This is a genomic window from Pseudomonas sp. NY15364 (assembly GCF_048068235.1).
GTDB classification, from domain to species: Bacteria; Pseudomonadota; Gammaproteobacteria; order Pseudomonadales; family Pseudomonadaceae; genus Aquipseudomonas; species Aquipseudomonas mendocina_D.
Map to the genome: position 1 here is coordinate 56076 of NZ_JBLUPX010000007.1, position 54054 is coordinate 110129.

Genomic DNA, 54054 nt, shown 5'->3' on the forward strand with positions numbered 1-54054 from the left:
CCATGGAATTTGCCCTGTGGCGCAGCTGTCATATTCCGCCACGTTCAGCATCAGGAGTTCGCTCGATGTCCCTTCGCTTGCCGTTGTACTCGTCTTTGCTGCTTCTGAGTCTGCCGGCCTTCGCCGCCACGCAGAAGGTCGATCTGGATTACCGCGTGCGCTTCTTGCCGGAGAGCAATCAGGCTGAAGTTAGCATCACCCTGGAGAAGGGCGAGCGCGTGCGCAGTCTTGACTTCAACCTCGGCGAAGACGGTCGCTTCAGCGACTTCAAGGCCGACGGCCAGTGGTCACAGGAGCAGGCCGGCCGCGGCAAGTGGCAGCCCGGGGAGGGCAAGAGCGTTTTGAGTTACCGCGTGCTGATCGACAACGAGCGCAAGCCCGGTCGCTACGACGCACGGATGACCCAGGACTGGGCGCTGTTTCGCGGTGACGACCTGGTGCCGGCGGCCAAGCTCGATCAGAAGGACAAGACCGATCTGGTGGCTCGCCTGCAGTTCGACCTGCCCAAGGGCTGGAAAAGTGTGGAGACCGGCTGGCCGCGTATCGGCAAGAACCGTTTCCGTATCGACAACCCGCAGCGCAAGTTCGACCGCCCGACCGGCTGGATGCTCGCTGGCAAGCTGGGTACCCGGCGCACCCGCCTGGGTGATACCGAAATCGCCATCTCCGCGCCGGTCGGCGAGGGCATGCGGCGCATGGATATCATGACCTTCCTCACCTTCGTCTGGCCGCAGATGCAGCAGGTGTTCCCACGTGATCCCGACAAACTGCTGATCGTCGGCGCTGGCGACCCGATGTGGCGCGGCGGTCTGTCGGCGGCCAACTCCTACTTCATGCATGCTGATCGCCCGCTGGTCAGCGAGAACGGCACCAGTTCCCTGGTGCACGAACTGGTGCATGTATTCGGCCGTATCTATGGCCGTGAGCGCAGCGACTGGATCGCCGAAGGCCTGGCCGAGTACTACGCCATCGAGTTGATGCGCCGTGCTGGCGGCATCAGCGAAGACCGCTATCAGAAAATCCGTGAACAACTGATTCGCTGGAGCAAACCGGTCAACAGCCTGCGTACCGACAACGCCAGTGGCCCGGTCACGGCGCGTGCAGTGCTGCTGTTGCAGGAACTGGATCGCGAGATTCGGCAGAAGACCAAGGAAAAGGGCAATCTGTCGCTCGATGACGTCACTCGTGGCCTGATGCGCCTGGACAAGGTCAGCACCAAGGATTTCATCGACATCACCGAGAACGTCATCGGCGGTCCGTCGAAGACCCTGGACACGCGTTTGCTGCGTTGAGCGTTAGCGCTTCGTGGTCAGAACAGGGGGCCGGAGCGGGTGTTGTTACCCTTGGTCAAGCGGTCGTAGAGCACTACGTTGACCGTCGCGGCCAGGTTCATGCAGCCCTGGGTCGGGATGTACACCACTTCGGCGCCACACCAGTCGAGAATCTCCTGCTGCAGTGAGCCATCCTCCGGGCCGAAGATGTATAGCGCCCGGTCGGGATGGGTATAGGCGGGCAGGGCGCGGGCATCATCGACCAGTTCCACCGCCACCGGGGTGCAGCCCAGCGGCAGGATCTTGCGCAGATCGTCGATATTGATCAGCGGGATATCCTGGTGAACCTTCTTGGTATCGGTGATGAAGTCCTTGGCGCGGTCATAGCGGGTTCCGGTGTAGAACACCGAACTGACGCCATAACAGCCTGCCGCACGCATGATGGAACCGACGTTTTCCGGGGATTTCGGATTGAACAGGCCGATGCAGGCGTATCTCTTGTTGGCCACGGTGGCACTCGCAAAAGCGCCGATTATACGGTGCCGAGTGCCACGCCCTAGTCCTTTTTCAGCAGGCTGGCCAGATCGCCGAAGGCCTTGTAGGTCGACTTGGCGGCCTGAGGGCTGGCGGTGGAGCCTTCGGCGAAGTACTGCTGGTCGGTATAGCGCGAGTGTTCGTTGTCGTGACAGAACAGGCACAGCAGCTCCCAGTTGGAACCATCGGCCGGGTTGTTGTGGTGGTTGTGGTCGCGGTGATGCACGGTCAGTTCGCTCAGGCGCTTGCCAGAGAACTCGCGGGCGCAGCGGCCGCAGACGTGGGGGTACATTTTCAGCGCTTTCTGCCGGTAGCCTTCTTCGGCCTGGGCGGACAGATAATAGGGTTTTTTGCTGGTGCTCATGGCGGAACCTGTTATCGAAGGTGAACGCTTGTCTGGATATGTTGCCAGAATAGAACGAAAGCCAGCTGCACAGGAGAAATGTCATGCGCTTGTCTCTGTTCGCCGTGATGATTCTGGCCTCCAGCCTTGGCAGTCTTGCTTGGGCTCAGGAGCCGATGCGCATGCCGTCCGCCCCTGGGGCGGGCGCACCGGGCACCGCCACGCCGCAGCCATACGGCCAGCCTTCCACACCCGGTACGATCAAGCGCCAGGGATCGGCGCCCCTTTTACCGCCGCCCCAAGGACAAACTCCCCCAGGGACTGCACCGAAATCCACCGGTGACCAGCCGATTCCGCAACTGGATGAGCAACTGCGCCGCAACAGCCAGGGGCTGGATGGGCAACGCAAGCAGGACTGATCATCGGGTTTTTGTAGGAGCGGCTTCAGCCGCGATGCTTGCTGTCTCGCTGCTGAAGCGCAATGCCGCACAACCGCTCCTACGGTTGTGCGATCCCGAGCACGCGGAACAGAAACGCGTACTCCAACGCCACATCCTTGATGCCCTGATAACGCCCACTCATGCCTCCATGGCCGGCGCCGAGATCGGTCTTGAGCAGCAACAGGTTGTCGTCGGTCTTGTCGCGACGCAGTTTCGCCACCCATTTCGCAGCTTCCCAGTACTGCACGCGGCTGTCGTTGTAACCGGCGACAGCGAGGATGGGCGGGTAGGTCTGGGCGCGGACGTTCTCGTAAGGTGCGTACGCCTTGATGCGTTCGAAGACCTCGGGCTGATTCGGATCGCCCCATTCGTCGTACTCGGTCACGGTCAGCGGCAGGTCCGGGTTGAGCATGGTGTTGAGCACATCGACGAACGGCACTTCGGCGATGGCGGCGGCGAATAGCTCGGGGCGCTGGTTGAGTACGGCGCCAATCAGCAGACCGCCTGCGCTGCCGCCGCTGATCGCCAGCTGTGAAGTGGTGGTCAGGCCTTCGGCGATCAGGCGCTCGGCGCTGGCGATGAAATCGTCGAAAGTGTTCTGTTTGTGTTCGAGTTTGCCGGCGCGGTACCAGGCTTCGCCCATCTCGCCGCCGCCGCGTATGTGCGCGATTGCGAAGACGAAACCGCGTTCCAGCAGGCTCAGGCGCGCATGGGAGAACCAGGGGTCGAGGCTCGCCCCGTAGGCGCCGTAACCATAGAGATAGAGCGGCGCCGGTTTGCCGGCAGCGAACACCTCGCGGCGTGCTACCAGGCTGATCGGGATCTGCGTACCGTCGGCCGCGCTGGCCCAGAGACGGCGACTTTCATAGGCGTCGGCATCGAACGGGCCTTCTACCGGCGTCTGCTTGAGTACCTGCTGTTCACCCGTGGCCAACTCCAGCTGACGTACCTGCGCGGGACGGTTCAGCGCTTCGTAGCGCAGGCGGATTACCGGGCTGTGGAATTCTAGGCTGTCCTGCAAGTAGAGGCTGTAGGCCGCATCCGGCAACTGCACGCGATAGGGCGCCTGCCCCTGTGGCTGCACTTCGAGGATCGGCAGGCCGCCCTCACGTAGCGCAAGGGTAAGCGCACGTTGGTTCAGTGTGGCGCCCTCGAGCATCACCTGCGGGTCGTGAGCGCGAATCTGTTGCCAATGCGGGCGCTGCGGCTTGGCCTCAGTGGCGCGGTAGAGCGCGAAGTTGATGCCACTCTGGTTGCTGCGGATCAGCCAGCACCACTGGCCGTCCAGCATGCCGTGATCGACGTCGTATTCATGGCCTTCCTCGCGCGGAGCCAGGCAATTGAAATCGCCCTGTGGCTGCTGCGCATCGAGCACCCAGACTTCGCTGGTGGTTTTGCTGCCCAGTTGCAAAATCAGCTGGCGCTCGGAGCTGGAGCGGTAGCAATGCAGAAAGAAGCGGCCATCCTCTTCCTCGAATACGGCCTGCGCAGTGCTGTCACCTAGGCAGTGACGGTAGAGCTTGTAGGGGCGATGGGTCTCGTCCAGTTCGGTAAAGAACAGCGTCTGGCTGTCATTGGCCCAGGTCATGCTGCCGTCGCAGTCGTCGAAGGGCAGTTCGCTGATTTCGCCGCTGGCGAGCTCCTTGACGAACAGGCGGTAGATCTCGTCGCCGCTGCTGTCGAGGCTGTAGGCCAGGCGCTGCTGGTCGGGGCTGATGCTGAAAGCCCCGACGGAAAGAAAACCGCCGTCGGCCAGCGCGTTGGGGTCGAGCAGCAGCGTTTCGCTGGCCGCGTCCACCTGCAGCGAATCATCGGCTGGGCGACGGCAGCGGTAGTGCCGTGGATACTCGTCACCGGCCGTGGTGCGCTGGTAATAGAGGTAGTCGCCCCAGGGCGTTGGCAGCGACAGGTCAGTCTCGCGGATGCGCCCCTTGATCTCCTCGAACAGTTGCTCGCGCAGGGCTCGTTGCGGTTCCAGCACGGCATCCAGGTAGGCGTTTTCTGCCTGCAGGTGCGCCAGGACCTCATCGCTGTCGCGGTTTTCCAGCCAGCGATAGGGATCTTTGCCGCTTTCCTGGTGGGCGATGGGGGCAGAGGACATGACGTAGCTCCAGATAACGAGAGGACGACGGCGGGGGCGCCGCATTGGGCAAAAGCCGTTATCATAAGCGCCCCTTTGCCAGACCTGCCACGCCGGCGCCTGCTTATGATGAATGAAAACGACTACCTCATGGCCTGGGCGGCCTACGGGATTGCTGCCCTGGGTTGCCTGTTGGTGTGGATGCGCCTGACCAGCTGGATGTGGCGCTACCTGCGCGAACCGCTCGCCGTGCTGGTGGCCGTGCTGCTGTTCAGCCCGACCATTGTCGACCCGACGCGTGAACTGTTTGCGCCGGCCCTTGCGGTCACCGCCATGGACGTGTTGCTCAAGGTCGGCAACAACGCCTGGCGTGCTGTCGCCGATCTCGCGCTCTACAGTCTCATTGCGCTGGCCGTATACCTGCTGTTCGTCGCCGTGCGCTGGCCCATCGAGCGCTGGTGGAAGGGCCGCAAGGGCGAGCAGGTGGCCGAAGCCGACGAAGATCCGCGTACCTTGCGCGAACGCATGGAAGAAGACGAAGACCTGCCAGTCCGCGACTACGGACGTGATCGTTCGGGTCGTATGGAACCGCGTATTTGATCTGACCCCTTGCGCCTGCCGGCCCAGGCGTTCAGCATGATGGCCTTGTGCAAGGGAGGCCTGATGGATTGCGTGTTTTGTGCCATTGCCGAGCAACGGCTGCCCGCTCATCGCCTATATGAGGACGATGACTTCATCGTGCTGCTGGATATCTTCCCGATGCGGCCGGCCCATGTGCTGATCGTCAGTCGTCTGCATGCGCCATTTCTACGAGATCTGCCGCCACCGGTGCGTGAACGTCTGCTGACGCTGGCCGAGCGTATCGCCGCCGCGCTGCGCGAGGCGGGCTTTGGCAAGAACGGCATCAACCTGCTGATCAACGATGGCCCAGATTCCAATCAGCACGTGCCCCACCTTCATTTACACCTGATTCCACGCCAGCCAGGCGACCTGCCGGCGCTGCTCTGGCGATTGCTGGTGCGTTTTCTGCCAATGGGCCGCAAGCGAATCGAAGCGCGTCTGCAAGATGAAGCCGATCGTCTGCGTCTGATCCTCGGCAAGGAGAATTGATTCGATGTGCGAATTGCTCGGCATGAGCGCCAATGTACCCACCGATATCGTGTTCAGTTTCACCGGGCTGATGCAGCGTGGTGGCCGCACCGGCCCGCATCGCGATGGCTGGGGCATCGGCTTCTATGAAGGGCGCGGCCTGCGTCTGTTTCAGGACCCGCGGGCGAGCAGTGAGTCCGAGGTGGCGCAGTTGGTGCAGCGCTACCCGATCAAGAGCGAGGTGGTGATCGGCCACATTCGTCAGGCCAACGTCGGCAAGGTTTGCCTGGTCAACACTCATCCTTTCAGCCGCGAGCTGTGGGGGCGTAACTGGTGTTTCGCACACAACGGGCAACTGGCCGGCCTGCAGGGCGCTACCAGTTTCTACCGACCGATAGGCGAGACCGACAGCGAGGCGGCGTTCTGCGACCTGCTCAACCGCGTGCGTCGCGCCTTTCCCGAGCCGGTATCGGTGGAAATGCTCCTGCCGGTGCTGGTAGCGGCGTGTGCCAGCTATCGTCAGCTTGGCGTATTCAACTGCCTGCTCAGCGACGGCGATTGGCTGTTCAGCTTCTGCTCGACCAAGCTGGCGCATATTACCCGGCGCGCGCCGTTCGGCCCCGCGCAACTCAAGGACGCCGACCTGAAGGTGGATTTCCAGTCGGAAACCACACCCAATGATGTGGTCACGGTGATCGCCACCGAGCCGTTGACCGAGAACGAGCAGTGGTCGCTGTACCAGCCGGGCGAATGGCGCCTGTGGCGACGCGGCGAATGCATCACTCACGGCAAGGCCTGATCCCATGCTTAGAAGCTACCTGCGTCTGACGCTGTTCGCCTTCGGCCTGTTGCTTGGCGTACAGGTGCCGGGCTTCATCGATGACTATGCCAAGCGGGTCGAAGCGCACCGCCTGGAATCGCAACAGAGTCTCAAGGGGTTTCAGGAAACCGCCCAGAAGTTCTTCAAGGGCGACATGGATGCGCTGGTGGCGCACTACCGCGTAAGCGATGACCCGGTGATGCGCAGCGACGCCAACAGCGTGGGGCATCTGGTGCAGCGCTCGGCCTTGCTCGAGCGCGAATGGCAGGCCATGCAGGGGCCCTGGTACGCCCAGGCCTGGCACCTGGCCACTGGCGCCGATCATGAGCTGTTCCAGGAAACCCTGAAGGCTTACCGCTACCAGGTGCTGTTCACCCCGGATGCAATTCTCTGGGGTGTGATCAGCGCCTTGCTGTTGGCCTGGTTGGTCGAGGTGCTGGTGGTGCTGTGCGGCTGGCTGTTCGGAGCGGGCCGCACCCGGCGAGCGCAGCAACGGCACTGGCACTGACGACAGGCGAGCGCCGGGCGTGTTTTGCGCTGATCCGGCGGTTGGTTGCCTGGGATCAAATGCCACAAAAAGTGCACTGGTTCGCCTGGGCACGAGGCAGGGCGTGTTAATGTAATACGGCGTTACATTTATCCCTATCTCGTGTTACTGGAGTTTCCATGTCGATCAAGGATTCGATCCTGGCAGCCGCGCTGGCTGCTGTCCTGCCATTTACCTGTGCTGCCTACGCCAACCCCGAGACCGCGCCAGATAGCGCTGCGGTCAGCGAGGACGTCAGCGAGAGCGATGATTCGGCGCAGTACATCAGCCCGGAAGAATTCGTCGCCAGCCTTGAGTTCAAGAGCGGCCGCATTGTCCTGGGCAATGACCTTGCCACCCTCAACCTGCCCGATTCGCTGGTGTTTCTCGACGGTGAGAATGCCCAGCGCCTGCTGGTCGACGCTTGGGGCAACCCGCCGGATGACGTCCCTCCGCTGGGCATGATCCTGCCGGCCGGTGTGTCGCCGTTGGCCGATGAATCCTGGGGTGTGACCGTCGAATATGAAGACAGTGGCTACGTGTCCGACGAGGACGCCGCTGACATCGACTATGGCGACATGCTCAAGGACATGCAGGCCGACATGCGCGAGGCCAACACCTGGCGTGAAGAGAACGGTTACGAGCCGGTACAACTGGTCGGCTGGGCCGCAGCGCCACGCTACGATGCCGAAGGCAAGAAGCTGCATTGGGCCAAGGAACTGAAGTTCGGTGACAGTGAGACCAACACCCTGAACTACAACATCCGTGTGCTCGGCCGTAAGGGTGTGCTGGTGTTGAACTTCGTCGCCAACATGGACCAACTGGCGGAAATCGAAGCCAATGTACCGGCCGTATTGGCTGCGACCGATTTCAACCCCGGCCAGCGCTATGCCGAATTCGACCCGGATCTGGACACCGTGGCGGCCTACGGCCTGGGTGCGCTGGTGGCTGGCAAGGTAGCGGCCAAGACCGGTTTGCTGGCGCTGTTGCTGGTACTGCTGAAGAAGTTCTGGTTCATCCCGGTGGTGCTGGGCGGTTGGCTGTTCAAGCGCATCGGCCTGCGCAAGAAGGACGCGCCCAGCGAAGCGGCGAGTGCGCCGCAAGCGCCCGTAGTCACTGCCGAGAGCAAGCCGGAAGAGCCTTTGCAGACCCCGGCGCAGACGGTGATGGACTTGAACAAGCCGGACGATGCGGACAAGCGGTGAGTTTGAAGCGTGGTAGCGCCATGTGCAGGAATGCGTTACGCGGTGCCTCTGTTGCCGTTGTACTGATGCTGAGCGCCGGTTGTGGCGAAGCGAATCGCTTCGCTGACGGCTGGGACCGTGGCGGTACGCTGCATGACGCGAGCATGCGTGAATGGGCCTTTGCCGTCGATGCCAATCGACTGGCCACCAGCGCTGATTTCGTCCGCGAGCGCATACCCGATATGCCTGAGGAAGGGTTGCCGATTAGTAGCGCTCTGGTCGAGAAATGTCTGAGCGACATGTCGCTCCGTTCCGCCGTGGACTATCTCAAGGCGCACGAGAAACTGGACTACTGCTTCGACTACACCGAGAGGATGCTCGGTCGGTTGGCCCAGGAATATGCAAGCCAGGCGTCTGCCTCCGAATAGCGAAACGCCGCGAACCCTATACAGGGTTCGCGGCGTTTTTCGTTGCGGCTCGATGTCTTACTTGGACAGGTACTTCATGCCGTCTTCCAGCCCCTGCAGGGTCAGCGGGTACATGCGATCTTCGATAAGCTCGCGCACCAGGCCGGTGGAGGCGGTGTAGTTCCAGGTGTCCTTGGGGTAGGGGTTGATCCAGATGATCTTCTTGAACTTCTCGGTGAAGCGCTTCATCCAGACGTAGCCGGCTTCCTCGTTCCAGTGTTCGACGCTGCCGCCGGCCTGGGTGATTTCGTAGGGAGCCATGGCCGCGTCGCCAACGAATACCACCTTGTAGTCGGCGCCGTACTTGTGCAGCAAGTCCAGGGTCGAGGTGCGCTCGCTGGTGCGGCGCATGTTGTTCTTCCACACGCTCTCGTAGATGAAGTTGTGGAAGTAGAAATATTCAAGATGCTTGAACTCGGTCTTGCAGGCTGAGAACAGCTCTTCGCAGACCTTGACGTGGGCGTCCATCGAGCCGCCGATATCCAGTAGCAACAGCAGCTTGACCGTGTTGCGTCGCTCCGGGCGCATCTGGATGTTGAGCAGGCCGCCATCTTTCGCCGTGTGATCGATGGTGCCGTCCAGATCGAGCTCTTCGGCAGCGCCCTGGCGGGCGAACTTGCGCAGACGGCGCAGCGCCACCTTGATATTGCGCGTGCCCAGCTCGACCTGGTCGTCGAGGTTCTTGTATTCACGCTGATCCCACACCTTGGCGGCCTTGCCCTGGCGCTTGCCGGCATCGCCGACGCGAATGCCTTCGGGGTTGTAGCCGCCGGAGCCGAACGGGCTGGTGCCACCGGTGCCGATCCACTTGTTGCCGCCGGCGTGCTTTTCCTTCTGTTCTTCGAGGCGCTTCTTGAATTCCTCGATCAGCTTGTCCAGGCCTCCGAGGCTCTGGATCTGCGCCTTTTCCTCGTCGCTCAGCAGGCGCTCGAATTCCTTACGCAGCCATTCTTCGGGGATCATCGCCTCGATGTGTTCGTTGAGGTTTTCCAGGCCCTTGAAGTAGGCGCCGAAGGCGCGATCGAACTTGTCGAAGTGACGTTCGTCTTTGACCAGGATCGCGCGCGCCAGGTAATAGAACTCGTCCATGTCGGCGAACACGACGTTGTGCTTGAGCGCGTTGATCAGGTCGAGCAACTCGCGCACCGACACCGGCACCTTGGCCGCGCGCATTTCGTTGAACAGGTTGAGCAGCATGGCTGCGGGTCTCCCGGTGATGCACGAACGGTTCCCTCTCCCATTCATGGGAGAGGGTTAGGGAGAGGGGCTTTTCAGACAGATCGGCGTAGCCGGCTACACCCTCTCCCCCGGCCCCTCTCCCGCAAGCGGGAGAGGGGAGATGATCAACGCGAAGCGCGGCGCGCCATGAAGGCCAGGCGTTCGAGCAGTTGTACGTCCTGCTCGTTCTTCACCAAAGCGCCGGCCAGCGGCGGGATGGCCTTGGTCGGGTCGCGTTCGCGCAGCACGGCTTCGCCGATGCTGTCGGCCATCAGCAGTTTGAGCCAGTCCACCAGCTCGCTGGTCGAGGGCTTCTTCTTCAGGCCCGGCACCTTGCGCACGTCGAAGAACACGTCCAGCGCCTCGGCCACCAGCTCGCCGCTGATGCCTGGGTAGTGCACGTCGACGATCTTCTTCAGGGTGTCGCGATCGGGGAAGGCGATGTAGTGGAAGAAGCAGCGGCGCAGGAAGGCGTCCGGCAGCTCCTTCTCGTTGTTCGAGGTGATGATGATGATCGGGCGCTGCTTGGCCTTGATCGTCTCGTTGGTCTCGTAGACGTAGAACTCCATCTTGTCGAGTTCCTGCAACAGGTCGTTGGGGAACTCGATGTCGGCCTTGTCGATCTCGTCGATCAACAGAATCACGCGCTCGTCGGCCTCGAACGCCTCCCACAGCTTGCCTTTCTTGATGTAGTTGCGAACGTCGTGGACCTTGTCGGAGTCGAGCTGCGAATCGCGCAGGCGGCTGACCGCATCGTATTCGTACAGGCCCTGGTGCGCCTTGGTGGTGGATTTGATGTGCCAGGTGATCAGCTTGGCGCCGAAGGCGTCGGCCAGTTGCTCGGCGAGCATGGTCTTGCCGGTGCCCGGCTCACCCTTGACCAGCAGCGGACGCTGCAGGGTGATGGCGGCGTTGACCGCGAGCTTGAGGTCGTCGGTGGCGACGTAGGACTGGGTGCCTTCGAACTTCATCGGAAAATCCTCGGAACGGTAACGCGCGGGGCCGGCCCGCAGCAGAAATTCAGAGCGCGACTATAACGCGCAGCTCAGGTGGCTGTGAACGCAGACGCAGTATTCAGTCACTGAATGGGCGGTCACCGCTGCTTATGACTACAGCTCAGCTGCCGTCCTGCTGGGGTGGTGGGCGTTCGTAGCGGGGTGTGAAGGCTTCGACGAACGCGTTGCGCAGGATGGCGATGAAGGCCTGGAATGCACTGGTCTGCTGGTCGTGCACGCTGCCGCTGAGTTCGACGCGGGTGGCGAACTGGTCACGGCGCTGATTCTTCAACAGCATCTCGCTGCCGCCGACGATGGCTTCCCATATGGAGCGCAGGACGCCTTTATCTTCATCTTTGACGTCCTGCTCCCAGTCGAACACCTCGACATCACGTAGCAGGGGTTTGATGTAACCGTTGAGCTGAGCATTTTTGGCCTGCGCTTCGATCACCAGGTCGCCGTTGCCGCGTTTGAAGTCGAAGCGGCCGTAGGCGCGGGCGAAGTCGTTGAAGCGCGTCAGGTCGATGTCCTTCGCGCGCAGGCGTAGTTCGAAGTCCTCGAATTGCTCGAACGGGTCGAAGGTCGCCTCGGCTTCCAGTGGCGCGTGCTCCAGCAACAGCGCACGACCTCCGAAGTGCGCGACGCGGTCGCCTGGCTCGTCACCGACGTTGGTGAGGTTGTAGAGGCTGGCGTTGACCTGGTCAGCGCTCAGTTCCACCTGGGGATCGGTACTGAAGTTGTGGAAGCTGATGCGGCCGTCGATCACCCGCAGTTCGTTGAGAGTGATGGGCAGCAGCTTGTTCAACTGATCGCGCCAGTCGGTGCCGGCACCGGTCTGGGTGGCCTGGTCGTTTTCGCCTCCATCGACGAAGTTCAGTTGTGGGCGCTCGAAGAACACTTCCGCGACCACGGCATGTTCCGACCACAATGCCCGCCAGCTTACCGCCAGATCGATAAGCGGCGCGTCGAGCAGCGGTACTGGTACGTCGCCGCTGCTCTTGACGATGCGCAGGTCGTTGATGCGATAGGCGCCGCGCCACCAGGCCAGGTCGATATCAGCGATATGCCCGCGGTAGTCGCCCATGTCGGCGAGCTTGCCGTTGAGGTAGTCGCGGATCAACCAGGGCAGCGTAAGCTGCGCCGCGAGCACTAGCAGCAGTGCAACAAACAGAGCCCTAAGGGGCCAGCTGTAGCGTCGTTTCATCGGACAGTCCATCGAGTGATCTATCTTCGATGGACTGCGTGCGCGGCATTCTGTTCGGCTGGACTGACGCTGCACCTGGGCATAGGCTGGTGCCCCTTATTCATCGTCCATCTGCTTAGGAAGGAATCATGAGCCGCATTTTCGCTGACAACTCCCAGGCCATCGGTAACACGCCGCTGGTGATGATCAATCGCCTGGGGCCGAAAGGTGTGACCATCCTCGCCAAGATCGAGGGGCGCAACCCGGCCTATTCGGTCAAGTGCCGCATCGGTGCCAGCATGATCTGGGATGCCGAGGAGCGCGGCGTGCTCAAACCGGGCATGACCATTGTCGAACCGACCTCGGGCAACACCGGCATCGGCCTGGCCTTCGTCGCCGCTGCGCGCGGGTACAAGCTGGTGCTGACCATGCCGGCCTCGATGAGTCTGGAGCGACGCAAGGTGCTCAAGGCCCTGGGCGCCGAGCTGGTGCTGACCGAGCCGGCCAAGGGCATGAAGGGCGCGATCGAGAAGGCCAACGAGCTGGTGGCCGCCAATCCTGACTACTATCTGCCGCAGCAGTTCGAGAACCCGGCCAACCCGGCCATTCACGAGAAGACCACCGGCCCGGAAATCTGGCGTGACACCGAAGGCGCCATCGACGTGCTGGTCTCCGGCGTTGGCACCGGCGGCACCATCACCGGCGTTTCGCGTTACATCAAGCAGACCCAGGGCAAGCCGATTCTGTCGGTGGCGGTGGAGCCGGTGAGTTCGCCGGTAATCAGTCAGACCCTGGCCGGTGACGAGGTCAAGCCGGCACCGCACAAGATTCAGGGCATCGGCGCCGGTTTCGTACCGAAGAACCTCGACCTGGCGATGGTCGATCAGGCCGAGAAGGTCACTGACGATGAGGCCAAGGCCATGGCCCTGCGCCTGATGCGCGAGGAAGGCATTCTCTGCGGGATTTCCTGCGGCGCGGCGATGGCGGTGGCGGTGCGTCTGGCGGAGAAGCCGGAGATGCAGGGCAAGACCATCGTGGTGATCCTGCCGGACTCGGGCGAGCGCTACCTGTCGAGCATGCTGTTCAGCGATATGTTCACCGAGCAGGAGCTGCAGCAGTAAGGCAGTTGCAGGCTACAGGCTAAAAGCTGAGCCAAGGGTGGATGTCGCTTTTCACATCCACCGCTTTGGTGGATCGATAAAGCGTGATCCACCGACGTCCCGACTACGTTCTGCTCACGCTTGGGCGCACCACCAGCCACAGTGCCAACGCGATCAACACGCAGCCAGGCAGGTAGGCCCAGCTCAGTGGCTCACCCAGCAGCAAAGCGCCCCACAGCACGCCGAATGGCGGGATGAGGAAGGTGGTGGTGCTGGCCTTGATTGGTCCGATATCGGCCAGCAAACGGAAATAAAGCACGTAGGCGAACGCGGTGCAGACCAGGCCAAGGCCGGCCAGCGACAGCCACATCTCAATGCCGCCCCAGCTCGGTGGCGGTTGCAGCGCCAGGCTGCCGCCGAACAGCGGTAGCAGGAACAGGCTGGCACCCGCGAGGCTGGCGAAGGCAGTGAGGCGATTGTCCAGGCCGCCCTGTTGGCCGATCCAGCGCCGGGTCAGGAAGCCGGCGAAGCCGTAGCAGGTGGTGGCCACCAGGCAGGCGCCGGCTCCGAGCAGCAGTTGCAGGTCGAAGGCCACCGGCCCGGTGCGGGTCAGCACCGCCACACCGAGCAGGCCGAGAAATACGCCCGCCGCCTTGCTTGGGGTGATGCCCTCATGGAAGAACAGCGCACCGATCAATACGCCCATCAACGGCGTGGTGGCGTTGAAGATCGCCGAGTAACCAGCCGGTAGGATCAATGCCGCCAGGCAATACATGGCTGAAGGCAGGCCGGCATTGATCACGCCTAAACCCAGGCAGATGCGAAATTTGCCGCGAAAGTCCCAGTCCGTGCGCAGCAGCAAAAGCAGTGCGAGCAGCCCCAGCGCGCCGAAGCTGGCGCGAAAGAACGCGGTCGGCATGCTTCCCAACACGGGGGCGGCAACGCGCATGAACAGAAAGCTGGCGCCCCAGATGGCGGCGAGCAGCAGCAGGCGGAGCAGATCGGCGGTACGCAAGGCGGAGTATCCGGCAGGGTGGGGCCGAGAGTGTTGCCGCTGGGCGGGGTTCTGGCAATCCGCATTGCACTTTCGAATGTTTGGGAGGGGCGCTGCTGCAGCGAAAATGTGGGAGGGGCTTTAGCCGCGACATGCAATCGTGGAGGCTTTGGCGATTCCCGGTTGCATCCAGGCCAGCGTTGTCGGCTAAGCTCGGCTGATCACTGCGGATGAGGCATGCGTAATGGGGCAGCAATGGCCGGCTGGCGAGATCGCTCGCCTGATCCTCGATGGGTTCGATGATTACCGCGAGCATTTTCGCCAGATCACCGATGGCGCGCGCGTACGCTTCGAGCAGGCGCAATGGCAGGAGGCGCAGCAGGCTTCGGCGGCGCGCATCAACCTCTACGAAGAGAAGGTCGCAGAAACCCGCGAGCACTTGTTGCAAGGGTTCGATGCTTCGCTGCTGGAAGTCGGGCAGTGGCCGCTGGTCAAGAGTGCCTACATTGCCCTGATCGACCTGCGCTTCGACGATGAACTGGCGGAAACCTGGTTCAATTCGATCTTCTGCACCCTGTTCAGCCATGACCAGATCAGCGATGGCTGCATGTTCATCCACACCACGCGGCCGTCTCTACGCAACCAGCCCAGCGCGGCGCAGACGCGCAGCTACCGGCCTGCTGGCGAGCTGCATCTGGCACTGCAGATGATCTTCGACGATTACCGCTTCGATGCGCCTTACGAGGACCTGCCTCGCGACCTGCAGCGCCTGGAAGAGCAACTGCGCGCCAGCCTGCCGGACTGGGTCTGCAAGGACCCGCAGCTGTGCATCGAGCTGTTCTCCTCGGTGCTGTATCGCAACAAGGGCGCCTACCTGATCGGGCGCATCTACAACCGTGAGGAGCAGTGGCCGCTGGCGATCCCGCTGCTGCACCGCGAAGGGCAGGGTATCCAGGCTGATGCGGCGATCACTGACGAGGCGGAGGTGTCGATCATCTTCTCCTTCACCCGCAGCTACTTCATGGTGGACGTGGCCATCCCGGCCGAGTTCGTCGGCTTTCTCAAACGCATCCTGCCAGGCAAGCACGTTGCTGAGCTGTACACCTCGATCGGCTTCTACAAGCACGGTAAGTCCGAGTTCTACCGCGCGCTGATCGGCCATCTAGCCAGCACTGACGACCGCTTCATCATGGCGCCCGGTGTGCGCGGCATGGTCATGAGTGTGTTCACCCTGCCGGGCTTCAATACCGTGTTCAAGATCATCAAGGACCGATTCGCCCACGCCAAGACGGTGGACCGCAAGACGGTGATCGAGAAGTATCGCCTGGTGAAAAGCGTCGACCGCGTAGGGCGCATGGCCGATACCCAGGAGTTTGCCGACTTCCGCTTCCCCAAGGCCAAGTTCGAGCCCGAGTGCCTGGCTGAGCTGCTGGAAGTGGCACCTTCCACCGTGGTGGTGGAGGGCGACACCGTGTTGGTACGCCACTGCTGGACCGAGCGGCGCATGACGCCGCTCAACCTCTATCTGGAGAGCGCCAACGAGGCGCAGGTGCGCGAGGCGCTGGACGACTATGGCCTGGCCATCAAGCAACTGGCCGCCGCGAACATCTTCCCCGGCGACATGCTGCTGAAGAACTTTGGCGTCACCCGCCATGGCCGCGTGGTGTTCTACGACTACGACGAGATCTGCTTTCTCACCGAGGTGAATTTCCGCCGTATTCCGCCGCCGCGCTTTCCCGAGGACGAGATGAGTTCCGAACCCTGGTATTCGGTGGGGCCGATGGACGTGTTCCCCGAGGAGTTTCCGCCGTTCCTGTTCGCCGATATCAAGCAGCGCCGTCTATTCAGCCAGCTGCATGGCAACCTGTACGAAGCCGATTACTGGAAACAGTTGCAGGAGGCGATTCGCGCAGGCAAGGTGATTGACGTGTTCCCTTATCGGCGCAAGAGCCCGGTAATTTGACGGCGCTTGGTTGAAATCCGGTTTGTCCGGCCTAATCTGATAAATGAGCCGCTGGCTCTTCCCTTGACTTGGCAGGAGGTCGTACCCATGCTCGCCAAGCTGCAAGAACAACTGCAAGCCCTGTTGCAGGCCCTTGGCCTTGTCCCGCAACCTCAGCCGATTCGTATCAGCGAAGCCGAGCAGGAACGTCTGCGCCGCGAACGTCAGCGTCGCTGAAACTCGTCAGTTGAGCCGGTGGGCCTTGAGCCAAGTGCCTATCAGCTCTGACTGAGCGTCTACTTTTTCATGCCGTTCAGGCCACTCTTATTGGGTTCAGCATGACTGGGCGCGTCTGCACGGTAGACGTCGTTCTGTCTGTTTTCGTATCGGGATGAAAACCGTGAGCTTCTATCCGATATGTCTTGATCTGCTGAAGGCTCAACTCGATCCAGAACACTGTTAAAGACTTGGTGCCAGCCGAAAGCCTGATACGCACTGTTCATCAGACTTTGCGCCTAATCGCTGATTAGCGCTCCTCTGGCGCTGTGCTACTACTTCTAGAAGAAAGCAGTATCTCTTACCCGCTGAAACACCCCCCCGAATGCGCCAGAACCTGCCCGTGACCCAACGTGAACGCACGTTTCCTGCGGACGATCGCCTTATTTCCACGACCGATATGGATAGCCGGATTACCTATTGCAATGATGCGTTTGTCGAGATCAGTGGTTTCACCCGCGAGGAACTGATTGGCCAGCCTCACAATCTTGTACGTCACCCGGATATGCCGCCGGCAGTATTCGGGCATATGTGGGACACCATCAAGCAGGGCAAACCCTGGATGGGTATCGTCAAGAACCGGGCGAAGAGTGGTGATTTCTACTGGGTCAGTGCCTATGTGACGCCGGTTTATGAAGGCGGGCGCATGGTTGGTTATGAGTCGGTACGCTCGTTACCGACCCAGGCGCAGAAGCAGCGCGCGGAGAAGCTTTATGCCCGTTTGCGTGAGGGCAAGCCTGCGGTGCAGGCGATTGAACGCTGGACCTATGGCCTGGTGCGCTCCTGGCCGCTGATCCTGGTGGCCGCGCTCATTCTGTTAGCCCAGCATTTCATGACGGGCGGACTACTGGTCGGCGTTACCTTCGCCATGATGATTGCGTTGGGCGCTTATCAGTTGCATCGCAGCCGCACGTTGATCTTGCATACCCTCGACGAACATCCCAAGGCTTTCACCAGTGAGTTGGTGGCCCTGACCTACAGCGACAACCGGGGCGCGCAGGCGCTGCTGGATATGGCCATGATCAGCGAGGAGGCTCGTTTGCAGACCGCGTTGACGCGCCTTGAAGATGCAGGTGAAAACGTCAAGCGGCGAGCTGCGCAGGCTGCCCAGCTGGCCAGTGCGGGTGCCGAGTTGCTCGACCAGCAACGGGCCGAGACGGATCAGTCAGCTACCGCTATCAATGAAATGGCCGCCACCATTCAGGAGGTCTCGCATAACGTACAGAACACCTCGCATGCTGCCGAGGAGGCGGATCGTCTGGCGTGTGAGGGACGTGATCTGGCCGTCGGCAGTCTCGACTCCATGCGGCAGATGGCCAAGGCCGTCAACGATATCGGTCAGGCGGTCAACGAACTGGCCAACTCCACGCAGTCGATCGGCAGCGTCGCCGACGTGATCACCTCGATTGCCGAGCAGACCAACCTGCTGGCGCTCAACGCTGCCATCGAGGCGGCTAGGGCAGGGGAGCAGGGGCGCGGTTTCGCTGTGGTCGCCGATGAAGTGCGCTCTCTGGCATCGCGTACCCGTCAGTCCACCGAGCAGATTCACCAGATCATCGCTGACCTGCGTGCTGGAGCCGAGCGCGCCGTGGTGACGGCGGGCAAGGGCGAGGAAATTTCCCGTGGCAGCGTGCAGAGCGTGGAGTCGGTCCGCGATGCGTTGGAGGGCATCAGCTCGGCGGTGACGCGTATCACCGGTATGAGCCAGCAGATGGCGGCCGCCTCCGAGGAGCAGAGCCACGTGGCCGAGGACATCAGCCGGCAGATCACCCGTATCGCCCAGCTTTCCGATCACAGTGCTGGCCAGGCGCATCAGGGCGCGGCGATCAGCCGCGAGCTGGAGGAAATGGCGGATTACCTGCACAGCCTGGCGGAGCGCTTCAACCGCTGAACCGTAGCCGGATGTAATCCGAGGCATGCTTCGATGTTCCGGGTTGCATCCGGACTACGCGTTGGCAGGGCGTTCTGGCACACTGCGCGGCATGCCTCGTCCGACCTGCTCCCGCTGCCAGCGCCCACTCAGCCATTGCCTCTGTCCGCTGATTCCCTGCCTCGAGAGTCGCACGCGTGTGCTCATCCTGCAGCATCCGAGCGAGGTCGGGCATGCCCTCAATACTGCTCGCCTGGCTGCGCTTGGGTTGCGCAACGCCGAGTTGCGCGTGGGGGAGGTGTTCGATGATCTGCCGCAATTGCTCGCGCAGCCTGACTATCGAGCCTGTCTGCTGTTTCCCGGCGAAGAGTCCGTCGCCTTGAGCGCTTACGCGCCCGACGAGAAACCGTTGTTGTTGGTGGTGCCCGATGGCACCTGGCGCAAGGCACGCAAGCTGCTGCATCTCAACCCGTCGCTGGCGGCACTGCCGCGTGTGAGCCTGGGGGCAGTGGCGCCGTCGCGTTACCGTCTGCGCAAGGCACCGGAAGAGGGGGCGCTGTCGACCATCGAGGCGGTTGTTGCAGCGCTGGATGTGCTTGAGGCACCACGGGGTTTCGAGGCATTGCTGCAGCCATTTGATGCCTTGATCGAGGGGCAGATTGCGGCCATGGGGGAAGAGGTCTTCATCCGCAATCACCTGCGCTAATGAGGTGCGCGCGGCGCACTGCGTTTGTCGAATAGCCCGAATGCATCCGGAATGCGTCGAGCGCTCAGGGATTGGGCAGGGTTTTCTGCTTGAGGATGTACAGGCTGACCAGCACCGCACTGCTGAGCATGAATACGCGCGCCCATGGCATGGGCACCAGATAGCAGGAAAAGCTGATGCTGGCCCACATCAGCACCAGGGCGTAGATCTTGCCCTTGAGCGGGATGCCCTGGCCTTCCAGGTAATCGCGAATCCATGGACCCAGGTGCGGGTGGGTGACCAGCCAGAGGTAGAAGCGCCGTGAGCTGCGTACGAAGCAGGCCGCCGCCAGCAGCAGGAACGGCGTGGTCGGCAGTACGGGCAGGAAGATGCCGATGACCCCTAGGGCCACGCTCAGCCAGCCGATGCTCAGCAGCAGGTAGCGGACACTGCGGTGGCGGCTTGGCTGGATATCACGCGGCATGTGTGGGTCTTGGCGGCAGCCGGGGCCGGGCCCCGGCTGGCACTGTCAGTGGCGGGGTTTGAGCAGCGCAGGTTTTTCTTCCGGAGCCTGGCACAGCAGGAAGAGGGCGGTCAGCAGCTCGGGAATCTGGTCGATCATGCTGTCCACCAGGTCGCGGTCGCGAGCGATCTCGGCAAATTCCTGCTGCTCGTCGAACAGACCCGAGCCGACCATGATCGGCAGCAGCAGCTCGCTGACTTCGTCTTCGGCATCTTCGAACCACACGGCTTCACGCAGGAACACGCCTTCCATGAAACCGATGCACCAGCCGCGCAGGTCGGAGTCGTCCGGCTCTTCGCCGAGGTCCAGGTCGCAGGGCAGTTCAGGCTCTTCTTCGCCAGCCAGCTGACGGGAGATATGCGCCTTCAGGTGGATCAGGGTGCTTTCGATCTCTTCGCGTTCGGCGTCGCTGCGGTAGTGCGGCGGCTCAGCGAACAGCGCATCGATCCACTCGCGGTCTGGCACCTGATCGGGGCAGATCGCCAGGGCTGTCAGGTAGCCATGGGCGGCCACGTAGTCCAACGCCTCTTCGTGCAGCTCATCGGCATCGAGAAAGGCTTGCAGGCGGGACAGTTGCTCAGCGAAGGACATCGTGGGGTTACCTTGAGGCTTAGGGGATAAACGAGGAAGGATTCTAGCAGGCTGTTGAAAAACTACCTACGTTGCCATTGCTGCGTTAAAAACAGCCTCACAGCCGGGGGCTGAACGCGCTTCAGCGCGGCCCCGAAGGGGTGAGCGAAGCGAATCCAATGCTCATTTACAACTCGTATAAGTCGGACGCGCCCCCGGTCGTTTTTCGCCTGTTTTTGCGGGGCCGCCATCGGTATTGCACTGGCTGCCTCGGCTCGGGCTTCCTGCTTCGCTCTACCTCCTGCATCCATGCAGTCGTCGCCTACGTTTTTCAACGACCTGCTAGTTCACCGCTGCCTCTGCGACCAGCGCGGGTGCTCTACTGACGGCGATTCAACGGCTTCGGACGGGTAGGCGCCCTGTTACCTGCGATCCTGCGGCATAATGCGCGGCTAGATTTGGAGGCCTTCATGCTCGATCACGCCATGCGCATTCTCAAAGACGTTTTCGGCTACGACGCCTTTCGCGGCAATCAGGCTGCGATCATCGAGCGTGTGGCCGGCGGCGGCGATGCCTTGGTGTTGATGCCTACCGGTGGCGGCAAGTCGCTATGCTTCCAGGTGCCGGCACTGATGCGCGAGGGCCTGGCGGTGGTGGTTTCACCGCTGATCGCCTTGATGGACGATCAGGTGGCCACCCTCGACGAGTTGGGTGTGGCAGCTGTGGCGCTGAATTCCACCTTGAGCCCTGACGAGCAGCGCGAGATCGCCGACCGTATCCGTCGCGGGCAGATCAAGATGCTCTACCTGGCGCCCGAGCGCCTGGTGCAGCCGCGTATGTTGAGCTTCCTGCAGGGCCTGGATATCGCCCTGTTTGCCATCGACGAAGCGCACTGCGTGTCACAGTGGGGGCACGACTTCCGGCCTGAGTACCTGCAGCTCGGCCAGCTTGCTGAGCTGTTTCCCAATGTACCGCGTATCGCCCTGACCGCCACCGCGGACAAACGTACCCGTGAGGAAATTGTCCAGCGCCTGCATCTGGACAACGCCGAGCGCTTTCTGTCGAGCTTCGATCGGCCGAACATCTTCTATCGCATTCAGCCCAAGGATCAGCCGCGCAAGCAACTGCTCGGTTTTCTCGCAGCGCGCAAGGGCGATGCCGGCATCGTCTATTGCCTGTCGCGCAAGAAGGTCGAGGAGGTTGCCGACTTTCTCAGCAGTCAGGGCTTCCCGGCCTTGCCTTATCACGCCGGCCTGCCCAACGAATTGCGTGCCTTCAATCAGAAGCGCTTCCTCAATGAGGAAGGCCTGATCATGGTGGCCACCATCGCTTTCGGTATGGGCATCGACAAGCCTAACGTGCGCTTCGTCTGTCACCTCGATCTGCCCAAATCGCTGGAAGCCTACTACCAGGAGACCGGTCGCGCCGGCCGCGACGGTCTGCCGGCCGATGCCTGGATGGCTTACGGCCTGCAGGACGTGATCTTCCTCAAGCAGATGCTCAACAATTCCGAAGGCGACGAGCGCCACAAGCGCATCGAGCAGCACAAGCTCGATGCCATGCTCGCACTGTGCGAGGAAACACGCTGCCGCCGTCAGGCGCTGCTGGCCTACTTCGATGAAGAATTGCCCAACCCCTGCGGGCATTGCGATAACTGTATCGATGGCGTCGAGACCTGGGATGCCACCGAGCCGGCGCGTCAGGCGTTGTCGGCGGTGTACCGCAGTGGCCAGCGCTACGGCGTCGGCCATCTGGTGGACATTCTGCTGGGCCGCGACAACGAGAAGATTCGCGCCGCCGGTCATCAGCACCTGGCAGTGTTCGGCGTCGGCAAGGGTTTTTCCGAAGTCGAGTGGCGAACCCTGTTCCGCCAGTTGGTCGCACGCGGCCTGGCCGATGTCGATCTGGACGGTTTCGGCGGTTTGCGCCTGACTGAGTCCTGCCGGCCGCTGCTGCGTGGTGAGGTCAGCCTGCAACTGCGTCGTGAGCCCAAGCCGGCGCAGGCGGCCAAGGCCTCCAGTAGCGCCGCCAGCCAACTGGTGCGCGGCCATGAGCGGGACATGTGGGAGGCGCTACGCAGTCTGCGTCGTAAATTGGCCGAAGAGCACAGCGTACCGCCGTACGTGATCTTCCCTGATGCCACGTTGCTGGAAATGTTGCGCAGCCAGCCCAGCTCGCTGAGTGAAATGGCCGAGGTCAGCGGCGTCGGTGCGCGCAAGCTGGAACGCTACGGCCAGGCCTTCCTGGAAGTACTCAACGGCATCGGCGCGGATGACACGCCACCGCCGGTGACCGATCTGCGTCATGAGCTGGTCAGCCAGGCTCGCGCCGGTATGACCCCGACGCAAATCGCCGGCCAATTGGGTTGCAGCGAGAAGAACGTTTACAGCCTGCTGGCCGAGGCAATTGCCCAGCAGCAACTGACTTTGGAGCAGGCGCTGGATCTTCCTGAGGAGCTGTTGGGCGAGATTCAGGAGACCTTCCTCGATGGCGAGGGCGAGTTACCGGCGGTCAGCGAGATTGCCCCGCTGTTCGCCGGGCGGGTCGACGAAGCGGTGCTCTACTGCGTGCGTGCGGCGCTGCAGGCCGAGTTCGAGATCTAAGCGTCCTCGGTGAAACTTGGCAGCCTGATTCTGGCGGCATTTCGATCGCAGGGCTAAGGTGTGGGCAGGCCGCCAGATAACGAGGTGAGGGTGCCTGACTATCACGCCTGGTACGACGAGGTTCGTCCGAGCCCTTATGCCGAGCAGTTGAGCCTGGGGTTTCGGCGGTTGCGTTTTTCCCGCGCTCTCGAGCGTGAATATCGTGCGTATATGCTTGAGGACGGCTTCGAACTCAAACGTATCGCGCTGTGCGTCGCCACGGTCATCTGGCTGGCCCTGACGGTGCTGGACATGTTGGTGGTGCCTGCATCGCACCTGGGCTGGGTGATCGCAGTGCGCCTGGTGGCGCTGGTCATCCTGCTGGTTTGCGCGACCCTGATCCTGCGGCGGCGCCACAGCCATCTTCTGTTGCCGCTGAGTATGATCTGCATCCTCGTGCTCGGTGTGGGGGCAACGGTGATTGTCGGTATCGCTCATCGCGCCGACCCTGGCTACCCCTATGAAGGTCTGCTGCTGGTGAGCATGGCGGCGTACTTTCTGGTCGGCCTGCGTTTGAGCGAGGCCCTTGCCTGTTCTCTGGTGGTGTTGCTCGCCTATGTGCTGGCGGAATTGGCCGCAGGGCTGCCGGCTCCACGATTGATCAACAACCTGTTGTTCCTGGGGTTCGGCAATCTTATCGGCGCCGTCGGTTGCTACCTCCTGGAATACAAATCACGCGAGCATTTTCTGATCAGCCGCCTGATGCATCTGCTTGCCCACCACGACAGTCTTACTGGGCTGCACAACCGTCGCAGTTTCAACCGACAGTTCGAGCGCCTTTGGCGCCAGGCGCAGCGTGAGGGCATATCGCTGGCACTGCTACTCTGCGACATCGACCATTTCAAGACATACAACGATTGCTACGGCCATCAGGCTGGCGACGCGGCTTTGCAGCGTGTCGGAGCACTGATCGAGCAGGCTGCGCGGCGGCCACTGGATATGGGCGTACGGCTTGGCGGTGAGGAGTTCGCGCTGTTGTTGTTCGACATCAGCGCCGATGAAGCCAGGCTACGTGCCGAGGCTTTGCGCCATTCGCTGGAGGAAGCGGGCATTGCTCACCGCGGCTCCGGGAGCGCCGATGTACTGACCATGTCCATCGGCATCGCTTGCCTGAGCCCCGATAGCCAACCTGAATTGAGCCAGCTGTACGAACAGGCTGACCGAGCGCTATACGAGGCAAAGGCTTTCGGGCGTAACAGGGTTGCGCTCTGAATTGGAGTGGTGGGCAAGGTGTCGGTCGCATTCTGCAATGCACGTGGCGCAATCTGCGCTTGCCCTGTGCATCGGGTTATGGCTAGCTGGCTAATAATTAGTTTTTGACCTTTGTATGAGTCCGCTTGCCCATGTCTTATCCCGATCAACATCGCTTTGCCATGCAGGTTGCCCAGCTTTCCCGTGCCTGGCGTTCCGAACTCGACAGGCGCCTGGTGGGCCTTGGCTTGTCCCAGGCTCGCTGGCTGGTGCTGCTGCACCTGGCGCGTTTCAGCGAAATGCCGACCCAGCGTGAATTGGCGCAGAGCGTCGGCGTAGAAGGGCCGACTCTGGCGCGTCTACTCGACAGCCTCGAAAGCCAGGGGCTGGTGATTCGTGTGGCGGTACCCGAAGACCGCCGTGCCAAGAAGATTGCGTTGCAACCGAATGCGCAGCCTCTGATCGAGAAGATCGAGGCGATTTCTACCCAACTGCGCCATGAAGTCTTCGCCGGTATCGACGAGGATGATCTTCGCCGCTGTCAGCAGGTGCATGCTCGAGTGCTCGGCAACCTGATGAAGTGACTACCTGGACCGTCAAAAAACCGATCATTTTTTGATCGGATATTTTTTGTGCCTAGTTTTTGACTGATTCAGCTTGATGGCACTGTGCTTTCGTCGGCAAACTGGCGTCCAAGCCGCTACTTTGTGAATTAGTAGCCATAATGCAATTCGAGGCGGTCTCGACAAGGACCTTGTCGCTCGTTCTCGGAATTATCAAGGGCGCCAGCCTCCCGGCCAAGGGAAGCTCAGACAGGAAGTCGAGGAGGTGGCGTTCGAGCCGGATAAACCTGGAGGTCACATGGCTCGGGTGCGTCAGTTAATGTTGGGTTTGGCGTCGGGGTCCGCTCTCTATTCGGGAATGGCGCCAGCGCTCGGTTTGGGTGAAATCACGCTGCATTCGGCGCTGAATCAGCCTTTCGAGGCGGAAATCGAGCTGCTCGAATTGGGCGACCTGGGCGCGCAGGATCTGCGTGTCGGTCTGGCCTCAGCCGAGGTGTTCAGCCGTTCAGGTGTCGAGCGCTTCTACTTTCTCAATGACCTGCGTTTTACGCCGCTTCTGCAGGGTTCACGTAGCGTAATCCGCGTAGTATCCAACCGCCCGGTGCGCGAGCCATACCTGAACTTTATCGTCGAAGTGGCGCGTCCCAACGGCCAGCTACTGCGTGAATACACGGTTCTGCTCGATCCACCTGGCTCTTCGGCTTATTCCGCTGTAGCCGCGCCAAGCGCTGCTGCCGTATCGCAGCCCTCTAGCCGCACCGCAGCACCAGCCCCGTCAGTCAGAGCGGTTACGCCGCCGCGTGCATCTGCTGGACACCGTCATCAGGTCAGCCGTGGCGACAGCCTTTGGTCTATCGCCGCGCGTCTGCGTGAGCAGGGCAGCACGTTGTCTCAACAGGCGTTGATGGAAGGCATTCTTGCTCTCAACCCGAATGCCTTTGCTGGCGGCGATCCAAGTCGTCTACAGGCTGGCGCCGACCTGCTGCTGCCGGATGCCGCCCGTGCGGAGGCTGTCCAGCCGACCGCTGCTCCGGTCGCTGCCGAGGCCGCACCTGCGCTCGCTGAAAACACTGCCGAAGGGCCTGTAAGCGCACCTCTGGCTGCCCTCGAATCCGCACCGCAACAAACCGAAAGCCTGGAGCTGTTGGCCGAGAAACAGCGTCAGGTCGATCTGGAGCTGGCCAACCAGGCTGCGGAAAACCTGCAACTGCAACAAGGGCTGGCGCAACTGCAAGTGCAGCTGCAGCAGTTGCAGGAGCAATTGGCGCAGAAGGATGCTCAGTTGGCTGAGCTGGCAGCGCGTACGCCGGCCGAGCCGGTCACCCAGCCCATAGCCGCCGCGCCGATCAGTATCGAGCAGGTGCCCGCAGAACGTGGCTGGTGGTCGACATTGTTGGCTGGTGGCATTGGGCTTCTGCTGTTGCTCGGCGCGCTGTTCTGGGCTGTGCGGCGCCGTGGCGAGAAAACCAAACCTGTGGTGCAGGTCCAGCCAAAGGCGCAGCCTCGTCCGCAACTCGCGGCGGTTGCCGTTCCCGTTGATGCTGCTCCGGTGGCCAAGGCTGTACCGACGCCAGCCCCGGCACGTGCTCAAGGGCCGGTCGACCCGCTCGAGGCGGCCAATGTCTACATTGCCTACGGTCGTGTCAGCGAGGCGCGTGGTGAGCTGAGCAAGGCACTGGCTCAGGACCCGCAGCGCAACGATCTGCGTTTCCGTCTACTGGAGGTGCTGGCGCTGTTGGGCGATGGGGCGGGTTTTGCGCGTGAGGAGGCCGTGCTGCGTGCCGAAGAGTTCGACACCGCACGCATCGATGCGCTGAAGGCGCGTCATCCTGATCTGCTGGCGACTCAGCAGGCACCGACCGAGCCTGTGGCTGCGCTGCAGCCAGCGGCAGTGCCTGCGACTGAACCTGATTTCCAGCTCAACCTCGACGACCTGTCGCTGGATGCCGACTGGGATCTGGTCAGCCCTTTCCCTGCTGCCGCCAAGGCCAAACCCAAGGCTGCTGCAGAACCGGAGTTCGATCCGTCGTTCGCCAGCAATCTGCAGGAGCTCCCGGAGGTGTTCGAGCTGCATCATGAAGACGAGCAGTTGAGCGCCTTGGGTGAGATGGAAATGGTGCTGAGTGATGACGCGCCGGGGCTGGATGACAACTTCCTCGACGTTTTTGCCGGCGATGCTGATGCCACTGCCGCGCTGCAGGGCGACATCGACCACCTGGCAGGCAACCCGGAGCATATGGCCCAGCTTAACCAGGCGCTGGCCTATATCAAACAGGGCGATATCGCCACCGCCTGCGACATCCTCAACGAGGTGATCGACCACGGCGATGACGAGCAGAGGAAGGCCGCGCGCCAGTTGCTGGCGGAAATCGCCTGAGCGCCTCTGCTGCTGCACCTGACGAGGCCGCGCATATGCGCGGCCTCGTCGTTTCAGAAACTCTTGCCCAGATTGAGATACAGCGCCTTCTCCCGCTCGTCGTTGAAGCCATAGCTGAAGTTCAGCGGGCCCAGCGGGGTGTCCAGGCCGAGGAAGATGCTGGCTGCGTTGATATAGCCGCTGTCGAAGGCGTTGTCGTTGTTCCAGGCGCGGCCGCGCTCCAGCGACAGGCCCAGGTACAGCGGGAAGTTCAGCGGCAGCATCGAGGTTTGCGTCATGCGCCGGTAGTAGATCATCCGTGCCAAGGCCATGTTCTGGCCGCTCAGCGAGTCCTGGCGAAAGCCTGACAATTCCTGGGCACCGCCGAGAATGAAGCCCGAGGTAACCACCTCCGCCTGATCCAGCGTGCGCCCGTAGCGACCGCCGAACAGCCAGGTATTGGGGCCGTGGCTATAGGCCTTGTCCAGTTTCAGCTGCCATTGGCGATATTCTTCGTCCGAGCCCAGGCCGCGATCATATTTGCGCAGCATCAGACCGATGTCCTCGCCTGTGCGCGGGAAGTCGAGATTGTCCAGGGTGTCGAAGGAGTACAGCAGCTCGTAATACCCTTCACTGAAGCTGAAGCTGGGCAGATCGCGTTCGCCGACGCGCACATCCGCCTCGCCCCAGGCCTGGGCGATACCGAAGCGAATCTCGCCGTTGTTGGCGATCTGCCGACCGAGGTTGAGACCGTAGCCGTAGCGCTCCAGGCGATATTCGGCGATCGGGTCGTTGTCCAGAATCGCTTCGACGTTCTGCGCCTCGCCGAACAGGTAGGGCGCGACGAAGTAACGTGAGCCGGCGTCCAGCGGCTGATAGAACTCGCTGTAGAGCTCCTGGCGGTCACCTAACTGCAAGCGAGTCAGCCATTCGGCACCGAGCTCGTTGATGCCATTGATGCGGTAACTGGCGCCGATATTGAAGGCGCTGTCGCCGCGCATGTCGTCGGACAGGTTCAGCCCCAGGCGCAGATAGTCGGTGCCGGTGCGCTTGCCGCGGGCATCGATCACCAGGGCGCTACCGCGCTCGTCCAGTGGCTCTACGCGGTATTGCACGCGCTCAAAGTAGTCCAGACCGTAAAGGGTGCCCATGTCTTTTTGCAGGCGATCCATGTCCAGTGGCTCGCCGAGCGGTTGGCGAATGTGCCGGCGAATCACCGCGTCGCCGACTTTCGAGTCGTTCTCCACATGGATCTCGCGAATCACCGGTGTGCGCTGTTCGCGCGAGCGCGCCATGGCCAGTGCCGGGTTGCCGGCACTGCCGGTGCGCAAGCGAGCCAAACGCTCTGCCTGAATCTGTGTGGCGCGATAGCCGGCCTCAATCATCTGCTCGCCACGATTGAAGTCGGCGACGCCAAAGCCAGCCAGAGGTGGCAGGATCAGTACGTCGTCCGCTTCCAGCGTTTCGAGTTGCGCCTCGGAGTTCTTGCGCATCATCAGGTTGATCGACTGGTTCATCACGTCGACGACGGTGAGCAGCTCCTTGGCCGGTTTCAGTGGCATACCCAGGTCGACGACGATGACGTGATCGACGCCCATCTGTCGCGCCACGTCGATGGGCACGTTGTTGACCATGCCGCCGTCGACCAGCAGGCGACCGTCTACTTCCACCGGGGCGAACACCGCCGGGATCGACATGCTGGCGCGCATCACCTGCGGCAGGTGGCCGTTGCCCATAATCACCTGTTCGCCCGTGACCACATCGGTGGCCACGGCGCGATAAGGGATCGGCAGATGATCGAAGTCGCGAGTGGCACTGCGGTGTACCAGCAGACTTTCCAGTAGCAGCGCCAGGTTCTGGCCCTGGATCACGCCCAGCGGCAGGCCAAGGCTGCCGTCGTCGCGAAAGCTGAGCTTCTGCTTGATCAGGAAATCGCGGTCGTCCTGCTTGCGCCGGAAAGGTACGTCCTCACGTGGCGGTGAGTCGGACAGTGCCTGTTGCCAGTCCAGTTCCAGCGCCAGGCGTTCAAGTTCCGCCACCGAATAGCCGGCCGCGTACAGCCCGCCAACGATGGCTCCCATGCTGGTGCCAGCGATGGCGTCGATGCGAATACCTTGTTCCTCCAGCGCCTTGAGCACGCCAATGTGCGCCAGGCCACGGGCGGCGCCGCCGGACAACACCAGGCCGACGCGGTCGGCGGCGATGACGGGCAGGCTGGAGAGAGCGAACAGGCAGAGCAACGAAAAGAGCAGGCGGCGCATGGCGGATTCCGGCAGGAGCAAAGACAAAGGCCGTTATTATAGGCATCAAGCCCCACAGTAGAGCCGCTGCCATGCCGGATCAGAAGCCCGAAATCGTCATCACCTATTGCACTCAGTGTCAGTGGCTGCTGCGCGCCGCCTGGCTGGCTCAGGAGCTGCTGAGCACCTTTGCCGACGAGTTGGGCCGGGTCAGTCTGGAGCCAGGCACCGGTGGCGTTTTTCGCATCCTCTGTGATGGCCAGCAGATATGGGAGCGCAAGGCCGATGGTGGCTTCCCAGAGGCCAAGGTGCTCAAGCAGCGGGTGCGCGATCTGATCGATCCAGGTCGCGATCTGGGCCACAACGACCGCGCCTCATAAAGTAAGTATCAGAAGCTTTACCCCTTCTTTACAAAGGGTTTACCCCGATCCAGCCACTGCGAGCGAATAATTTGCCTCGGGCCGATATGGCCATTCTGTGAGAGGTGAAGTATGTCGCTGCAACGCTCCGTGATCCTGATATTGATGAGCCTGGTGCTTTCTGCCCAAGCGCTGGCAGGCCCGCCTGGTCCTGGCGGGCCAGCGCCAGGTGGCCCTGGTTGGGGTAAGTGGGGACCGGGCCCTGGCGGCCATCGCCATGGTTTGCCGGATGGCGCTCGTGAGCTGTGGATTGGCAGCGTGCTGTACTTCGTCGCAGCAGGCACCTACTACCTGTGGAACACCAACGCCCAGCGTTATGAGGTCGTCACACCGCCGCCAGTCATACAAGGCAACAGCGTCGCCAGCTATGAAGTGATCGCCTATCCAGCCAACGGGCAGAGTGTCGAGCAACAGGGGCGTGATCGTTATGAGTGCCATAGCTGGGCGGTGGGGCAGAGCGGTTTCGACCCTGCCACCACAACTCGTCCGGTGGGTGCCGACGCCACTGAGCGTTATCGCCGGGCATTAGGCGCCTGCCTGACGGGGCGTGGTTACAGCGTCAACTGATAAGCAGGGCGCATGTCTATTGGATGTTGCAGGAGCCGGTTCGCTGGCGATGATCACCGCATCGCCGGCAAGCCGGCTCCTACATTTGCCTGCGTTGCAGCAAGGCGTTCAGGCGTCAACGCGCCATCCGCGCTGATACCAATATTGCGCTGACGATCAGCAGGCCGCCGGCCAGCATGCGCAGAGTCGGCTGCTCGCTGAACAGCCACCAGGCGAACAGAATCCCGTAGACCGGCTCCAGAGCGAAGATGACCGCCGTGGTGCGCGCCTTGAGCACGCGTAGGCTGGCGACGAACAGGCTGTGCGCCAGGCCCGTGCAAAAGATGCCGAGCATCGCCAGCCACAGCCAGTCCACCGGGCGCACGCTGGGCAGCAGTGGCCAGGCTAGCGGCAGGAAGCAGATCAGCACCGTGATGTTCTGGTACAGAGCAGCCTTTACCGGATCTAGGCCACGGGTGCTGGCGCGGTTGAGCAGTGACAGTAGGGCGAACAAGAAGCCCGATAGCACGGCCCACAGCAGGCCGACGGTGGCGTCGCTGTCGAGACTGAATTCGGGCGTGACCAGAATTAGGCCCAGGCATACCACGCCGACCATGGCGAACTCGCCGGGGCGGGTGCGCTCGCGAAACAGCAGGCCCTCCAGCAGGACGGTGAAGGCCGGGAAGCTGGCGAAGCCCAGGGTGGCGATGGCCACGCCGGAGACTTTCACCGCTTCGAAGAAGGTGACCCAATGCGTGCCCAGCAGCAAGCCGCCGAGTGCCAGCAGGGCCATCTGCCTCAGGCTAGGACGCACCGCATTGCGGCTGCGCCAGAGCGTGGCAGCCAGGCCCAGAGCGAGCACGGCAAAGAGTGCGCGGCCGCCTGCAATCATGTTCGGCGTGGTCGCCGCGAGTTTGCCGAAAATGCCCGACAGGCCGAACAGCAGGGCACCTAGGTGAATCGCCAGCAGGGCGTTACGCTGCGTCATGCCAGGCGCGCACCGTTGGGCAGTGGCTGGTCGAAACCTGCCAAGACGACGCGGTTCTCGCTGTCATAGACACCGGTGACCAGCACTTCCGAGCGCACCCCGGCGATTCGTTTAGGGGCGAAGTTGCAGACGCACAGCACCTGACGACCTATCAGCGCGTCGCAATCGTAATGCGCGGTGATTTGGGCGCTGGAGGTCTTGATGCCCAGTTCGCCGAGATCGACTTCCAGCACGTAGGCTGGCTTCAGCGCTTTTTCATTGGGACGAGCGTTGCGAATGGTGCCGACGCGCAGCTCCACCTTCTCGAAATCCTGCCATTCGATGGTTTGCATAAGGTACTCCTTCGATGATGCGGCGCAGTCTAGGGCTGCGTGCGATAGCTGTCTGTCGCGGGAGTGGTGAGTTTTGTCGCCAGGCTATCGAGGAAAGTTGCGGGCATCGTTAACGGCCGGATGCCCGGCGCACCCTACGGTTCGTGTGCTTGTTAACGCGTGCGGCGCAATTGCCGTGGCGTTATGCCCAGGTGGCGGGAGAGGGCGGCGGTGAAGGCGCTCTGCGAGTTGTAGCCGACCCGTGCGGCGATTTCGCCAACCGCCAGGTCGCTGCCACGCAACAGCTGTTCGGCGAGTTGCAGGCGCCGTTGGCGAATATGTTCCATCGGCGTGCGCCCGGTCTCGGCGAGGAAACGCGCATGGAAGCGCGCTACCGACAGACCGGCCAGGCGTGCCAGATCTGCCACCTGCAGCGGATGCGCTGCGTGCTGTTCGATATAGCGATCCAGGGCTGTCAGCGGCAAGCCGGTCGTCTCGGCATGCTGGCGGCTGCAGGCCAGGCTGCCGAGCAGCAAGGCCGCACCCTGTCCAGCGATGATTGGATCATTGATCGGGCTGCTGGCCAACCAGTTGAGTAGCTGCCCCTGCGAGGGATCAAGTTGCAGTGCGTTGGGTTTGTCCAACAGACGCTGGATGTCGCTCGCATGGTGGCCAAGCTGGCGCTCCAGCCAGTCATTGGCCGGCAGGTCCAGCACCAGGCATTGGCTGCCACGCGGGCTGCCGCAGGTGTGGCGCGCTTCGGCTGGTACCACGGCCAGGTGATGGCGCAGTACCTGACTGCCCTGGCCGTCCACTTCGAATTGCAGCTCGCCCGCCAAGCCGAACACCAGTTGCGCGTGATCGTGGCTATGGCTGAGCACTTCGTGGCTGTAGTGACGCAGGGACATGGTCGGGAGCATGGTGGTTTCCTCGGCAACCGCCGCAGTGTAACGCCTGGGGCGCGGCAATGCCGTGTCATGGAACTGTCTTTTTCCCGTCACAAGCCTTACACCGCGACACCTCAAGCTCGACTAAACCCAGCCGGAGGTCGCCCATGACCAGCGCCCAGCTCGCCAAGCCCAGCCGCAAGCAACGTGTCCGTACCCTGTGGATTTCCGACGTGCATCTCGGTACGCGTGATTGCCAGGCCGAGCATCTGGCAGCGTTTCTCAAGCGTTACCACGCCGACCGTATCTACCTGGTAGGCGACATCATCGATGGTTGGAAGCTGCGTGGCGGCATCTATTGGCCGCAGGCGCACACCAATGTGATCCGCCGCCTGCTGACCATGAGCAAGCGCGGCACCGAGGTGATCTACGTCACCGGCAACCACGACGAATTCCTGCGTCGCTACTCCAGCCTGCTGCTGGGCAATATCCAACTGGTCGACGAGGCCGTGCACGTCACGGCCGATGGTCGGCAACTGCTGGTCATCCATGGCGACCAGTTCGACGTGATCACCCGCTATCACCGCTGGCTGGCCTTTCTCGGCGACTCGGCCTACGAGTTCACCCTGACCCTCAATCGCTGGCTCAATCACTGGCGCAGCCGCTGGGGCTACGGTTACTGGTCGCTGTCGGCCTACCTCAAGCACAAGGTCAAGACGGCGGTGAACTTCATTAGCGACTTCGAGGAAGCCATCGCCCACGAATGCGTCAAGCGCGGGCTGCAGGGCGTGGTTTGTGGTCACATCCACCATGCCGAGATTCGCCAGGTGAGTGGCGTGGAATACATGAACTGCGGTGACTGGGTGGAGTCCTGTACGGCGCTGATCGAGCACTGGGATGGGCAGATCGAGCTTTATCGTCTGGCCGAGGCGCAGCTGGCCAGCGAGGAGCCGGCTGTCGCCCTCGAGACCGGCGCATGAGGATACTGATCGTCTCCGACGCCTGGGCGCCTCAGGTCAATGGCGTGGTCACCAGTCTGGCTGCGCTGGTCGGCGAACTGCGTGGGCTGGGGCATCAGGTCAAGCTGCTGTCGCCCGCCGATTTCCGCGCCGTGCCGTGCCCCACTTATCCGGAAATTCCGCTGGTGTGGGATCTGTGGCGCGTGGGGGCGGCGATTCGCGACTTTCGCCCGGACTGCGTGCATCTCGCGACCGAGGGACCGCTGGGGTGGGCAGCACGGCGTTGGCTGGGCAAGCGCGGGCTGGCGTTTTCCACGGCGATCCACACGCGCTTCCCGGAGTACGTCAGCACACGCTGGCCGTGGATTGCGCCGCGTTGGGGGTATGCCTTCCTGCGCGTTTTTCATCGCCCCAGCCAAGCCGTGCTGGTGACCACCGAGCGCTTGCGTGAAGAGTTCGCCGGCTGGGCTCTGCAGCGGCTGCAACTGTGGCGCAAAGGTGTGGACACCCGGCTGTTTCGGCCGGACGAGACGCGCCCCCGACCTGTGCGACCGGTGTTTCTCTACGTCGGACGCATCGCACCGGAAAAGAACCTACAGGCTTTTCTCGATCTGGACCTGCCCGGCGAGAAACGCGTGGTCGGTGACGGACCGCAGCGTGAGGTGTTGCAGCAGCAGTATCCGTCGGTGCGTTTTCTCGGCTATCGCCATGGCCAGGCGCTGGCCGAGATCTATCAGCAGGCCTCGGTGCTCGTGTTCCCCTCGCGTACCGATACCTATGGCCTGGTGATGCTGGAAGCGCTGGCTTGCGGTACGCCGGTGGCTGCGTTTCCCGTGGCCGGGCCACTGGATGTGCTGCAGCAGGGGCTCAGTGGGGTGATGGACGAGGATCTGCGCGTCGCCTGCCTGGCTGCGCTGGAGCTGGATCGGGTGCGTTGCGCAGAACTGGCGGCAGCGCAGTCCTGGCGCGCATCGGCGCTAGAGTTTCTGGCGTTGCAGCCGTTGATCGATGGGAAGCCGGCGCTGGCTGAGGCACTGGAGGCGTAGGACGTATTGCCGGTAAGGCGTACCGGGACGCCGGCCGCTCGGAAGCAGTACGCCGTCGTATGTGTGGAGCACCGGAAAACGGCGGACTGTTCGCTTCGCTCCTGAGTCCGCCCTACGAGCGGCCGGCGTTCCGGTCCGACAACTCGGTGTCCTTACAGAATGACCTTGTCGCGCAGCTTTTCGGCGGCCTGGTTGAGTGCCTGGATCACCCGTTCCTTGTCGAAGTTCTGAATACCGTTGGTGTCCAGGTACATGGAGAAGCCCGGCAGTTCGTGCTCGACGTAGCTGGAGGTGGCGCCCAGGTCGCGGCGGAAGTCCACCACCTGGTAGATCTGTACCGGGCGGGTGAAGCCCTTGACCGTGATCTGGCCCTTGTCGCGGCACATGATCACGTCTTTGACCAGCGAATAGGTCTCGTGGGAGATCAGGATCTCGCCGGATTCTGCGGCGCTCTCCAGTCGGCTGGCGAGGTTCACGTCGCGGCCGATGATGGTGTAATCCATGCGCGTATCGGCGCCGAAGTTGCCCACCGTGCAGTAGCCGGTATTGAGGCCCATGCGAATTTCCAGAGGTTTGGTGATGCCCTGGGCGCGCCACTGTTGGCGCAGCACCTTCATGTGCTTGCGCATGGCGATGGCCATGGAAACCGCTGCGACCGCATCCTTCTTGGCGCCATTGCTGCTGGGGTCGCCGAAGAACACCATGACGCAGTCACCGATGAACTTGTCGATGGTGCCGCCGTATTTCAGGGTGATCTTCGACATTTCATTGAGGTAAGTGTTGAGCAGGTCGGTCAGCGCCTCGGCTTCCAGCTCTTCCGACAGTTCGGTGAAGCCCTTGATGTCGGAGAAAAACACCGTGAGCTTCTTGCGCTGGGTTTCCAGGCGCACGCTTTTCTTGCCGGTGAAGATCGACTCCCACACCTGCGGTGACAGGTATTTCGCCAGGTTGCGCGCTAGGCGTGCGGCCTTTTCCTGCTCACGCTTGATCTCGCTGCGCACCTGGGCCAGGCGCAGGCCTTGCTGGTTGACGAAATAAGCGGTGATGCAGATGTACAGGGTGGCGAAGAGGATGCTGACCAGCGCCACCAGCGTTGGAGTGTCGGTATTGGGATGAACGCCCACCAGCGCGGCGCACAGTGCCATGCCGCTGCTGGCCACCAGCAGCGACAGGCTAAGATAACGCAGCCCACCGATGACCAGTGCGCTGAAACACAGGATCAGTAGGAACATCAGGCTGGGTACGACGGAGAAGCTCAGCAGCACGCAGGACGCGCCTGCGTGCAGGGCGTCGACGAATAGCAGGGCCAGGTCGGTCTGCTGCGGATAGTCGCGCTTGAAACGGCGGCTGAGATTGTGCGCCAGATGGGGATAGAGCAGGGCGTAGGGCACCATCCACAGGATGTCGTAACCGAAGTGCCCCACGTAGGTGCCGGCGGCAATACTGGCAGCCGTGGCGATATAGGCCAGCACGCGCGAATAGTATTCACGCAACGGCGGCGTCGGCAGCCCGTTGGCACGGCTAGGGGTTGCTGGCTTCATCTGCTGGAACTGTCCCTGCTGGATTTCTGGCGCCTCTACTGGACGCCTGGCTGGTCGGCAAGACCTGAGCCAGAGGCTCGCTGGGCGGCGATCATAACCAAGGGGGCGGCGGCCAGCCAAGCACGACCGTCGAACGGTGGCGCAGCAGAGGCCAGCGGTCAGGTGCTGGTGCTGTCCATGGCGGCCAGGTAGATGGAATTCTTCGGTCGGGCGAACACGCGCTGCAGCATGGGTTCGAAGAAACTTAGCGGCAAGCTTTCGTAGTCCGGGTCGAAGGCAGCCGCGTCGTACTTGGCACAGAAATCGATGGTCGCCTGGTATTGCGGGTGGTCCTTGAATTGCTCGCGCAGGTGGCGATCCATGCCCAGGTGGTGGAAGAAGTAATAGCCCTGGAAGATGCCGTGTTTCTCCACCATCCAGTGGTTCTCGGCACTGACGAAAGGTTTGAGGATAGCCGCGGCAATGTCTGGGTGGTTGTAGCTGCCGAGCGTATCGCCAATATCGTGCAGCAGCGCGCAGATCACGTACTCCTCGTCACGGCCGTCGCGGTGGGCGCGGCTGGCGGTCTGCAGCGAGTGGGTCAGGCGGTCGACCGGAAAACCACCGAAATCGCCGTCGAGCAGGCGCAGGTGGGCGAGGATGCGGGCGGGCAGTTCGGTGGCGTAGGCGGCGAAGTCCTGGGCGATGATGGCCCAATCCTCTGCCTGGCCGTCTTGCATATGGGTGAAGCGGGCTCGGCTATTCATGGCATTTCTCGTTCTTGTTGTTCTGGGGCATGACGGTCAACCTTGCTGCGGCACGTGGGGCTGCGGGCTAGAAGCGGATACGGCCGGTAAAGGCATCCTTGAGCATCACCCAGTCGCCCATCAGGCTATACAGCGGGTAATCGAAGGTCGCCGGGCGGTTCTTCTCGAAGATGAAGTGACCGATCCAGGCGAAGCCGTAACCGGCCAGAGGCATGGCCAGCAGCCACAGCCATTGTTGGGTAAGCAGGGCATAGGCGAGGATCGTCAGCACCAGCAGGCTGCCGACGTAATGCAGGCGGCGGCACACGGGGTTGCTGTGCTCCTGCAGGTAGTAGGGATAGAACTCGGCGAAGCTCTGGTAGCGCTCGGTAGTCTGGGCGGTCATGGCGCACCTCCTGTTATTGTCTCTGTCGAGTGTAGGGTGGCTGTCTCCATCGGCCACTGACTTAAAGTGCCAGTCTAGTATCCTTGCGCCGCCAACCATGGCCTTGCTGATTGATCATAAGAACAAGACGATGAGTGAAAGAACCACCTCCTCCAACTGGGCATTGGCCATCGTGCAGGCGCTGGAGCTGGGCGGCGTCGACTGCGTCAGCCTGTTCGCCGAGCTGGGCATGGAGTACGCCGCGCTGAACGATCCGGATGCACGTTTTCCGCAGGACGGCATGACCCGCCTGTGGCAGCGCGCCGTGGCGCTGTCGGGCAACCCGGCGATCGGCCTGAACATGGCGCAGGTGGTACGTCCGGCGTCCTTCCATGTGGTGGGGTATGCGCTGATGTCCAGCCGCAATCTGCGCGATGGCTTCACCCGTCTGGTGCGCTATCAGCGCATCATCGGTGAAGGGGCGGACCTGAACTTCCTGCCGCAACCCGACGGCTACGCGCTGACCCTGGCCATTCATGGCGACCGTTTGCCGCCGGCGCGGCAGAGCGCGGAGGCTTCGATGGCCTACTGCCTGGCGTTCTGCCGCTGGATGACCGGCAAGTTGATCCGGCCGCGTGAAATTCGTCTGCAAGGCCCGGCACCCGCTGATCTGGCGCCTTATCAGCAGGTGTTCCAGGCGCCGCTCAAGTTCAACGCCGAGCACTATGGGCTGATCTTCGAACGTGCTGATCTGGAGGCGCCGTTGCCCAGTGCCAATGAGGCGCTGGCGCAACTGCATGATCGTTTTGCTGGCGAGTACCTGGCGCGTTTCTGCAGTAGCCGTGTCACCCATCAGGCGCGCCAGGTGCTGTGCCGCCTGTTGCCGCAGGGCGAGCCACGCCGTGAGGTGGTGGCGCAGGCGCTGCATCTGTCGCAGCGCACCTTGCAGCGACGCCTGCAGGAGGAGGGCACCAGCTATCAGCAACTGCTCGACGACACGCGCCGAGAGCTGGCCGAGCAGTATCTTGGCCAGGTCGACCTGACGCTGCTGGAGGTCGCCTATCTGCTGGGCTTTGCCGACCCGAGCAACTTCTTCAGGGCGTTTCGCCGCTGGTTCGGAGAAACGCCCGGTGAGTATCGCAGTCGCCGTGGACTGGCCGATTAAGGTCCATCAACCACTCAATGGCGCCAGAAGGCGGGGAACAACAGCACCAGCACCGTGAGGATTTCCAGGCGCCCGAGCAGCATGCCCAGGCTCAGTAGCCACTTGGCCGTATCGGGAATGGTGGCGTAGTTGCCGGCTGGGCCGACCATCTCACCCATGCCCGGGCCTACACCGGAAACCATAGCCGCCGCGCCGGTCAGGGCGGTGATCCAGTCCACGCCGCACATCGCTACTGCCAGGGCCAGCGTGGCGATGGTGATGGTGTAGAAGAAGGCGAAGGCCAGGATCGAGCGAACGATGTCTTCGTCCAGGCGGTGGCGGTTGTAATGCTGCTTGATCACCGCCCGGGGGTGAATGAGCTGCTTGAGGTTGGCCTTGAGCAGGATGTAGGCGACCTGGAAGCGGAATATCTTCAGGCCGCCGGCGGTGGAGCCGGAGCAGCCTCCGACGAAACCCAGGTAGAAAAACATCATGCTGGCGAACGGGCCCCACAGGTGGTAATCGCCCACGGCAAAGCCGGTGGTGGTCATGATCGAGGTGATGTTCACCGCCACCAGGCGTAGCGCATCGAGCCAGTACAGGTCGGTGGTGAGCCATTTCCAGCCAGCCAGCACGAACCAACTGCCCACCAGCAACAGCAGGAATCCACGTACCTGCGCGTCGCGAAACAGTGCGCGGTAGTTGCCACGCAGGGTGCTGACGTAGAGTACGAACGGCAGGCTGCCGAGCACCATCACCACGATGGCGACCCAGTGAACCGCAGGCTGCTGCCATTTACCCAGCGACGCGTCCGAGGTGGAGAAACCACCGGTGGCGATCGCCGACATGGCGTGGTTGATCGCATCGAACACGCCCATGCCTGCCAACCAGAAGGCCAGTACGGCGAAGGTGCTGAGGCCGACGTAGGCCAGCACCATGTACTTGGCGACCATGTGCGAGCGCGGCATGACCTTTTCCGAACGGTCCGAGGACTCGGTCTGGAACAGGCGCATGCCACCGATACGCAGGATCGGCAAGATCGCCACGGCCATGCCGATGAAGCCTATGCCGCCCAGCCAGTGCAGCAGCGAACGCCAGATCAGGGTACCTGGAGACATGTCGTCGAGGCCGCTGAATACGGTGGCGCCGGTGGCGGTAATGCCGGACATGCTCTCGAAGTACGCGTCGGTAATGCTTGCGCGTTCGGCGAACATGAATGGCAGCGCAGCGAAGATCGATACCATCACCCAGCTCGACACCGTCAGCATGTACATGTCGCGTGGGCGCAGTTGCGTCTGTTTGGGTCTGCCCTGGGCGATCATGGCGATGCCGACGAGTGCGGTGATCAGGCTCGACCAGAGGAAGGCATTGATCTTCTGGGGCTGCTCGAAAATCAACAGGGTGACCACCGGCACCAGCATGCTAAGTGCCAGGGTGATGAGGAAAATGCCGTTGATGAAGGCGAGGATGCGCAGGCTGGCGATGGGCATCGGTCAGTGTTTCCAGAAACTGCGGGTGACCAGCACCAGCACGGTCAGAATTTCCAGGCGGCCGAGCAGCATGCCGGCGCTGAGCAACCACTTGGCCGAGTCCGGCAGGCTGGCGAAGTTGCCTGCCGGGCCGATGATCGGACCCAGGCCCGGGCCGACGTTGCACACGGCGGTGGCGGCGCCGGTTAGTGCGGTGACCCAGTCCAGCCCGGTTAGTGTCAGGGCCAGGGCCAGCACGCCGATGGTGATGGTGAAGAAGAAGGAGAAGGTGATCATCGAGCGCACGATCTCTTCATCGAGATTGTGGTTGTTGTACTGCTGTTTGATCACCGCGCGGGGGTGCACCAGCTGCATCAGGTTGGCCTTGAGCAGCACGTAGGCGACCTGGAAGCGGAAGATCTTCAGGCCGCCTGCGGTGGAGCCCGAGCAGCCGCCGACGAAGGTCAGGTAGAAGAACAGCAGCACGGCGAAGCTGCCCCAGGTGGTGTAGTCGCCCAGGGCGAAGCCGGTGGTGGTGACCACCGAGGTGACGTTCACCGCCACGATGCGAAAGGCGTCGAGCCAGGCGTAGTCTGAGTTGATCCACAACCAGGTGCCGAAGACCAGCCAGGTCAGCAGCAGAAAACCGATGAAGCCGCGAACCTGATGGTCTTTGAACAGGGCGTTGCGATTGCCACGAATAAAGGCGACGTAAAGCATGAACGGCATGCCGCCGAGCAGCATCAGGACCACCGCTGTCCAATGCACGGCCGGTTCTGGCCAGTGCGCCAGGGACACGTCCGAGGTGGAGAATCCGCCGGTGGAGATCGCTGCCATGGAGTGGTTGATGGCGTCGAAAGGGCTCATGCCTGCCGCCCAGAAGGCCAGGAAACCCAGCAGGGTGAGGGCCAGATAGATCACCAACAGGTACTTCGCCGCCATGTGCGAGCGTGGCATTACCTTCTCGCCCCAGTCCGAGGATTCGGTCTGGAACAGGCGCATGCCACCGACGCGCAGCAGCGGCAGAATCGCCACGGCCATGCCGATGAAGCCGATCCCGCCGAGCCAATGCAGCATCGAGCGCCAGATCAGGATGCCGGGTGACATGCTGTCCAGGCCAACCAGTACGGTGGAGCCGGTGGTGGTGATGCCGGACATGGTTTCGAAGATGGCGTCGGTATAACTGATATGTGCAATCAGCATCAACGGCAGCGCGGCGAAGGCGCACACCACGGTCCAGCTACCGGTGGTTAGCAGGTACATGTCTCGCGGGCGCAGCTGAGCGTTTTGCGGTCGACCGGGAGCCACCAGAGCGAGGCCCGCGATCAGGGTGATCAGGCTGGACCAGAGGAAAGCGTTGAGATCTTCCGGGTGCTCGAAGATCAGCAGCGTCAGCATCGGAATGGCCATGCTGATCGCCAGGGTAATCAGGAATATGCCGATGATGAAACCGATGGTACGTAGCGTCGGCAAGGCCATTTAGGGGGCTCTGGCGGGTTGTAAAAGTGCGCCATTCTACCCGTGGACGGGCGGCTGTAAACCGCTGCACCAAGGGGCTTTACAAGCGCATCGCCAAGCATAGAATAGCCGCCAGTTGCCGACGTCCGTCGGTTTCCGAGTCCTCCCGAAATGTCCGAAGCTAATCCTTGCCTCACGTGCGGCGCCTGCTGCGCGTTTTTTCGTGTGTCCTTCTTCTGGGGCGAGTGCCAATCCGCGGGCGGTAGCGTGCCGGATGAGCAGGTTATCCAGATCAGCCCTCACTACGTCGCCATGCGTGGCACGGAGAGCAAACCGGCACGTTGCACGCAACTGTTGGGCGATGTCGGTTGTGGGGTGCGTTGCACCATGTATGAACAGCGTTCGAGTAGCTGCCGCGAGTTCGAAGCGTCATGGGCGAACGGTGAGCACAACCCTCGTTGCGACGATGCGCGCAAGGCTTACGGTCTGCCACCGCTCACCCCGCCGGTGCAGCCGGTGATATCGCCTGACCGCGTCGCCTGACGGCAGCTCAAAACGCAGGTAAAGCAGGGCATCGTCTGGACAGCCGAAGCGCGTATGTGGAGGGTGTCTCGGGGCGAAGCTTTGCCATTGCAGCGTTCTCTCGATTCGCGGCGGGGCGCCGCTCCTACAAGGCGATGCGGTGGCTGCGGCGTTTGCTTAGGAGCCCCGCCCCGGGGCGAAGCCTTTTGCTTTACGGTGTGTTTGCGATTCGCCGCGAGGCGCGGCTCCTACAAGACTCTTGCATACCGCTGAGCTTGCAGCTTGCAGCTTGCAGCTTGCAGCATTGAGAATGCGCCATCTTTGTTTTTGGAGGTGGCCGATGGAAGCTCTAGACGCTCTGCTCAACCGTGTTTCTGTTCCTCGTTTGGTCGAACCAGCCCCGGATGCCGCGCAGCGTGACCTGATGTTTCGTGCCGCCCTGCGCGCCCCGGATCATGGCCAACTGCGTCCCTGGCGTTTTCTGACGATCGAAGGGGCGGCGCGTGAACGCATGGGCGAACTGTTCGCCGAAGCCCTGCAGGTCGCCGATGCGCAGGCCGCGCCGGAGGCGCTGAACAAAGCGCGTGGCATGCCGCTGCGCGCGCCATTGCTGGTGGTGGTGATCGCTCGCGTGCAGGCTCATCCCAAGGTGCCGGCCTCCGAGCAGGTGATCGCGGCTGGCTGTGCTGCTCACGGCATGCTGCTGGCGGCTCATGCTCAGGGTATCGGCGCGGTGTGGCGCACCGGCGACATGGCCTACAACGCCCACGTGGGCAAAGGTCTGGGCCTGGCGGCGGACGAACAGATCATCGCCTATCTCTACCTCGGCACACCGGAGCGTGAGCTGCGCCGCGCCCCGGAAGTGGTCGTCGAGGATTTCGTCAGCGCCTGGCAGGGCTGATCGACACGCCCTTCAGTCTGCCTGCTGCCTGGCTGGCAGGCTGAGCGCGGCAACGAAGCCGCCTTCTGGATGGTTGGCCAGCAGCAGCTCGCCGCCATGGCGCTGCGCGGCCCGGCGTGCGATGGCCAGCCCGAGGCCGTGGCCGGTGCTGCTCTGACCGGGTGCACGAAAGAAAGGTTTGCCCAACTGCTGCAGGTGCTCGCTGGCCACGCCAGGGCCATGGTCGCGTACGCTCAGCGTGACGCTTGCACCCTGGCGCTGCATGCTGATGACGACAGGCTGATCCGGCGGGCTGAAGCGCAAGGCATTGCGTAGCAGGTTGTCCAGCGCGCGTTCCAGCATATCTGGCCAGCCTTCCAGGCGTGCCGCGGGGTCGAGATCGATCTGCAACTGTTGCTGTGGGGCGGTCAGGCGAGCGTCTTCCTGCAGTTTGCCGAGCAGGGCGGCCAGCTCGACGGGGTGGGCATCGCCCGGGTCTGCATCCAGGCGCGCCAAGGCAAGAATTTCGCTGATCAGCGCTTCCAGCCGGTCACACTCCTGACTCAGGCGTGGCCACAGCCTTTCTCGTTCTGCAGCATCGGCGCGCTCTGCCAGGGCCAGGGCGATGCGCAGTCGCGCTAGGGGCGAGCGCAATTCGTGGGAAACATCGCGCAGTAACTGGCGCTGGCTGCCGATCAAGCCCTGCAGTCGCTCGCCCATGCGGTTGAAGTCCTTGGCCAGCAGGCCCAACTCGTCCCGGCGGGTGGCCAGACGAGCCAGGCTGTTCTGCTGATAGGCGGTCTGACCGAGGTCATGCACGGCGCCGCGCAAGCGGTCCAGTGGGCGGGTGATCGACAGCGTCAGCATCAGGCTGAACAGCGTCAGCACCACCAGGGCAATAGCGATGGCGCTAAGCGGCCAGAACAGGCTGCCACGGTGCCAGGCTGCCAGTTCCGGGTGTGGAATTCGGTAGATGAACAGGTAGCTTTCGCCGCTTTCCGGGCTGGTGTATTCGGCGGTCAGACGCCGCCAGGGCAAGCGACGGTCGTCGCCATGACGCGCCTCGAAGGCTGCGGCACGGGACGGAAAAGTGCCTTTGACCAGTTGCTGGCCGTTCTCGCCAAGCACTTGCGTGTCTATGCGGTATTCGCGTTTGCGCTGTTCGAGAAAGTCCTGTGCGGCTGCTGGCCCCTGCTGTTCGTAGCGCTTGACCCATTTGCTGTCGAGGTCATCCAGGCCTGGGTGCAGGCTTAGAATCCAGGCGTCCTGATTGAGGGCGCGACCCAGCAGCAGCGACAGGCCGGCGACCAGTGCGATGCCCAACCAGAAGGTCGCCAGAATGCGCCAGAACAGTGAACGCACGGTAATTCCTCATGCAAAAGCCGCCGGGCTCTGGGAGCGCGGCGGCGGGTTTAGGGGCGTCGATCAGTTGCTCTTGCTGTCCTTCTCAGCCTTCCAGGCCTTGAATTCGGCCATCTCGGCGCGACGGGCTTCCATTTTTTTCTGGTGCTCGTCGAAGGCCTTCTGCTGCTCGGGGTTGAGCAGGTCACGCAGGGCCTTGTGCTGGTCGGCGCGAGCCTTGTCCAGTTCCTTCTTCATGGCCTGCTTTTCGGCTTCCGGCAGCTTGTCCAGGTAGCGCTTGGTGATGTCGCGATGGGTTTTCATCTGATCGCCCATCAGTTTGCGAAATTCCTGGCGCTGTTCCTTGCTCAGGTTCAGCTCCTTGAACATGCCGGGGCCGCGGTCGTGGTGGCGAGGGCCACCGTCTTGCATGGGCATGGCGAAAGCCAGGGTCGGCAGGGTGGCAGCGAGCAGCAGGGCGGTGAGGGTCTTGCGCATGGTGATTCTCCTTGTCTCGAAACCGGTAACGACCGGATGGGCTCAGTATGCGGCGGTCAAGGTCAAGGGCAGTCAGGTGTGGGTAAAGCTTGGGTAAAGGCGATGTTGCGGGTTATTTACGCTGCGCCAGGCAGTCACTGCGCGTAGTAATAACCGCGACTGCGCAAGGCAAGAATACGTGGGCGGCCATCCGGGTGCGGGCCGAGCTTCTTGCGCAGGTTGCTGACGTGCATGTCCAGGCTACGGTCATACAGCGTCAATTTGCGGCCCAGGGCGAGTTGCGCCAGGGCCTGTTTGTCCACTGGCTCGCCCGGCTGCTGCAGCAGGGCCTCCAGCAGGCGGCTTTCGGAAAGCGTCAGAGGAACGTCATGCTCGCCAATGCTGACCACCCCACGATTGGGGCTGAAGCGGAGGTCTCCCAGCTCCAACTGGCTGCTTGCCGGTGCGGGCACGGTGCGGCGCAGCACCGCGCGCAGGCGTGCGGTCAGCTCGCGAGGGTCACAAGGCTTGGCTAGGTAGTCATCGGCGCCTAGCTCCAGACCAAGGATTCGATCCAGTGGTTCGCCCCTGGCCGAGAGCATCAGCACTGGCAGTTCCGGATGCTCGCCACGCAATTGCTTGAGCAGCTCCAGGCCGCTGCCGTCCGGCAGCATGACATCCAGCACCACGGCCTCAGGCGCGTGCGTGACGAGGGCCTGGCGAGCGCCGCCGGCATCGTGGCAAGCCGTGACCTGAAAGCCTTCCTGGATCAGCCAGCGGGTCAGCAGCTCGCAGAGTTCCTGATCATCATCGATCAGCAGCAGTCGGTTCATGGGTTAGTTGATCCACTCACGACGGGTCTTGCGAGAGCCGCGCAACAGTGCGCCGAATACCATCGAGATCAGGCTCAGGGCAGCGCCAACGGCGAACCAGGTCTGTTCTTCGCTGAGCAGGCGAGGTTGAGCCTGAGCCTGGCTTTCCTTTAGTTGCATGCGCAGGCGCTGGTTTTCCTGGCGCAGGCGTTGCAGTTGCACGGCGCTGCTCGCTTCCTGCTCGTTGCGCAATTGCTCACTTTGCGCCAGGCGCTGCTCCAGCGCCTGGGTGTCGAGCGACGCTGCAGGGGTAGATGGCTCAGAGGGTTGTTCTTCTGCCTGTACCGAAGCACAAGTCAGTATCACGGTGACCAGCAGGGACAGCGGGATCGAGCGCATCGCGATTCCTTGTGTGCGAGAGCAGCGTTGGTAGAACTCTTTCAGGGCAGTACTTTCTTGAAGGGTTTGACCAGAACGTTGGCATACACTCCGGCGGTTCGATATGGGTCGGCGTCGGCCCATTTCTGCGCAGCTTCGAGGGAGTCGAACTCGGCAACCACCAGGCTGCCACTGAACCCTGCTGGGCCCGGATCGTTGCTGTCGACGGCCGGATGCGGGCCGGCCAGCAGCAGGCGGCCTTCCTGCTTCAACTGTTCCAAGCGAGCGAGATGAGCGGGACGGGTGGCCAGGCGATTTTCCAGGGAGTTTTCGACGTCGGTGGCGATGATGGCGTAGAGCATCTCAATCCTTATTTGGGGTCGAAGCGGGGAGGGATGAAGCATTTGCGCCACACGGCAAAAGCCTGCTTGCGGCGGATGTGGGGCATAATAACAAACATCAATCTCAACGAAAGCGCCGCCATGATTGTCGATTTGCACTGCCACAGCACCGCCTCCGATGGCGCCCTGGCTCCCGCCGTACTGGTGGCCCGAGCGCATGAACGGGGCGTGCGGCTACTGGCGTTGACCGATCATGACACCCTGGAAGGTCTCGATGAGGCGCGTCGTGCTGCCGAACCGTTGGGTATGAAGCTGGTCAACGGCATCGAGTTGTCCTGCACCTGGGGTGGGGCGACCATCCACGTATTGGGCTATGCCTTCGAGCGCGAGGCGCCAGCGCTGTGCGCTGCCATAGACGCCCTGCATCACGGGCGCTGGCAGCGTGCCGAGGAAATCGACCGACGCCTCTCGGCTAAAGGCATGCCGGGCGCACTTGAGGGCGCACGTGCTGTCCAACAGGAATTGGGCGACAGTGGCAACGCGCCGGCGCGTCCACATTTCGCTGAATTTCTTGTGCGCGCCGGCCATGTGCGCGATCGCGCCGAGGCGTTTCGCAAGTGGCTGGGCTCGGGTAAGTTGGGTGACGTCAAGCAACATTGGCCTATGCTGGAAGAAACCGTCGCCACTTTGCGTTCGGCCCGGGCCTGGATCAGCCTGGCGCATCCGTGGCAGTACGACTTTACTCGCAGTAAGCGTCGACGTTTGGTGGCCGATTTCGCGGCGGCTGGCGGTCATGCCCTGGAAGTGGTCAATGGCATGCAGCCGGCCGAGCAAGTCGGCGGTTTGGCGATTCTGGCGCGCGAGTTTGGCTTGATGGCCAGTGTCGGCAGCGATTTCCATGCGCCCGGCGACTGGTCCGAGTTGGGTATGTATCGCCCATTGCCTGATGACCTAACTGCGCTCTGGGAGCGCTTCGAACATGCACAGCCATCCGCTGTCACTTCATGAGCTGGGAGCAAGTGTGAGTCAATTTTTCCAGGTTCACCCGGAAAACCCACAGGCACGCCTGATAAAGCAAGCCGTGGAAATCATTCGTGGCGGCGGCGTGGTGGTCTATCCGACCGACTCCTCCTATGCGCTGGGCTGCATGATCGGTGACAAGAATGCGGTAGAGCGCATTCGCCGCCTGCGTCAACTCGACGACAAGCACAACTTCACCCTGGTTTGCCGCGACCTCTCGCAGATCGGCCTGTTCGCCAAGGTCGACACCTCCGCTTTCCGCCTGCTGAAGAATCACACCCCGGGCCCTTATACCTTCATCCTCAACGCCACCCGCGAAGTACCGCGGATGTTGCTGCACCCCAAACGTCGCACCATCGGCATCCGCGTACCCAGCCACCCGATCGCCCTGGCGCTGCTGGAGCAATTGGGCGAGCCGTTGATGAGCGTCAGCCTGATCATGCCGGGCGATGAGCTGCCGATGTCCGATCCCTACGAGATGCGCCAGATCCTCGAGCATCATGTGGACTTGATCATCGATGGCGGTTTTGGCGGTCTGGAGGCCTCTACCGTGGTCAATCTGGCCGACGACAGCCCCGAGGTCGTGCGCGTCGGTTGCGGCGACCCGACGCCGTTCAACGACCTCTGAGGCGAGGCCGGAAAAATCCGTCATGCCCGCGCCGGCGGGCATCCAGCGTTTTTGAATGATCTGGGCTTCCGGCTTCGCCGGAGTGACGATCAAGCGCTTTTTCAAAACATCCCTGACACCGCCTTTTCCGTTGTGAGCGCAGCTACCCTATACTCCGTGGTCTTGTCTGGATTATGGATAGAACGGTTTGAGCCTTAACGACTCTGAGCGTCGGGTGTTGTCAGGGATGCGTCCGAGTGGTCGCCTGCACCTCGGGCACTACCACGGTGTGTTGAAGAACTGGGTCAAGTTGCAGCACGAGTACGACTGCTTCTTCTGTATCGTCGACTGGCATGCCCTGACCACCGAATACGCCGATACCGGCCAGCTTTCCCAGCACGTCATGGATATGGCAGTGGATTGGCTGGCTGCAGGCGTAAGCCCCAGCTCTGCAACGCTGTTCGTACAGTCACAGGTGCCGGAGCATGCCGAGCTCCACGTGTTGCTGTCGATGATCTGCCCGCTCAGCTGGCTGGAGCGCGTACCGTCCTACAAGGAGCAGCAGGAGCACCAGAGCGGTAAAGACCTCTCCACCTACGGTTTTCTCGGCTACCCGCTGCTGCAGGCCGCGGACATCCTGCTGTACCGCGCCGGGCAGGTGCCGGTCGGCGCCGATCAGCTCCCCCATATCGAATTTGCCCGTGAAGTGGCGCGCCGCTTCAACCACCTGTACGGCAGCGAGCCGGATTTCGAGCGCAAGGCTGAAGCTGCCATCGGCAAGCTGGGCAAGAAGCTCGGTAAGCTCTACAGCAACCTGCGCAAGGCTTATCAGGAGCAGGGTGATGCACAGGCCCTGGAGACGGCGCGGGCCTTGCTCAAGGAACAGACCAGCATCACTCTCGGCGACCAGGAGCGCCTGTACGGCTATCTCGAAGGTGGCGGCAAGGTGATTCTGAGTGAGCCGCAGCCGATTCTTGCCGAGTTTTCGCGGGTGCCTGGCCTGGACGGACAGAAGATGGCCAAGTCCAGCGGCAACGCAATATTCCTGCGCGATAGCGATGCTGAACTCGAGGAAAAACTGCGGCGCATGCCCACCGATCCGGCCCGTGTACACCGTGACGATCCAGGTGAGCCGCAGCGTTGCCCGGTCTGGTCGCTGCATCAGCTGTATTCCAGCGACGAGCAATTGCATTGGGTGATCGAGGGTTGTCGTAGCGCCTCGATTGGCTGCCTCGACTGCAAGAGCGCGCTGTGCTCGTCTCTGCAGGCCGAGCTTGCGCCGCTGCAGCAGCGCGCCATCGACTACGAGGAAAGCCCGGACCTGGTGCGCAGCATTCTCGCCGAAGGCGCCGAGCGCGCGCGTGACGAGGCGCGTGAAACCCTGGCCGAAGTGCGCATGGCCATGGGCCTGAATTACCGTTGAAGGAGCGCCCGTCGATGAGTGAGCCCGCCACGCCAACCCCCGACAGTCAGGCCGGTGCCCAGCAGGAGCTGCCGTTCGCCCTGGTGTATGGCGAGGCGGTCACCGAGCTGCCAGTGGATCTATACATTCCCCCGGATGCCCTGGAAGTCTTCCTCGAGGCCTTCGAGGGGCCGCTGGACCTGCTGCTCTATCTGATCCGCAAACAGAACATCGACATCCTCGACATCCCGGTGGCCGAGATCACCAAGCAGTACATGGGCTACGTTGAGCTCATGCACTCGGTGCGTCTGGAGCTGGCTGCCGAATACCTGGTGATGGCCGCCATGCTGGCCGAGATCAAGTCGCGCATGCTGCTGCCGCGCTCCACCGAGGCCGAGGAAGAAGAGGACGACCCGCGTACCGAGCTGATTCGCCGCCTGCAGGAATACGAGCGCTTCAAGGCCGCTGCCGAAGGTATCGACGAACTGCCGCGTGTCGGCCGCGACGTGACCGTGCCGAAACTGGATGCTCCCGAAGCCAGGGCGCGCAAGCTGTTGCCGGATGTCAGCCTGGAAGAGGTGCTGCTGTCGATGGCCGAGGTGCTGCGCCGCGCCGACATGTTCGAAAGCCACCAGGTTACCCGTGAGGCCCTGTCGACCCGCGAGCGTATGAGTGAGGTGCTGGAGCACCTCAAGGGCGGGGTTTTCGTGCCGTTCGTCGAGCTGTTCGCTGCCGAGGAGGGGCGGCTAGGCGTGGTGGTGACCTTCATGGCGGTGCTCGAATTGATCAAGGAATCCCTGGTCGAGCTGGTGCAGAATGAGCCTTTCGCCGTTATCCACGTCCGAGCCCGTTCCGAATGAACCTCAACGACCCCAAAGACCTAGCCCAATTGCTCGAAGCCTTTCTGCTGGCTTCGGGCAAGGCGCAGTCGCTCGAACGCCTTTTCGAACTCTTCGAAGAGGGTGAGCGGCCCGAGCCTGAGCAGTTCAAGGCGGCGCTGGAGGTCCTGCGTCTGTCCTGTGAGGGGCGCGCCTTCGAGTTGAAGGAGGTGGCCTCGGGCTATCGCCTGCAGGTGCGTGAGCGCTTCGCCCCCTGGGTTGGCAGGCTTTGGGAAGAGCGTCCGCAGCGTTACTCCCGTGCGCTGCTGGAAACCCTGGCGCTGATCGCCTACCGCCAGCCCATCACCCGTGGCGAGATCGAAGACGTGCGCGGCGTGGCGGTCAACAGCAACATCACCAAGACCCTGCTCGAGCGCGAGTGGATTCGCGTGGTGGGCTATCGCGATGTGCCGGGGCGCCCGGCGATGTTCGCCACCACCAAGGGCTTTCTCGATCACTTCAACCTGAAAAGCCTCGACGAGCTGCCGCCGCTCGTCGCTCTGCGCGAGCTGGAGCCCGAGCCTGAACTGGCGCTGGATGACGACGCCGAGGTGCCGGCCGGGTTGCAGGCACGCGCCGATCTGGCCTTGCAGGAAGACGGCGAAGCCGCCGAGCACCGCGAGGAAACCAGCTTCCGTAGCCTGCTGGCCGAGCTGGATACCATGGAGCAAGGGCTCAAGACCGATTTCGATGACCTGCGCCTGGCCGACGACGACGAGGCAGGCGAGTCGAATGAAACGGTCGAAGACGATCTGGCTGACCTTGACGGCGATCAGCCGTTGCATTGAGTGCGTGTAAGCGAGCAATCGAATACTTCAATCTCGCTGTTGTGTGCTCGGCCTTTATTCTGGCGCCCATCCGATCCTTCTCGGCCCAGGAGCGCCCATGAGCAAGAGCCCGTGCATCAAGGTCTGTGAATTCGAAAAGGACATCTGCCTCGGCTGCGGCCGTAGCCGCCAGGAAATCAAGGGCTGGAAGCGCCTGGACAAGGGCGAGCGCCTGGCCTTGCTGGCCGAAGCCGATATGCGTCTGCTGGCGCTGGAGGCGACCGGGCGGCGCAAGTTCTGAGCGTGCCGGGCGCTGCTTCAGCGCTTTTCGCTGTCGTTTGGTTGAGCCTCGTCTACCCTAAGGGCTCCGTAGTGCGTATGATGCGCGCCCTTCGATCATCAACTACTACACCGGGAGGTGCCCACGATGACTGAGCACGAACAACCGCGTCCTGCAGGCGAGAAACTGCAGAAAGTCCTGGCCCGCCTCGGGCTGGCTTCGCGTCGCGAAATCGAGACCTGGATCGCCGAAGGTCGGGTCAAGGTCAATGGCGCTGCTGCGACCCTGGGCCAGCGCGTCGATGCCAACGACGCTATCGCCCTCGATGGCCGCTTGCTCAAGCGCGAAGAAATCACCGGCTCGGTACGCCGCGTGCTGATCTACAACAAGCCGGACGGCGAGATCTGCACCCGTGACGACCCGGAAGGTCGCCCAACCGTTTTCGACCGCCTGCCGCGTCCCAAAGAGGGGCGCTGGATCAACATCGGTCGCCTCGACATCAACACCACCGGTCTGTTGCTGTTCACCACCGATGGTGAGCTGGCCAACCGCCTGATGCACCCCTCCTATCAGATGGACCGCGAATATGCGGTGCGCGTGCGTGGTGAAGTCACCGAGGAAATGCTGGAGAACCTCAAGAATGGCGTGATGCTCGAGGATGGTCCGGCCAAGTTCACCGACATCAAGGAAGCGCCAGGCGGCGAAGGCTTCAACCACTGGTATCACTGCGTGGTGATGGAAGGGCGTAACCGTGAGGTGCGTCGCCTGTGGGAATCCCAGGGTCTGGTGGTGAGCCGTCTGAAGCGTGTGCGTTTCGGCCCGGTGTTCCTGACGTCCGAGCTGACCATGGGCCGCTGGCGCGAAATGGAGCAGCGTGAAGTGGACATTCTCAGCGCCGAAGTTGGCCTGACCCCGCAGGCTCTGCCGGCGATGAAGGAAAAGACGCGCGAGAAGCTCGACCGCCTGCAGCGAAAATCGGCCAAACCGGTCGAGGTACGTGGTAAGCGCGTGTTGCGTCCGGCGAAGGACGAGGCCGGTGCTGACAATGCTCGCCCGAGCCGTGCACCGCGCCGTGACGAGGCTGAGCAACGTACACCGCGCGGCCCGCGTAAAGAGGGTGGTGAGCGCCGCGAGAATGGCCGTGGCACTCCGGTGGCGGAGCGTCCGAGCGATGTGAAGAAGCGTCAGCCGCGTCCGGCCGTCGAGTTGTCCGAGCGTCCGGCGCGCAAGCCGCGTCCGGCAACACCCGGCAAGCGTCCGCCCGCCGGCGATGGTCAGCGTCCCGGCTTCGGCCGCAAGCGCTGATAAATGAGAAAGGGACTCTGCGGAGTCCCTTTTTCATTCTGCTGTCCGGAAGGCAGCGTGAACCATTGTATTCAGAGCATTCCCGAATTAGGCGGGCAATCTCTCAACCGGCCATGGACAGGCGGTTGCGGCCTTCGCGCTTAGCCACGAACAACGCGTTGTCAGCACGGCGCAGCAGGCTTTCGCCTGACTCACCCGGCAGCAGGCTGGAGCAGCCCAGGCTGATGGATACGTCGATGTGGCGGCCGGCATCCAGGCATTGCAGCTCCATCACCGCAAAGCGCAGGCGCTCGCCCACCAGCGCAGCACCTTCGCGGTTGGTACCGGAGAGAATCACCAGAAACTCCTCGCCGCCGTAGCGAAATACCATGTCGATGTTGCGCAGCTGGTTCTTCAGGGTCTGGGCGACTGCTTTCAGCACTTCATCGCCAAGCGCATGGCCGTGGTTGTCATTGATGCTCTTGAAATGGTCGATATCGAGCATCAGCAGTGACAAGGGTTGCAGGTTGCGGCGGGCCAGATCCACCTCGCGCTGCAGCACCTGGTCCATGGCGATGCGGTTGCCAGTGTCGGTCAGTGGGTCGCGCAGCGCACTTTGCAGCGCAGTGCGGTAGAGCAGGGCATTGCGCAGTGGGAACAATAGGCTGGCCAGCAACGACTCCAGCTGAATCAGCTCCTCTTCGGAGAAACGTTGCTTGCGGCGGAAAATCAGCTCGCCCAGGTATTCCCCCTCATGACTCAGGCGATAACCTGCCGAGTGAGGCGCGCGCTCGCCCAGCTCGAGGCGCAGGTCGTGCGACGGATGCTGGAAAGCCAATGCATCGAGCGGCACCAGGCGCTGTACTTCGCGGAAGAACAGAATGAGGATTCGTTCCGCGTCCAGGCTGGTCTGCAGTTGCAGGCTCAATTGGTGGCGCAGCTCTACCAGGCTGGCGGGCTTGAGCGGCAGGTTGCGACTGCCGGTAAAGCCGAGACGCTGCAGCTTAGCGGCATCGAAATCGATGGTGTTGGAGTGGCTGGGGGGAACCATGGAGCTGAACCTCTGGCACGATGGTGCGGCGAGAGGGTTAGAGCGAATTTCGTGCCAGGTGGTTCTTTCGGGATTAAAGTCTTGTGAACTCAGTCACTTAGCTATTTTTCAGAGCGCTGCCCGGCAAGGGGTTGCCGGTTGCCTGACGGTGGTACTGGCAATGTGCTGCCGCCTGGCAGTGATAGCGGCGGATTTTTGTCGTGCCATGGCCCACTGATAGGCAGTGAGCCATGGTAGGTAATCACTGAGCGTCGAATGCCTGGCTGTTGACGCCTTTGCTGTCCGGGCCCATCAGGTAGAGGTAGAGCGGCATGATCTCTTCCGGCAGCGGACGGGTCGCCGGGTTCTCCCCTGGATAGGCCTGGGCGCGCATGGCTGTGCGGGTCGCGCCGGGGTTGATGCTGTTGGCGCGCACGTTGGCGATGCCGTCCAGCTCGTCAGCCATGACCTGCATCAGGCCTTCGGTGGCGAATTTCGATACTGCGTAGGCCCCCCAATACGCGCGACCCTTGCGTCCGACGCTGCTGGAGGTGAAGGCGACGGAGGCATCCTCCGACAGTTTGAGCAGTGGCAGCAGGGTGCTGCTGAGCATGAACATGGCGTTGACGTTGACGTGCATCACGCGCATGAAATTGTCGCCGGAGAGCTGCTCCAGTGGCGTGCGCGGCCCGAGGATCGAGGCGTTGTGCAACAGGCCGTCGAGGCGGCCGAATTCGTTCTCGATCATCACCGACAGTTCGTCGTACTGATGCGGCAGGGCAGTTTCCAGATTGAAAGGAATTACCACTGGTTGCGGGTGGCCGGCCGCTTCGATCTCGTCGTAAACCTGGCTCAGGTTGGCTTCGGTCTTGCCCAGCAGCAGCACAGTGGCGCCATGGGCGGCAAAGCTCTTGGCGGCTGCGGCGCCGATACCGCGGCCGGCACCGGTGATCAGGATGACGCGATCCTTGAGCAGGTCTGGGCGGGCGGTGTAGTCGAACATGTGAGAATCCTTCGAAGGGCTCTAAGGGTAGGGCGGGCGAAGCCCGCCAAAA

At 62.3% G+C, this 54054-nt stretch carries 56 protein-coding genes; 31 read left to right on the plus strand and 25 right to left on the minus strand.

Going from position 1 to position 54054, the window contains the following annotated elements:
- Positions 1 to 65 precede the first annotated feature (65 nt).
- Positions 66 to 1292 carry a hypothetical protein gene (locus ACNFCJ_RS08255; RefSeq protein ID WP_143504193.1) on the plus strand — a complete coding sequence of 409 codons (1227 nt, stop codon included), beginning with the start codon at positions 66 to 68 and terminating at the stop codon, positions 1290 to 1292.
- Between the two features lie 17 nt (positions 1293 to 1309).
- Here ACNFCJ_RS08255 and ACNFCJ_RS08260 read toward each other — a convergent pair whose 3' ends face one another.
- Both ACNFCJ_RS08260 and ACNFCJ_RS08265 read right to left on the minus strand, forming a co-directional pair.
- Positions 1310 to 1780 carry an RNA methyltransferase gene (locus ACNFCJ_RS08260; RefSeq protein ID WP_416770765.1) on the minus strand — a complete coding sequence of 157 codons (471 nt, stop codon included), beginning with the start codon at positions 1778 to 1780 and terminating at the stop codon, positions 1310 to 1312.
- 47 nt (positions 1781 to 1827) lie between these two features.
- Complete coding sequence (locus ACNFCJ_RS08265) at positions 1828 to 2169, minus strand: YajD family HNH nuclease (protein WP_416770766.1); 342 nt, start codon at positions 2167 to 2169, stop codon at positions 1828 to 1830.
- Positions 2170 to 2252: 83 nt separating this feature from the next.
- Between ACNFCJ_RS08265 and ACNFCJ_RS08270 the strand changes: the two genes are divergently transcribed.
- On the plus strand, positions 2253 to 2567 hold the full coding sequence (locus tag ACNFCJ_RS08270; protein ID WP_416770767.1) for a hypothetical protein: 315 nt from the start codon (positions 2253 to 2255) through the stop codon (positions 2565 to 2567).
- Between the two features lie 79 nt (positions 2568 to 2646).
- On the opposite strand, the gene ACNFCJ_RS08275 is transcribed toward ACNFCJ_RS08270, so the two are convergent.
- Positions 2647 to 4689, minus strand: a complete 2043-nt coding sequence (locus ACNFCJ_RS08275) for a S9 family peptidase (protein WP_416770769.1) — start codon at positions 4687 to 4689, stop codon at positions 2647 to 2649.
- Positions 4690 to 4794: 105 nt separating this feature from the next.
- On the opposite strand from ACNFCJ_RS08275, the gene ACNFCJ_RS08280 reads away from it, so the two are divergent.
- From ACNFCJ_RS08280 to ACNFCJ_RS08305, 6 genes are all read left to right on the plus strand, one after another.
- A complete protein-coding gene (locus tag ACNFCJ_RS08280) occupies positions 4795 to 5268 on the plus strand; it encodes an MFS transporter (RefSeq protein ID WP_416770770.1) in 474 nt (157 codons plus the stop codon).
- 63 nt (positions 5269 to 5331) lie between these two features.
- Positions 5332 to 5778, plus strand: a complete 447-nt coding sequence (locus tag ACNFCJ_RS08285) for an HIT family protein (protein ID WP_143504185.1) — start codon at positions 5332 to 5334, stop codon at positions 5776 to 5778.
- A gap of 4 nt (positions 5779 to 5782) precedes the next feature.
- Positions 5783 to 6556, plus strand: coding sequence for a class II glutamine amidotransferase (locus tag ACNFCJ_RS08290; protein ID WP_296234761.1), 774 nt, complete (start codon positions 5783 to 5785; stop codon positions 6554 to 6556).
- A gap of 4 nt (positions 6557 to 6560) precedes the next feature.
- Positions 6561 to 7085 (plus strand): DUF2937 family protein, encoded by a 525-nt coding sequence (locus tag ACNFCJ_RS08295; protein ID WP_416770772.1) that lies wholly within the window; start codon positions 6561 to 6563, stop codon positions 7083 to 7085.
- Positions 7086 to 7243: 158 nt separating this feature from the next.
- On the plus strand, positions 7244 to 8308 hold the full coding sequence (locus ACNFCJ_RS08300) for a DUF2167 domain-containing protein (protein ID WP_416770773.1): 1065 nt from the start codon (positions 7244 to 7246) through the stop codon (positions 8306 to 8308).
- Complete coding sequence (locus tag ACNFCJ_RS08305; protein ID WP_416770774.1) at positions 8305 to 8715, plus strand: hypothetical protein; 411 nt, start codon at positions 8305 to 8307, stop codon at positions 8713 to 8715. The genes ACNFCJ_RS08300 and ACNFCJ_RS08305 overlap by 4 nt, the downstream gene beginning before the upstream one ends.
- A 57-nt stretch (positions 8716 to 8772) precedes the next feature.
- Here ACNFCJ_RS08305 and ACNFCJ_RS08310 read toward each other — a convergent pair whose 3' ends face one another.
- From ACNFCJ_RS08310 to ACNFCJ_RS08320, 3 genes are all read right to left on the minus strand, one after another.
- Entirely contained in the window at positions 8773 to 9951 is a 1179-nt protein-coding gene (locus ACNFCJ_RS08310; RefSeq protein ID WP_099525310.1) for a vWA domain-containing protein, read from the minus strand.
- A 146-nt stretch (positions 9952 to 10097) separates the two neighbouring features.
- Positions 10098 to 10943: an AAA family ATPase gene (locus tag ACNFCJ_RS08315; RefSeq protein WP_416770776.1), complete on the minus strand. Its 846-nt coding sequence runs from the start codon at positions 10941 to 10943 to the stop codon at positions 10098 to 10100.
- A gap of 145 nt (positions 10944 to 11088) precedes the next feature.
- Entirely contained in the window at positions 11089 to 12171 is a 1083-nt protein-coding gene (locus tag ACNFCJ_RS08320) for a DUF748 domain-containing protein (RefSeq protein ID WP_416770777.1), read from the minus strand.
- A 128-nt stretch (positions 12172 to 12299) separates the two neighbouring features.
- Here ACNFCJ_RS08320 and cysK point away from each other — a divergent pair, with 128 nt between their 5' ends.
- Positions 12300 to 13271, plus strand: a complete 972-nt coding sequence (gene cysK, locus ACNFCJ_RS08325) for a cysteine synthase A (protein ID WP_017677426.1) — start codon at positions 12300 to 12302, stop codon at positions 13269 to 13271.
- A 103-nt stretch (positions 13272 to 13374) separates the two neighbouring features.
- Here cysK and ACNFCJ_RS08330 read toward each other — a convergent pair whose 3' ends face one another.
- On the minus strand, positions 13375 to 14265 hold the full coding sequence (locus ACNFCJ_RS08330) for a DMT family transporter (protein WP_416770779.1): 891 nt from the start codon (positions 14263 to 14265) through the stop codon (positions 13375 to 13377).
- Between the two features lie 223 nt (positions 14266 to 14488).
- Here ACNFCJ_RS08330 and aceK point away from each other — a divergent pair, with 223 nt between their 5' ends.
- From aceK to ACNFCJ_RS08350, 4 genes are all read left to right on the plus strand, one after another.
- Positions 14489 to 16207: a bifunctional isocitrate dehydrogenase kinase/phosphatase gene (gene aceK, locus ACNFCJ_RS08335; protein WP_416770780.1), complete on the plus strand. Its 1719-nt coding sequence runs from the start codon at positions 14489 to 14491 to the stop codon at positions 16205 to 16207.
- A gap of 87 nt (positions 16208 to 16294) precedes the next feature.
- Positions 16295 to 16423, plus strand: a complete 129-nt coding sequence (locus tag ACNFCJ_RS08340; RefSeq protein WP_256672061.1) for a PA1414 family protein — start codon at positions 16295 to 16297, stop codon at positions 16421 to 16423.
- Between the two features lie 364 nt (positions 16424 to 16787).
- A complete protein-coding gene (locus tag ACNFCJ_RS08345) occupies positions 16788 to 18353 on the plus strand; it encodes a methyl-accepting chemotaxis protein (RefSeq protein ID WP_416770782.1) in 1566 nt (521 codons plus the stop codon).
- 91 nt (positions 18354 to 18444) lie between these two features.
- A complete protein-coding gene (locus tag ACNFCJ_RS08350) occupies positions 18445 to 19038 on the plus strand; it encodes a tRNA-uridine aminocarboxypropyltransferase (protein ID WP_416770784.1) in 594 nt (197 codons plus the stop codon).
- Between the two features lie 64 nt (positions 19039 to 19102).
- On the opposite strand, the gene ACNFCJ_RS08355 is transcribed toward ACNFCJ_RS08350, so the two are convergent.
- Both ACNFCJ_RS08355 and ACNFCJ_RS08360 read right to left on the minus strand, forming a co-directional pair.
- Entirely contained in the window at positions 19103 to 19501 is a 399-nt protein-coding gene (locus ACNFCJ_RS08355; RefSeq protein WP_099525335.1) for a YbaN family protein, read from the minus strand.
- Between the two features lie 45 nt (positions 19502 to 19546).
- Positions 19547 to 20131: a YecA family protein gene (locus tag ACNFCJ_RS08360; RefSeq protein WP_099525336.1), complete on the minus strand. Its 585-nt coding sequence runs from the start codon at positions 20129 to 20131 to the stop codon at positions 19547 to 19549.
- A gap of 449 nt (positions 20132 to 20580) precedes the next feature.
- Here ACNFCJ_RS08360 and recQ point away from each other — a divergent pair, with 449 nt between their 5' ends.
- The 4 genes from recQ to ACNFCJ_RS08380 all read left to right on the plus strand — a co-directional run bounded on the left by recQ (position 20581) and on the right by ACNFCJ_RS08380 (position 26883).
- Positions 20581 to 22713 (plus strand): DNA helicase RecQ, encoded by a 2133-nt coding sequence (recQ, locus tag ACNFCJ_RS08365; protein WP_416770785.1) that lies wholly within the window; start codon positions 20581 to 20583, stop codon positions 22711 to 22713.
- 90 nt (positions 22714 to 22803) lie between these two features.
- Entirely contained in the window at positions 22804 to 23964 is a 1161-nt protein-coding gene (locus tag ACNFCJ_RS08370; RefSeq protein ID WP_416770787.1) for a diguanylate cyclase domain-containing protein, read from the plus strand.
- A 131-nt stretch (positions 23965 to 24095) separates the two neighbouring features.
- The gene (locus tag ACNFCJ_RS08375; RefSeq protein WP_106733964.1) at positions 24096 to 24527 is read left to right on the plus strand and encodes a MarR family transcriptional regulator; all 432 of its coding nucleotides are present in this window, start codon (positions 24096 to 24098) and stop codon (positions 24525 to 24527) included.
- A gap of 337 nt (positions 24528 to 24864) precedes the next feature.
- A complete protein-coding gene (locus ACNFCJ_RS08380; RefSeq protein WP_416770788.1) occupies positions 24865 to 26883 on the plus strand; it encodes a FimV/HubP family polar landmark protein in 2019 nt (672 codons plus the stop codon).
- Positions 26884 to 26936: 53 nt separating this feature from the next.
- On the opposite strand, the gene ACNFCJ_RS08385 is transcribed toward ACNFCJ_RS08380, so the two are convergent.
- Positions 26937 to 29123: a patatin-like phospholipase family protein gene (locus ACNFCJ_RS08385; protein WP_416770789.1), complete on the minus strand. Its 2187-nt coding sequence runs from the start codon at positions 29121 to 29123 to the stop codon at positions 26937 to 26939.
- 71 nt (positions 29124 to 29194) lie between these two features.
- Here ACNFCJ_RS08385 and ACNFCJ_RS08390 point away from each other — a divergent pair, with 71 nt between their 5' ends.
- Both ACNFCJ_RS08390 and ACNFCJ_RS08395 read left to right on the plus strand, forming a co-directional pair.
- Entirely contained in the window at positions 29195 to 29482 is a 288-nt protein-coding gene (locus tag ACNFCJ_RS08390) for a SelT/SelW/SelH family protein (protein ID WP_179576274.1), read from the plus strand.
- A 111-nt stretch (positions 29483 to 29593) separates the two neighbouring features.
- Positions 29594 to 30088 (plus strand): hypothetical protein, encoded by a 495-nt coding sequence (locus tag ACNFCJ_RS08395; RefSeq protein WP_416770790.1) that lies wholly within the window; start codon positions 29594 to 29596, stop codon positions 30086 to 30088.
- A 115-nt stretch (positions 30089 to 30203) separates the two neighbouring features.
- Here ACNFCJ_RS08395 and ACNFCJ_RS08400 read toward each other — a convergent pair whose 3' ends face one another.
- From ACNFCJ_RS08400 to ACNFCJ_RS08410, 3 genes are all read right to left on the minus strand, one after another.
- The gene (locus ACNFCJ_RS08400) at positions 30204 to 31055 is read right to left on the minus strand and encodes a DMT family transporter (RefSeq protein WP_416770791.1); all 852 of its coding nucleotides are present in this window, start codon (positions 31053 to 31055) and stop codon (positions 30204 to 30206) included.
- On the minus strand, positions 31052 to 31387 hold the full coding sequence (locus tag ACNFCJ_RS08405) for a tRNA-binding protein (protein WP_106733969.1): 336 nt from the start codon (positions 31385 to 31387) through the stop codon (positions 31052 to 31054). The genes ACNFCJ_RS08400 and ACNFCJ_RS08405 overlap by 4 nt, the downstream gene beginning before the upstream one ends.
- 152 nt (positions 31388 to 31539) lie before the next feature.
- A complete protein-coding gene (locus ACNFCJ_RS08410) occupies positions 31540 to 32286 on the minus strand; it encodes an AraC family transcriptional regulator (protein ID WP_416770793.1) in 747 nt (248 codons plus the stop codon).
- A gap of 134 nt (positions 32287 to 32420) precedes the next feature.
- Between ACNFCJ_RS08410 and ACNFCJ_RS08415 the strand changes: the two genes are divergently transcribed.
- Together ACNFCJ_RS08415 and ACNFCJ_RS08420 are read left to right on the plus strand one after the other, a co-directional pair.
- Positions 32421 to 33233 carry a UDP-2,3-diacylglucosamine diphosphatase gene (locus ACNFCJ_RS08415; protein ID WP_074675017.1) on the plus strand — a complete coding sequence of 271 codons (813 nt, stop codon included), beginning with the start codon at positions 32421 to 32423 and terminating at the stop codon, positions 33231 to 33233.
- On the plus strand, positions 33230 to 34258 hold the full coding sequence (locus ACNFCJ_RS08420) for a glycosyltransferase family 4 protein (protein WP_416770795.1): 1029 nt from the start codon (positions 33230 to 33232) through the stop codon (positions 34256 to 34258). The genes ACNFCJ_RS08415 and ACNFCJ_RS08420 overlap by 4 nt, the downstream gene beginning before the upstream one ends.
- Before the next feature lie 152 nt (positions 34259 to 34410).
- Here the strand turns inward: ACNFCJ_RS08420 and ACNFCJ_RS08425 are convergent, their stop codons facing one another.
- From ACNFCJ_RS08425 to ACNFCJ_RS08435, 3 genes are all read right to left on the minus strand, one after another.
- Positions 34411 to 35799, minus strand: coding sequence for an adenylate/guanylate cyclase domain-containing protein (locus tag ACNFCJ_RS08425; RefSeq protein ID WP_416770797.1), 1389 nt, complete (start codon positions 35797 to 35799; stop codon positions 34411 to 34413).
- 158 nt (positions 35800 to 35957) lie between these two features.
- Entirely contained in the window at positions 35958 to 36545 is a 588-nt protein-coding gene (locus tag ACNFCJ_RS08430; protein ID WP_416770798.1) for an HD domain-containing protein, read from the minus strand.
- Positions 36546 to 36612: 67 nt separating this feature from the next.
- Positions 36613 to 36930 carry an Mpo1-like protein gene (locus ACNFCJ_RS08435; protein WP_106733975.1) on the minus strand — a complete coding sequence of 106 codons (318 nt, stop codon included), beginning with the start codon at positions 36928 to 36930 and terminating at the stop codon, positions 36613 to 36615.
- A 130-nt stretch (positions 36931 to 37060) separates the two neighbouring features.
- Between ACNFCJ_RS08435 and ACNFCJ_RS08440 the strand changes: the two genes are divergently transcribed.
- Positions 37061 to 38074, plus strand: a complete 1014-nt coding sequence (locus ACNFCJ_RS08440) for an AraC family transcriptional regulator (RefSeq protein ID WP_416770799.1) — start codon at positions 37061 to 37063, stop codon at positions 38072 to 38074.
- A gap of 14 nt (positions 38075 to 38088) precedes the next feature.
- On the opposite strand, the gene ACNFCJ_RS08445 is transcribed toward ACNFCJ_RS08440, so the two are convergent.
- Together ACNFCJ_RS08445 and ACNFCJ_RS08450 are read right to left on the minus strand one after the other, a co-directional pair.
- Complete coding sequence (locus ACNFCJ_RS08445) at positions 38089 to 39543, minus strand: TrkH family potassium uptake protein (protein WP_416770801.1); 1455 nt, start codon at positions 39541 to 39543, stop codon at positions 38089 to 38091.
- A 3-nt stretch (positions 39544 to 39546) separates the two neighbouring features.
- Positions 39547 to 41001 carry a TrkH family potassium uptake protein gene (locus ACNFCJ_RS08450; protein WP_416770803.1) on the minus strand — a complete coding sequence of 485 codons (1455 nt, stop codon included), beginning with the start codon at positions 40999 to 41001 and terminating at the stop codon, positions 39547 to 39549.
- A gap of 150 nt (positions 41002 to 41151) precedes the next feature.
- Between ACNFCJ_RS08450 and ACNFCJ_RS08455 the strand changes: the two genes are divergently transcribed.
- Positions 41152 to 41523 (plus strand): YkgJ family cysteine cluster protein, encoded by a 372-nt coding sequence (locus ACNFCJ_RS08455; RefSeq protein WP_037002400.1) that lies wholly within the window; start codon positions 41152 to 41154, stop codon positions 41521 to 41523.
- Positions 41524 to 41842: 319 nt separating this feature from the next.
- Positions 41843 to 42403 (plus strand): nitroreductase family protein, encoded by a 561-nt coding sequence (locus tag ACNFCJ_RS08460; RefSeq protein ID WP_099525353.1) that lies wholly within the window; start codon positions 41843 to 41845, stop codon positions 42401 to 42403.
- Between the two features lie 12 nt (positions 42404 to 42415).
- On the opposite strand, the gene ACNFCJ_RS08465 is transcribed toward ACNFCJ_RS08460, so the two are convergent.
- The 5 genes from ACNFCJ_RS08465 to ACNFCJ_RS08485 all read right to left on the minus strand — a co-directional run bounded on the left by ACNFCJ_RS08465 (position 42416) and on the right by ACNFCJ_RS08485 (position 45752).
- Positions 42416 to 43744 (minus strand): sensor histidine kinase, encoded by a 1329-nt coding sequence (locus tag ACNFCJ_RS08465; RefSeq protein WP_416770804.1) that lies wholly within the window; start codon positions 43742 to 43744, stop codon positions 42416 to 42418.
- Between the two features lie 63 nt (positions 43745 to 43807).
- Positions 43808 to 44221 (minus strand): Spy/CpxP family protein refolding chaperone, encoded by a 414-nt coding sequence (locus ACNFCJ_RS08470; protein WP_179576283.1) that lies wholly within the window; start codon positions 44219 to 44221, stop codon positions 43808 to 43810.
- A gap of 134 nt (positions 44222 to 44355) precedes the next feature.
- The gene (locus ACNFCJ_RS08475; protein WP_416770805.1) at positions 44356 to 45033 is read right to left on the minus strand and encodes a response regulator transcription factor; all 678 of its coding nucleotides are present in this window, start codon (positions 45031 to 45033) and stop codon (positions 44356 to 44358) included.
- A gap of 3 nt (positions 45034 to 45036) precedes the next feature.
- On the minus strand, positions 45037 to 45411 hold the full coding sequence (locus ACNFCJ_RS08480) for a translation initiation factor 2 (IF-2, GTPase) (protein WP_416770806.1): 375 nt from the start codon (positions 45409 to 45411) through the stop codon (positions 45037 to 45039).
- 41 nt (positions 45412 to 45452) lie between these two features.
- On the minus strand, positions 45453 to 45752 hold the full coding sequence (locus ACNFCJ_RS08485) for a YciI family protein (protein ID WP_074940120.1): 300 nt from the start codon (positions 45750 to 45752) through the stop codon (positions 45453 to 45455).
- 120 nt (positions 45753 to 45872) lie between these two features.
- Between ACNFCJ_RS08485 and ACNFCJ_RS08490 the strand changes: the two genes are divergently transcribed.
- From ACNFCJ_RS08490 to rluB, 7 genes are all read left to right on the plus strand, one after another.
- Entirely contained in the window at positions 45873 to 46739 is an 867-nt protein-coding gene (locus ACNFCJ_RS08490) for a PHP domain-containing protein (protein ID WP_416770807.1), read from the plus strand.
- Between the two features lie 13 nt (positions 46740 to 46752).
- On the plus strand, positions 46753 to 47379 hold the full coding sequence (locus tag ACNFCJ_RS08495) for an L-threonylcarbamoyladenylate synthase (RefSeq protein ID WP_143507254.1): 627 nt from the start codon (positions 46753 to 46755) through the stop codon (positions 47377 to 47379).
- Between the two features lie 187 nt (positions 47380 to 47566).
- The gene (locus ACNFCJ_RS08500; RefSeq protein WP_416770808.1) at positions 47567 to 48781 is read left to right on the plus strand and encodes a tryptophan--tRNA ligase; all 1215 of its coding nucleotides are present in this window, start codon (positions 47567 to 47569) and stop codon (positions 48779 to 48781) included.
- 140 nt (positions 48782 to 48921) lie between these two features.
- The gene (locus ACNFCJ_RS08505; protein WP_416770880.1) at positions 48922 to 49620 is read left to right on the plus strand and encodes a segregation and condensation protein A; all 699 of its coding nucleotides are present in this window, start codon (positions 48922 to 48924) and stop codon (positions 49618 to 49620) included.
- Entirely contained in the window at positions 49617 to 50426 is an 810-nt protein-coding gene (scpB, locus tag ACNFCJ_RS08510; protein ID WP_416770809.1) for an SMC-Scp complex subunit ScpB, read from the plus strand. The genes ACNFCJ_RS08505 and scpB overlap by 4 nt, the downstream gene beginning before the upstream one ends.
- 97 nt (positions 50427 to 50523) lie before the next feature.
- Positions 50524 to 50706 carry a DUF1289 domain-containing protein gene (locus ACNFCJ_RS08515; RefSeq protein ID WP_099525363.1) on the plus strand — a complete coding sequence of 61 codons (183 nt, stop codon included), beginning with the start codon at positions 50524 to 50526 and terminating at the stop codon, positions 50704 to 50706.
- Between the two features lie 126 nt (positions 50707 to 50832).
- The gene (gene rluB, locus ACNFCJ_RS08520; RefSeq protein ID WP_092374724.1) at positions 50833 to 51990 is read left to right on the plus strand and encodes a 23S rRNA pseudouridine(2605) synthase RluB; all 1158 of its coding nucleotides are present in this window, start codon (positions 50833 to 50835) and stop codon (positions 51988 to 51990) included.
- 103 nt (positions 51991 to 52093) lie between these two features.
- Here the strand turns inward: rluB and ACNFCJ_RS08525 are convergent, their stop codons facing one another.
- Together ACNFCJ_RS08525 and ACNFCJ_RS08530 are read right to left on the minus strand one after the other, a co-directional pair.
- Positions 52094 to 53020 carry a GGDEF domain-containing protein gene (locus tag ACNFCJ_RS08525; RefSeq protein WP_416770811.1) on the minus strand — a complete coding sequence of 309 codons (927 nt, stop codon included), beginning with the start codon at positions 53018 to 53020 and terminating at the stop codon, positions 52094 to 52096.
- A 241-nt stretch (positions 53021 to 53261) separates the two neighbouring features.
- The gene (locus tag ACNFCJ_RS08530; protein ID WP_416770813.1) at positions 53262 to 54002 is read right to left on the minus strand and encodes a YciK family oxidoreductase; all 741 of its coding nucleotides are present in this window, start codon (positions 54000 to 54002) and stop codon (positions 53262 to 53264) included.
- Positions 54003 to 54054 lie beyond the last annotated feature (52 nt).

What these genes read in the sequence shown, in the direction of transcription:
- ACNFCJ_RS08255 (WP_143504193.1), top strand. Translation starts at nt 66, where the DNA reads ATGTCCCTTCGCTTGCCGTTGTACTCGTCTTTGCTGCTTCTGAGTCTG.
- ACNFCJ_RS08265 (WP_416770766.1), bottom strand. Translation starts at nt 2,169, where the DNA reads ATGAGCACCAGCAAAAAACCCTATTATCTGTCCGCCCAGGCCGAAGAA.
- ACNFCJ_RS08270 (WP_416770767.1), top strand. Translation starts at nt 2,253, where the DNA reads ATGCGCTTGTCTCTGTTCGCCGTGATGATTCTGGCCTCCAGCCTTGGC.
- ACNFCJ_RS08275 (WP_416770769.1), bottom strand. Translation starts at nt 4,689, where the DNA reads ATGTCCTCTGCCCCCATCGCCCACCAGGAAAGCGGCAAAGATCCCTAT.
- ACNFCJ_RS08280 (WP_416770770.1), top strand. Translation starts at nt 4,795, where the DNA reads ATGATGAATGAAAACGACTACCTCATGGCCTGGGCGGCCTACGGGATT.
- ACNFCJ_RS08285 (WP_143504185.1), top strand. Translation starts at nt 5,332, where the DNA reads ATGGATTGCGTGTTTTGTGCCATTGCCGAGCAACGGCTGCCCGCTCAT.
- ACNFCJ_RS08290 (WP_296234761.1), top strand. Translation starts at nt 5,783, where the DNA reads ATGTGCGAATTGCTCGGCATGAGCGCCAATGTACCCACCGATATCGTG.
- ACNFCJ_RS08295 (WP_416770772.1), top strand. Translation starts at nt 6,561, where the DNA reads ATGCTTAGAAGCTACCTGCGTCTGACGCTGTTCGCCTTCGGCCTGTTG.
- ACNFCJ_RS08300 (WP_416770773.1), top strand. Translation starts at nt 7,244, where the DNA reads ATGTCGATCAAGGATTCGATCCTGGCAGCCGCGCTGGCTGCTGTCCTG.
- ACNFCJ_RS08310 (WP_099525310.1), bottom strand. Translation starts at nt 9,951, where the DNA reads ATGCTGCTCAACCTGTTCAACGAAATGCGCGCGGCCAAGGTGCCGGTG.
- ACNFCJ_RS08315 (WP_416770776.1), bottom strand. Translation starts at nt 10,943, where the DNA reads ATGAAGTTCGAAGGCACCCAGTCCTACGTCGCCACCGACGACCTCAAG.
- ACNFCJ_RS08320 (WP_416770777.1), bottom strand. Translation starts at nt 12,171, where the DNA reads ATGAAACGACGCTACAGCTGGCCCCTTAGGGCTCTGTTTGTTGCACTG.
- cysK (WP_017677426.1), top strand. Translation starts at nt 12,300, where the DNA reads ATGAGCCGCATTTTCGCTGACAACTCCCAGGCCATCGGTAACACGCCG.
- aceK (WP_416770780.1), top strand. Translation starts at nt 14,489, where the DNA reads ATGGGGCAGCAATGGCCGGCTGGCGAGATCGCTCGCCTGATCCTCGAT.
- ACNFCJ_RS08340 (WP_256672061.1), top strand. Translation starts at nt 16,295, where the DNA reads ATGCTCGCCAAGCTGCAAGAACAACTGCAAGCCCTGTTGCAGGCCCTT.
- ACNFCJ_RS08345 (WP_416770782.1), top strand. Translation starts at nt 16,788, where the DNA reads ATGCGCCAGAACCTGCCCGTGACCCAACGTGAACGCACGTTTCCTGCG.
- ACNFCJ_RS08350 (WP_416770784.1), top strand. Translation starts at nt 18,445, where the DNA reads ATGCCTCGTCCGACCTGCTCCCGCTGCCAGCGCCCACTCAGCCATTGC.
- ACNFCJ_RS08355 (WP_099525335.1), bottom strand. Translation starts at nt 19,501, where the DNA reads ATGCCGCGTGATATCCAGCCAAGCCGCCACCGCAGTGTCCGCTACCTG.
- ACNFCJ_RS08360 (WP_099525336.1), bottom strand. Translation starts at nt 20,131, where the DNA reads ATGTCCTTCGCTGAGCAACTGTCCCGCCTGCAAGCCTTTCTCGATGCC.
- recQ (WP_416770785.1), top strand. Translation starts at nt 20,581, where the DNA reads ATGCTCGATCACGCCATGCGCATTCTCAAAGACGTTTTCGGCTACGAC.
- ACNFCJ_RS08375 (WP_106733964.1), top strand. Translation starts at nt 24,096, where the DNA reads ATGTCTTATCCCGATCAACATCGCTTTGCCATGCAGGTTGCCCAGCTT.
- ACNFCJ_RS08380 (WP_416770788.1), top strand. Translation starts at nt 24,865, where the DNA reads ATGGCGCCAGCGCTCGGTTTGGGTGAAATCACGCTGCATTCGGCGCTG.
- ACNFCJ_RS08385 (WP_416770789.1), bottom strand. Translation starts at nt 29,123, where the DNA reads ATGCGCCGCCTGCTCTTTTCGTTGCTCTGCCTGTTCGCTCTCTCCAGC.
- ACNFCJ_RS08390 (WP_179576274.1), top strand. Translation starts at nt 29,195, where the DNA reads ATGCCGGATCAGAAGCCCGAAATCGTCATCACCTATTGCACTCAGTGT.
- ACNFCJ_RS08395 (WP_416770790.1), top strand. Translation starts at nt 29,594, where the DNA reads ATGTCGCTGCAACGCTCCGTGATCCTGATATTGATGAGCCTGGTGCTT.
- ACNFCJ_RS08400 (WP_416770791.1), bottom strand. Translation starts at nt 31,055, where the DNA reads ATGACGCAGCGTAACGCCCTGCTGGCGATTCACCTAGGTGCCCTGCTG.
- ACNFCJ_RS08405 (WP_106733969.1), bottom strand. Translation starts at nt 31,387, where the DNA reads ATGCAAACCATCGAATGGCAGGATTTCGAGAAGGTGGAGCTGCGCGTC.
- ACNFCJ_RS08410 (WP_416770793.1), bottom strand. Translation starts at nt 32,286, where the DNA reads ATGCTCCCGACCATGTCCCTGCGTCACTACAGCCACGAAGTGCTCAGC.
- ACNFCJ_RS08415 (WP_074675017.1), top strand. Translation starts at nt 32,421, where the DNA reads ATGACCAGCGCCCAGCTCGCCAAGCCCAGCCGCAAGCAACGTGTCCGT.
- ACNFCJ_RS08420 (WP_416770795.1), top strand. Translation starts at nt 33,230, where the DNA reads ATGAGGATACTGATCGTCTCCGACGCCTGGGCGCCTCAGGTCAATGGC.
- ACNFCJ_RS08425 (WP_416770797.1), bottom strand. Translation starts at nt 35,799, where the DNA reads ATGAAGCCAGCAACCCCTAGCCGTGCCAACGGGCTGCCGACGCCGCCG.
- ACNFCJ_RS08430 (WP_416770798.1), bottom strand. Translation starts at nt 36,545, where the DNA reads ATGAATAGCCGAGCCCGCTTCACCCATATGCAAGACGGCCAGGCAGAG.
- ACNFCJ_RS08435 (WP_106733975.1), bottom strand. Translation starts at nt 36,930, where the DNA reads ATGACCGCCCAGACTACCGAGCGCTACCAGAGCTTCGCCGAGTTCTAT.
- ACNFCJ_RS08440 (WP_416770799.1), top strand. Translation starts at nt 37,061, where the DNA reads ATGAGTGAAAGAACCACCTCCTCCAACTGGGCATTGGCCATCGTGCAG.
- ACNFCJ_RS08445 (WP_416770801.1), bottom strand. Translation starts at nt 39,543, where the DNA reads ATGCCCATCGCCAGCCTGCGCATCCTCGCCTTCATCAACGGCATTTTC.
- ACNFCJ_RS08450 (WP_416770803.1), bottom strand. Translation starts at nt 41,001, where the DNA reads ATGGCCTTGCCGACGCTACGTACCATCGGTTTCATCATCGGCATATTC.
- ACNFCJ_RS08455 (WP_037002400.1), top strand. Translation starts at nt 41,152, where the DNA reads ATGTCCGAAGCTAATCCTTGCCTCACGTGCGGCGCCTGCTGCGCGTTT.
- ACNFCJ_RS08460 (WP_099525353.1), top strand. Translation starts at nt 41,843, where the DNA reads ATGGAAGCTCTAGACGCTCTGCTCAACCGTGTTTCTGTTCCTCGTTTG.
- ACNFCJ_RS08470 (WP_179576283.1), bottom strand. Translation starts at nt 44,221, where the DNA reads ATGCGCAAGACCCTCACCGCCCTGCTGCTCGCTGCCACCCTGCCGACC.
- ACNFCJ_RS08475 (WP_416770805.1), bottom strand. Translation starts at nt 45,033, where the DNA reads ATGAACCGACTGCTGCTGATCGATGATGATCAGGAACTCTGCGAGCTG.
- ACNFCJ_RS08480 (WP_416770806.1), bottom strand. Translation starts at nt 45,411, where the DNA reads ATGCGCTCGATCCCGCTGTCCCTGCTGGTCACCGTGATACTGACTTGT.
- ACNFCJ_RS08485 (WP_074940120.1), bottom strand. Translation starts at nt 45,752, where the DNA reads ATGCTCTACGCCATCATCGCCACCGACGTCGAAAACTCCCTGGAAAAT.
- ACNFCJ_RS08490 (WP_416770807.1), top strand. Translation starts at nt 45,873, where the DNA reads ATGATTGTCGATTTGCACTGCCACAGCACCGCCTCCGATGGCGCCCTG.
- scpB (WP_416770809.1), top strand. Translation starts at nt 49,617, where the DNA reads ATGAACCTCAACGACCCCAAAGACCTAGCCCAATTGCTCGAAGCCTTT.
- ACNFCJ_RS08515 (WP_099525363.1), top strand. Translation starts at nt 50,524, where the DNA reads ATGAGCAAGAGCCCGTGCATCAAGGTCTGTGAATTCGAAAAGGACATC.
- rluB (WP_092374724.1), top strand. Translation starts at nt 50,833, where the DNA reads ATGACTGAGCACGAACAACCGCGTCCTGCAGGCGAGAAACTGCAGAAA.
- ACNFCJ_RS08525 (WP_416770811.1), bottom strand. Translation starts at nt 53,020, where the DNA reads ATGGTTCCCCCCAGCCACTCCAACACCATCGATTTCGATGCCGCTAAG.
- ACNFCJ_RS08530 (WP_416770813.1), bottom strand. Translation starts at nt 54,002, where the DNA reads ATGTTCGACTACACCGCCCGCCCAGACCTGCTCAAGGATCGCGTCATC.